The organism is Devosia sp. (assembly GCF_028290625.1).
In the GTDB taxonomy this organism is placed as follows: Bacteria; Pseudomonadota; Alphaproteobacteria; order Rhizobiales; family Devosiaceae; genus Devosia.
Genome location: NZ_JAQGJM010000005.1, coordinates 1 through 47148 on the forward strand (window position 1 = coordinate 1; position 47148 = coordinate 47148).

The following is a 47148-nucleotide window of genomic DNA, read 5'->3' on the forward strand; positions in this document are numbered from 1 at the left end:
GGGATCAGGCCGAACTTCAGCATGTCCTCGGGCTCGACTTCGCGCAGCAACTCGCCGGTGCCGCGTTCGTCCGGACCCTTGGGGTTCGAACCGAAGCCGATGGAAGAGCCCTGGGTGCGCTGGGCGATGATCTTGTCCAGGCCGGCGAACGCGCCGCCGCAGATGAACAGGATGTTGGTCGTGTCGACCTGCAGGAATTCCTGCTGGGGATGCTTGCGCCCGCCCTGCGGCGGCACGGAGGCGACGGTGCCTTCCATGATCTTGAGCAAAGCCTGCTGCACGCCTTCGCCCGACACGTCGCGGGTGATGGACGGGTTGTCCGACTTGCGGCTGATCTTGTCGACTTCGTCGATATAGACGATGCCGCGCTGCGCCTTTTCCACGTTGTAGTCAGCAGACTGCAACAATTTCAGGATAATGTTCTCGACGTCCTCGCCGACATAGCCGGCTTCGGTCAGCGTCGTGGCATCAGCCATGGTGAAAGGCACGTCGAGGATACGGGCCAGCGTTTGAGCCAGCAGCGTCTTGCCGGAACCGGTTGGGCCGATCAGCAGGATATTGGACTTGGAAAGTTCGATATCCTGGTTCTTGGCCGAATGGTGCAGGCGCTTGTAGTGGTTATGCACGGCCACGGAGAGTACGCGCTTGGCGCGGTACTGGCCGATAACGTAGTCGTCGAGCACCTTGCAGATGTCTGCGGGGGTCGGCACGCCATCGGAGGACTTGACCATGGAGGTCTTGTTCTCTTCGCGGATGATGTCCATGCACAGCTCGACGCATTCATCGCAGATGAACACGGTCGGGCCGGCGATCAGCTTGCGAACCTCATGTTGGGATTTCCCGCAGAACGAGCAATAAAGCGTGTTCTTGGAGGATTCGCCGTTCGTTGTCTCTTTGGACATCCTGTCACTCCCGGGAGGGTTACTCCCAAAATAAGCGTTATCGGATACGGTAACGCTCGAGGCCTAAAGAAAGTCTAAGCCGAACCGACCTTAGCGGTCGATCCGGCTCGGTGCAATTCCGTCAATGTCACAGTTCACGGCGCATATGAAACGCCGTTAACGCGAGCGGATCAAACCGCATCGGGCACTGCGCGCTTGTCGAGCACGGTATCGATGAGGCCAAAGGTCTTGGCTTCCTCGGCCGACAGGAAGCGATCGCGCTCGAGAGCGGTCTCGATTTCCTCGTAGGTGCGTCCGGTGTGCTTCTCGTAAATCTGATTCAGCCGGCGCTTGAGGCCTTCGACTTCCTTGGCGTGGATCATGATGTCCGTCACCTGGCCCTGATAGCCGCCCGAAGGCTGGTGCACCATGACGCGCGAGTTCGGCAGCGAGGTGCGCATGCCGTGCTCGCCGGCAGTCAGCAGGAGCGAACCCATCGAGGCCGCCTGCCCCATCACCATGGTGGCGACGGCCGGGCGGATGAACTGCATGGTGTCGTAAATCGACAGGCCAGCCGTCACCACGCCACCAGGCGAATTGATATAGAGCGCGATTTCCTTCTTCGGATTTTCCGACTCGAGGAACAGCAGCTGGGCCACGATCAGGCTCGCCATGTTGTCTTCGACGACGCCGGTCACGAAAATGATTCGCTCACGCAGCAGGCGCGAATAGATATCGAAGGCGCGTTCGCCACGATTGGATTGCTCGACCACCATGGGAACGAGCGTATTCATGTAAAGATCGATTGGATCTTTCATATCTTGATGCCCCTTTGCTGTGCCGTCTCGAATGAGCCCGGGCCAGCCATCTCAGTTGCACAGGGTCCATACCGGAAACCGGACATCCAATACCCGGGACCATGCCTTGAAAAACGAATCAGCGCGACTGGCCGATCACAGACGATGCCGCATTAACGCGCGGTAAAGGCACAGATAGGCGGCAATGGGGCAAGGTTCAATAGAAGCCTGCACAACCAAGCCGGGCGACTGGCTTAACGGTAAATATCCCGTCGATTTCCGACACCCACGACCAGGACGACGAGCCTGGTATCCTGCAGATCGCAGATAATGCGAAAATCGCCCACCCGGTAACGCCAGAGGTTGCCAAGTTTGGAGCCCTGCAGGGCTTTTCCAAGCTGGCGTGGATCATCGAGGGTGGCGAGACGATCCCTCAGAAAGTTACGAATGCGCACGGCATCTGGTCGATCCAGCTTGCCAAGTTGGCGGGCGGCACGCTCATCAACTTCAATTGTCCAGGCCAAGATCGCGACTTAGTTCGTCAAGCGTCAGGGTCTTGTCGTCTCCCGCGTGGCGCCGCGCCAGCACGTCTTCGGCCAAGTAGAGGTCTTCCAGCTCGTCCAGATGCTCCTCGACGGCTTCGCGTATGTAGAATGTCGCCGTGCGTCCTGTGCGCGCTGCCAGCGCGTTCAGTCGCTCAAAGAGCTCGTCTGGAAGGCGAACAGCGGTCTGCTTTGACATCAGAAACTCCGGCGGTATGCGTGTATACCACACCTCGCTTCAGTCACGCAATGAGAGGCCGGTTGGGGGACACGGCGCGGGCCGCATCCCCGGATACGGGCTAAAGCGCCTTGAACTCGGGTCGCCCCTGCCCGGTTTCGCTGTGGCGATGCTTATCCATGAGCGGGCGGATCTCAAGTCGTCCATAGGCCGCGATCGGGTCGTTTTCCAGTAAGGACAGGACTTCAGCCATGTCCCTGGCTTCAAGCAGCAGGAAGCCTCCGACCACTTCCTTGGTTTCGGCGAATGGCCCGTCGACCGTCGAAAGGGTCACCCGCTGGCGGCGGTCGATGGTCACGCCGGTAGCGGCATCGGCCAGCGGTGAGGCTATCAGCAGGTGTCCGGATGCCCGCAACCGTTGATCGTCTTCGATGGTCGCGTCGTCGAGTTGGGTCTGTTCCTGGGGCGTAATGCCGTCAAAGGCGTCGGGAGCGAAATAGACGAGACAGAGGAACTTCATGTGAGTCTCCTATGGTTCACACGACAGCGACGAGCCGCGCTGCATGGCCTCGACTATTTTTTTCCGTTTTTTCCGCCCTGGCTGCTTAAGCCGCCGAAAAGCTCACCGCCACGCCGCGCTTCTTGAAATAGGACTGCATGAGCTTTCGGCCCTGGCGATTGTTCTGCGCCAGTTTGCCGGGATCGAACACGGCTTCGGCGATACCTTCCCGCGCCAGCGCCGCCTTGAGCGCTACGATGTGCGCATCCAGCTCTTCGTTATTGGCGGCGAGGGATGCGTAGATATTATCGACGGCCGCAGCCAGGGTCAGGTCGCTCATGTCAAACTCCGTGCAGGGGCGTCTATGTTCGCCTGCCGATAGGGCCGCGCGGCCTATCGGTCAATCCCCTACACCGGCGCTTGACGTGGTCAGCGCGCCAGGGTGCCCGCCGGCGGCACGGGCCGGGTCACGCTGGCCGACTGCTGGGAAACGTCGAGTCCACGCTCCTCGGCGAGTTCGCGTTCCGCCTTGCGCCAGAAGTCCTGGCTATGCGTCTTGGGCGATCCTGCTCTTTCCCATAGGGCGTAAGCGCGTTCGCGGATCCTGTCTTCGTGGGTCATTTGCTCCTCCTGGGCAAATCCGTGTTTGCCGGCGATAAACGCTGAATCCGGGGCTCCGGTTGCTGTGCGATAGCAGACCTTGATGTCTGCCTGCTGACAGCCCTTTCATGCCGGGCCTACGCGCGATAGCTTTGACCAAAAGGTCAAACACGAGCCCATGATGCTGGATACGCAATCGCGCCCCTACGCCATCGATACCGCTGCCCGCCGCGCCCATGCCGATCCCCGCGACCCGGCATTCTTCCAGAATCCCTATGCCTTCTATGATGCCTTGCACGCCAGCAATCCGGCCTTCTATTGGGAGCAATACGGCCACTGGTGCTTTGCGGGCTTCAAGGATGTCAGCGCGCTGCTCCGGGACAAGCGTTTCGGCCGGCAAATTCTGCATGTCGCCACCCGCGAGGAGCTCGGCCTGCCCGAGCCCAAGGCGCATACCGCCCATTTCGACCTGACCGAGAAATACTCGCTGCTGACCTTGGAGCCGCCCGCCCATACGCGCCTCCGCACCCTGGTCAACCGCGCCTTCGTGTCGCGGCATGTCGAGCAGTTGCGCCCGCGCATCGTCCGCCTCGCCAATGAAATGATCGATAGCTTCGAAGGTCAGGACAGCGTGGACCTCATCAAATCCTTCGCCGCACCGATTCCCGCCATTGTCATTGCCGAAATGCTGGGCCTGCCCGCGGAGATGGCGCCGCAATTGCTCAATTGGTCCAACCGTATGGTGGCCATGTACATGTTCGGCGTCAGCGAGGAGACCGAGCACGACGCCAACCGCGCGTCCTACGATTTCATGGAATATCTGCGCGGCGTCACCGCCGAACGCCGCAAGGCCCCGCGCGAAGACCTGCTGACCCATATGATCACGGCAGAGCACCAGGGCTCGGTGCTATCGGACGACGAAGTGATGTCCACCGCAATCCTGCTGCTCAATGCCGGCCACGAGGCAACCGTGCACACCACCGGCAATGGGGTCAAATCGATTTTGCAATCCGGTCTCGACCCCGCCAGCCTGTTCGCTAACGAGGAACAGACCGCCGCGACCGTTGAGGAATGCCTGCGCTTCGACGCACCACTGCATATGTTCACGCGCTATGCGCTCAGTGACATCGAGTATGAGGGACTGCAGTTCAAGAAGGGCGATGTCATCGGCCTGATGCTCGGCGCCGCCAATCGCGATCCCTCGCGCTTCGCCAATGCCAACAGCTTCGACCCCTTCCGCACCGATGGCGCCAATGTCAGCTTCGGCGCCGGCATCCACTTCTGCATCGGCGCGCCCCTGGCCCGCATCGAGCTGCAAGTGGCGTTTGGCGAGTTATTCCGCCGCCTGCCCAAACTGCGTCTCGCCGAGGAGCCACGGTACAACAACGTGTACCATTTCCACGGCCTGGAACGGCTGATGGTGAGCTGGTGACTTCTTCACCTCTCCCTTCGGGGGAGAGGTCGACCCTCTTGGGTCGGGTGAGGGGGCCTTTACTGGGTGAGGTGCTTGTGGAAGGCCCCCTCACCCGGCGCTACGCGCCGACCTCTCCCCCCAAGGGAGAGGTGAAGATCGCCCTATAGCTCCGCCAGCACGTCGGGCACCAGGTCCGGCAGGTCCTCGCTGATCATTCCCGGTCCACCGAACTTATTGGCCGCCTCGGCATGTATCCACACCGCCGCGCAGGCCGCTTCCCAGCCGTCCATGCCCTGCGACAATAGCCCCGCCGCCATCCCGGCCAGCACGTCCCCCGAGCCCGCCGTGCCCAGATAGGCCGGTGCATTGCCGTTGATCGCCGCCCGGCCATCGGGCGCGGCGATCACCGTGTCGCTGCCCTTGAGAATGATGATCGCCCCCGAATAGGCCGCCGCGCTACGCGCCTGCTCAAGCTTGCTGCCCGGCACATCGCCGAACAGCCGCTTGAACTCACCCTCATGCGGCGTCAGCACCACCGGCCGGCCCGTGGGCTTGATCGCCACGAACAGGCTTTCGGCGTCGTCCTTGAAGCTGGTTATAGCATCCGCATCAAGCACCGCCGCTGCGTCGGAGGCCAGTACCGCCAGCACATTGCCCCGCGTCTCCTCGCCGATCCCTGCCCCCGGCCCGATCACCACGACCTTGATCCGCTTGTCACCCAGCAGTTCCGCCAGCGCCGCCGTGTCCTCGGCCGGCTTCAACATCACCGCCGTCACATGCGCCGCCTGCACCATCAGGGCATCCCGCTTGCCGGTCAGCGACACCAGTCCGGCGCCGACGCGAAACGCCCCCATGGCCGCCAGCCGGGCCGCACCGGTTTCCAAGGGGCCGCCCGACACGACCACGCAATGGCCCCGATCGAATTTGTTGCCCTGGTTATCGGCGGCCGGAACATGCCACAAGTTTGGTGAATTGCGCCAAGTTGTTGCGCCAATCGGTTCAAGCACTGAATCCGCTATGCCGATGGCTGCCAGCACCATCTCGCCGCAGAGGCCACGCCCAGGCTGCAACAGATGGCCCGGCTTCGGGCGGAAGAATGTCACCGTCGTGTCGGCCTTGATGGCGACGCCGCGCACCGAGCCAGTTGCCCCATCGACCCCGCTCGGCACGTCGATGCTGACCACCGGCTTGCCGCTGGCGTTGATCGCCGCGATCAGCTCGGCCAGTTCGCCATCGATGTCCCGGTCCAGCCCTGCGCCCAGCAGGGCATCGACGACGAGATCGGTGTCCTTGAGATCGGCGGCAGTCGGCCGCTCCGCCCTGCCTGTCCACTGCACCGCCATGGCGGCCGCGTCGCCCTTGAGGGCCTCGCGCTCGCCGAACAGGCGCAGTTGCACCGGCCAGCCCTTGTCCTTGAGCAGGCGGGCCACCACGAACCCGTCGCCGCCATTATTGCCTGCCCCGCACAGTACCAGCACCGAGCGCTGGTAGTAGCGCTCGACAATGGCGTCGGTCACGGCCTTGCCGGCAGCCTCCATCAGCTTGTTCGAGCGGGTGCCGGCCTGGACCGTCAGCCGGTCGGCCTCGGCCATCTGGACCGGCGTCAGCAAAATATCGATGGCAGCGTCGGTCATGGCGGCGAACTCCGGACGTACTCGTCTATTCAAATAAAAAAGCCGCCCATTTCTGGGCGGCTTTCAAAAATCAGTCGGTCAGACGCTTAGTGATGGTGTTCTTCCGGAACGTCATCTTCGTCGGCCTGGATCAGCTTCGCCAGTTCGGCGCGGCTCATCTTCTTGTCGGTCTGCTCGGCCAGCTCTGAGACAAAGTCGACGACCTTGTTCTCGAACACGGGCGCGCGCAGGCCAGCCAGGGCCTGTGGGTTCTTGCGGTAGTAGTCGTAAACCTGCTGTTCCTGGCCCTGGAAGCGGCGCACTTCGGCGATCAGCGCCTGCTGGTGCTCTTCCTCGGTCACGTCAACATTGTTGACGTTGCCGATTTCAGCGACCACCAAGCCCAGGCGCACGCGGCGCTCAGCAATGGTGCGGTACTGTTCGCGAGCGGCTTCCTCAGTGGTGCCTTCGTCCTCGAAGGAGCGGCCATGGGCCTCGACTTCGTGCTTGACGCGGTTCCAGATCTGCTCGAACTCGGCATCGACCAACTGGCCGGGAACGTCGAACTTGTGGCCCTCGTCCAGTGCGTCGAGAATCTGGCGCTTGACGTGCTGGCGGCTCATCGAGGCCAGTGCCTGCTGCATCTGGCCCTTGACGGCTTCGCGCAGCGCCGCGACGTCATCGACGCCCAGCTTCTTGGCGAATTCGTCATTCAGCTCGCCGGCATTGGGGCCGTCGACATGCAGCACGGTGACGTCGAACACGGCCTTCTTGCCGGCCAGTTCTTCGCTCTGGTAGTCCTTGGGGAAGGTCACCTTCACTTCGCGGCTTTCGCCCTTCTTCATGCCAACCAGCTGCTCTTCGAAGCCGGGGATGAATTCGCCCGACCCAACGGTCAGGTGCGCGTGATCTGAGGTGCCGCCATCGAAAGGCTTGCCGTCGACCTTGCCGACGAAGGACAGGCCGAGACGATCGCCGGTTTCGACGACGCCTTCGTCGCCCTTGTCTTCATAGCCGCGGTTCTGCGCGAACACGCGGTTCACTTCGGCGTCGATCTCTTCTTCGGTGACGTCAACCACCGGGCGGGTCAGCTTGACGCCCTTGAGTTCCATCAGCTTGACCGGGGGCAGCACTTCATACTCGACGTCGAATGCCAGGTCGGCCTTGCCGTCCAGCACGTCGTTGATCAAGGCCTGATCGCTCGGCAGGTCGACCTTGGGCTGGGCGGCGGCGCGCTCGGAGCGGCCATCCAGGGTCTCGGAGACAGTCGCGTTGATCGCGTCCTGCATCACTTCGCTCATAGCGGAGCGGCCATAGACCTTCTTGAGGTGCGCGGTCGGCACTTTGCCTGGGCGGAAGCCCTTGATGGACGCCTGGCCCTTGAGCTCGACGAGCTTGGCATCGAGCCGGGTCACCAGATCCTTGGCGGGAATGGTGACGCTCAATTTACGCTTCAGGCCCTCGTTGAGGGTTTCGGTAACCTGCATTCGGTTCAATCCCGTATTGTTCGTGTCCTGAGGCCGGCGGTGTTTTTGGTGCGGGTGAGAGGACTCGAACCTCCACGCCTTGCGGCGCTGGAACCTAAATCCAGTGCGTCTACCAGTTCCGCCACACCCGCAAATGCCCGCTGGCCGGGTTGCGCGTGGGTCTAGCCTAAGTTTATGGGCCAGTCAAAGGCTGCGTTGCTATTTGCCGGGAATAGCGAATGCAGTGGTGATCAGCCCGTCCTCGACCACGAACATGATCGCGGTCTCGATGGGGTCCGGCCCCAGCCCATAGATCAATTCATGGTCGATGACCTTATTGCCATAGGCAATGCGGTTCAGCAGTTCCGCCCGCAGACCCTCGTGGGCGAAGCGCTCCCTGGCGTAAAATGCCGCATAGGCGGCTTTCCCGTCCAGCGTCGTGACCATGTCCGGCAGGCGGATGGCGCGGACCGTGTCAGCGAAACAGGCCATGAAACGCCCAAGATCGCGCGCATTATAGGCAGCGAACTGCTCTTCGACGATTTCCACTGGCGTCATGACGCGTTCTCCTGCTTACGAATTGGGCAAACTGCACAGAATATAATCATCTACGCCGGGTCCAGCTCTTTGCCCCTGATGATCATACCCTGTTAACTCTTTCCAGCCTCAGGGTTTTTTCGCCTATTTCACTGCTGGCACAGCCCGTGCATACGATTGGCGGTAACCGCGTTTACCCGCGAAGTGGAGGCTCAATTGAAAAAAATCGAGGCTATCGTAAAGCCATTCAAGCTCGACGAAGTCAAAGAGGCACTACAGGAAGTGGGTCTTCAGGGCATCACCGTAACCGAGGCCAAGGGCTTTGGTCGTCAAAAGGGCCATACCGAACTCTATCGCGGCGCCGAATATGTGGTGGACTTCCTGCCCAAGGTCAAAGTCGAGGTCGTGTGCCCCGATGATCTGGCGGAAAAAGCCATCGAGGCGATCCGCAATGCAGCGCAAACTGGTCGCATTGGCGACGGCAAGATCTTCGTTTACTCGATCGAACAGGCCATCCGCATTCGTACCGGCGAATTCGGCGACGACGCGCTCTAGGGTCTCCCCCCACCAGCGTCCCGCCGCAACCAACAACAAACATCCGAACCTACAGGGGTAATTCCATGACCACCGCAGCCGAGATCCTCAAGCGCATCAAGGACGAGAACATCCTTTATGTCGATCTGCGCTTCACCGACATGCGCGGCAAGCTTCAGCACGTCACGTTCGACCAGACCATGGTCGACGAAGACCTGTTCGAAGAAGGCACCATGTTCGACGGCTCCTCGATCGCCGGCTGGAAGGCCATCAACGAGTCCGACATGGTGCTGATGCCCGATCCGGATTCAGCCTATATGGACCCCTTCTTCGGCGCCTCGACCCTGGCTATCAATTGCGACATTCTCGAGCCGCTGACCTATCAGCCCTATTCGCGCGATCCGCGCACCACGGCCAAGAAGGCCGAAGCCTACCTCAAGGAATTGGGACTGGGCGACGCCGTCTATTTCGGACCTGAGCCGGAATTTTTCATTTTCGACGACGTCCGTTATTCCAACACCACCTACAAGGTCGGTTTCTCGGTCGACAGTTCGGAACTGCCGATCAACAACGACACCGATTACGAAGCCGGCAATAACGGCCACCATATCGCTCTCAAGAAGGGCTACTTCCCCGTGCCGCCGCTGGACACTGCGCAGGACATGCGCGGCGAAATGCTGGCAGCCATGGGCGCCATGGGCGTGCCGATCGAAAAGCACCACCACGAAGTGGCTTCGGCACAGCACGAACTGGGCATCAAGTACTGCCCGATGATCAAGGCTGCCGACAGCGTGCAGATCTATAAGTACGTGATCCAGCAGGTTGCCAACGCCTATGGCAAGACCGCAACCTTCATGCCCAAGCCCGTCTATGGCGACAACGGTTCGGGCATGCATGTGCACCAGTCGATCTGGAAAGACGGCAAGAACACCTTCGCTGGTGACCAGTATGCCGGCCTCTCGATGGACGCGCTCTACTACATCGGCGGCATCATCAAGCACGCCAAGGCTATCAACGCCTTCACCAACCCGACCACCAACTCCTACAAGCGCCTGGTTCCCGGCTTCGAAGCTCCCGTGCTGCTGGCCTATTCGGCCCGCAACCGTTCAGCTTCCTGCCGTATCCCGTTCGGCCAGTCGCCGAAGGCCAAGCGCGTTGAGGTTCGCTTCCCCGATCCGTTGGCAAACCCCTATCTCGGCTTTGCCGCCATGCTGATGGCTGGCCTCGACGGCATCAAGAACAAGATCCACCCCGGCGATCCGATGGATAAGGATCTCTACGACCTGCCCAAGGAAGAGCTCAAGCAGATCCCGACCGTTTGCGGCTCGCTGCGTGAAGCCCTTGAAAGCCTGGATAAGGACCGCGAGTTCCTGACCGCCGGCGGCGTATTCGAGAACGACCAGATCGACAGCTATATCGAGCTGAAGATGACGGAAGTGATCAAGTTCGAGCACACTCCGCACCCGGTCGAATACGAAATGTACTACTCGGCCTAAGGGTTGATTGGATGAATGAGAAAGGGCCCTTCGGGGCCCTTTTTTGTCTGTCCTGAGCGATCAGGCTGATCGCAATGTCGCCGCAACCACCGGACGAGCTCCTCCCCCCTGACGGGGGAGGATGGGTGGGGGTGTTCGGAGCCACCATGTAGAGATCGGGGCTAAACATCCCCCCACCCTTGATCCCTCCCCGCAAGGGGGAGGGAGACGACTGCTGTATCTTACCCTGCCTCCTGCGCCTCCGCCGGCGGTGCCAGCATGCGGTCGAGGCTTTTCAGTTCATGGATTTCGGTGAACTGCACCGCAAAGCCGACGTCGAGCCGGCGGATCACCCGGCCGATCAGGCTGCCCACCGCCACCGGCGTGCCTCGGCTGGGAAGCACCGAGGCGGATACAGCGACCCCCGATTGGGAAATGTCGATGACAAAGCATGGTACATGGCCGCCGTCCGGCAGCGTGAGCATGGTGTAGGGGGCCTGCGGCTGGATGCGCGGGTATTCCCGCTTGTCGGGCTCCCGGCTGACCGCCTTGCGCTTGCGCCACTTGATCTGCGTGGCAAGCTTGGCGCGCTCGCTATCGCCCAGCAGCAGGTCCATGGCGAAGCCGGTTGGCAATTGCCGCGTGGCCCTTGCCCTCAGAATGCCGAAACCATCGAAATACGCCGCAACCGACTCTCCCGGCTCGGCCCGCACCGGCGCCACCACGACCGCCGATTGCGGGGAGATGGAGCACAGCCGGCAGGCATAGACCTCGACATCGGAGGGATCGCTCGCCTTGCGATCCGACAAAGTATAGCGGCCGGGCACCGCGCCGATAAAACGAACGTCCTGGCGACGGGCCAGTTTGGACATCAGGAACGGCTGATATGCTTCCAAAACACAGGCTCCCCTCGCCAGGCATGGTCGTCATCCAAGCATACGGAGAAATCCTTAATGAGTATTTTCAGGTTTGTTAGGACTGCTATGACGATTTATTACCGGCCTAACTAAAGTAACATTGGATTTTCCATTTTGTACGGAATGTACAAAATAGTTACTCTGACGACTGTCGCTACTTGGCGCCGCGCAGGTCGAGCGACACCTGTACCTCCGAACCGGCCCATTCCCCATTCATGGGCAGTTCAGCGCCGCCATCGCTTTTGCGCGCCAGTACCTCAACTGAATGGTTGCCGCAAATGAACTGGAACGTCATATTCATCGTGGCTTTTATCCTGCTGCTGCTCGTCTACTGGGGCAGCGGGCCGCATTACGGCACCTTCACGTCCGCCCATTTTCGCGCCGGCCGGTTCTAGCTAGCCATTCGCCTCGGCGGCCATCTGCGCAAAGAACGGCTCTGGCGAGTCGATAGGCGTCAGCCGGCGGTTGTCGATCACGAAAAATCGACTCCCCAGCGCCCGCACGAAGCTGCGGTCGTGCGAGACGAGGATACACGTCGCCTCGTGGGCGAGGATTTCCTCCTCCAGCTTCTCCTGCCCGGCGATATCGACATGGTTGGTCGGCTCGTCCAGCAGGTAGAAGTTCGGCTGGCTCAGGCGCAGCGCCAAAAGCCCCAGCCGCGCCCGCTGGCCGAAGGAAAGCTGCGCGATGGGCCGATCCTGCTTTTCCGGCGGAAAGCCCGCCGCGGCCAGGAGGCTGAGGCTGCGCTGGTCGCCCTGATCGAAGCGGTCGGCAATGAACTCGATGGGCGAGCCCTTCACCGGCAATTGCGACATGCCTTGATCGACGTAGCCCGGAACGACCGACGGGCTGATGCGGATGCCCTCCTCCGCCGTGCCCAGCATGGCGCGGTGTATCAAGCCCATGAACTGCGACTTGCCCGTGCCATTGCGCCCCAGGATGACCAGCCGGTCGCCTTGGAAGATGTGCAGCTTGTCGATGCGGAACAGTTTTACCCCGGTCGGCGTGCTCACGTCGCGGTTTTCGATGGCCACCAGCACCCGCGCATGGGTGCCGCTATTGCTCAGCTTGATCTCGCCGGAGCGCTCCTTGTGCAGCGAGAGTGCATTGCTTTCCAGCTTTTCGGCCCGGTCGCGCAATTGCTTGGATTTGACCACGAGGAGGTCGCTGCCCGAATTGATCCCGATATTGGTCAGCTTCGCCGCCTGCTTGCGCAAGCGCCCGACTTCCTTGAAGTCCTTTTCGCGCTTGGCCTCGGCCGCCACGTCGACCTCGTCCAGCGCCAGCCGGGCCTTGCTGTAGGGCAAGGCAAAATAATGCGACTCGCCGGGACGTAGGAACAGCGTCCGATTGGTCGTCGCATCGAGGAATTGCCGGTCATGGCTGGCGATCACCACCGGGATGTTCTTGGCTGCCTGATTGATCCAGTTTTCCAACTGGATCAGTTTGCCGAGGTCGAGATGATTGGTCGGTTCGTCGAGTAGCAGCGCATCGGGCTGCAACACCCAGGTCCGGGCGATCAGCCCGATCCGCTGCCAGCCGCCGCTCAATTCGCGGATCAACCGGTGCCGCATGGCGTCCGGCGTCTCGAACTCATCGAGCACCACATCGACGCGCCAGCTATCGCTGTCCCGGTCCGCCGGCGGCAGCGCCGCGAGGATTGCCTGGTACAGCGTCAACTCGAACGTATCGGCCGGCATGTCCTGTTCGACATAGCCTACCTGCAAGCCCCGCGAGCGCACGATCTCGCCGGAGGTCAATTCGCCCAGCCCAGCCATAGCGCGCAGCAGCGTGGTCTTGCCATTGCCGTTGCCGGCGACGAGGCCAACGCGGTCGCCATCGGCGATGACGATATTCAGGTTGGAAAACAGCGTGTCAGTGGCCACAAGGCCGGCATTGCGAAGGCTGATCGAGCCCATGATCGAAGTCTTTCTGGTGCGGCGCGATCCGTGATCGAGCGCCATGATCCCAAGCGTTGCTTATGCGATGCAACGCCACGACGGGCAAACCAGAAGGATGAGACTACCTATAAGTCCGAACCAGTTCCGGTCAGCCCTGCAGCTTGAGCCACAGGGCGGGAACGGGGCCGTGCTGACGATGCTCGAACGAAACTCTCATGCAGCCCTCCCTCGGCGCTGGTATTGGAACAGGACAATCCATAACCGGCATGGCCAGCAAGATCAACTCAGCAGAAGTAGAAAACCATGGACGCCAACATCACCGCAAACAGGCGATGAAATGACAAATGGGCAAGCCGGTACGCAATACTACTAAATCCGGCTTGCAGCCAATTGTCGGTCCACAATGAGCGTGACGGAGTGGCCTGATACATCAAACTTGCTCCGTCGGGTGCTCGGATACGGCTACTCAAACACAGGCCGTATGCGTTTTTTATAGCGGCACGCACTTAAGAAAGTGCTTTCAAGAAGCAAACGCTTGGTAAAGATCGCGCCCCATCTTGGGACCAATCTGTCTGCAAACTGGATTATTGGGCGCGACGCAAGGCGTCCCGGTCCTCGATGCGGCCAGTGCAATAGTTGAATTTTATCAGATAAACCGTGCCATCCAGCGTGGCGCGCACCTGAATGCGTTTATGGTTGGGCACATTGAGCGAGATATGGCTGTAGCCATACTGGGCGATGGTCTGCCGTATCTGGTTGTCGGTCATACACATTGGCAGCGGCGGATCGAACTCGTCGCCGGGCCGATTATCGAAGCCGGGCCCGAAGCCGAAGCCAGGTGATTGAGCCATTGCCGGCGCCATTGCGCCCAGCCCCAGCAGCGCAGCGATCGCGATTGCGCGCGCCGTGGTATGCAAGTTGTTCGTCATGTCCCTGTCCTCGCGCCGTTACCGGCTCAATTGCGGAAGTTGAATTGCAGGCCAAACCCGCCGCCTTGCACCCGGCGAATACGTTCGAGCCGGTCAACTTCACCACTGCATTTATCAACGCGCATCGAATAGAGCCAGTTGCCGTTCTGTCCAGCCACTTCGACGCGATTGCGCTGCAGTTCGCGCGTGACCTCGACCTGCTCATAGCCATTGGCCTCGATGCTGCGCCGGATTTCTCTATTGGTCAGGCAGCGCTGACTTGGGGCGTTTTGACTGCCGAAGCCGTTGCCGCCGCCCAAGGTCACGGCTCCTCGCCCGCCGGGAATATCCAGGTTGAAGCTGAACACCGGTCCCTGCTGCGCCTGCGCGGGAATTGTCGCCACTGCGCTGCCCCCCAAAGCAAGGGCGACGATCACGGCGCGGATGACGGTCTTGAACTTGGCAGACATCATGGTCATTTCGGCTACTCCTGTGGCCCCGAGCATGCACGATGTGCGCATCAGCCGCCCAAGGTCGCACAAGGCGGTTGAACCACAGCGAAATTATCCGTTCATCCACCGTTCAGGTTGAAGGTGGTGGGCGTGGCGGAAGCGCCGTTCCGCGCGAATATGGTAGAAGACAATCGGGCTGATTCGCCCGCTAGCGTGGATGACCAATGCCGCAAGCCAACGACCTTTTCGATAACTCGGCCGCCACCCCTACCCCCAAGGCCAAGCCCGAAGTGCCGCGCACCGGGCCGACCACGGGCAGCTATTCGGCTGCCGATATCGAAGTCCTCGAAGGCCTTGAGCCCGTTCGGCGCCGCCCCGGCATGTATATCGGCGGCACCGACGTCAACGCGCTGCATCACCTGTTCGCCGAAGTCATCGACAATTCCATGGACGAGGCCATCGCCGGCCATGCCAGCCGCATCGAGGTCCATCTGGGCGAAGACGGCTACATCACCGTAACCGATAACGGTCGCGGCATTCCGGTCGAGAACCACCCAAAATATCCCGGCCGCTCGACCCTTGAAATCGTCCACACCGTGCTCCATGCCGGCGGCAAGTTCGATTCCAAGGCCTATGAGACCTCTGGCGGCCTGCACGGCGTCGGCATTTCGGTCGTCAACGCCCTCTCGGACGACATGGTCGTCGAGGTCGCCCGCGAGCAGCAGCTTTACCGGCTGGCCTTCTCGCGCGGCAAACCGGTCGGCGACATCCAGCCGATGGGCCGGGTGAACAACCGTCGCGGCACCACCACGCGCTTCCATCCCGATCCGCAGATCTTTGGCGATACCGCAAAATTCTCGGCGCTGCGCCTGTTCAGGATGACCCGTGCCAAGGCGTACCTCTTCGGCGGCGTCGAACTGCGCTGGTCCTGCGACGAGGCTCTGGCGACCGACGAGTGCCCTGCCCGCGCCACGTTCCACTATCCCGATGGCCTGCGCGATTTCATGACCGCCCGCATCGAAGGCGAAACCCGCATCGTCGACGACATTTTCTCCGGCCAAACCGGCAAACCCGGCACCCATGGCGCCACCGAATGGGCAATCGCCTGGACGTTGGGCGACGGCGGCGTCTCGTCCTATTGCAACACCGTCCCCACTCCCGATGGCGGCACCCACGAAACGGGCCTGCGTACCGCGATCCTGCGCGGCCTCAAGAATTATGCCGAGCTGACCAAGAACAAGGCCGCGGCGATCCTGACCGCCGAGGACGTGTTCGCGCATTGCAGCGCCATGCTCTCCGTCTTCGTGCGCGAGCCAGAATTCGTTGGCCAGACCAAGGACAAGCTGGCCTCCGGCGAGGCCACCCGCATCGTCGACACCGCTCTGCGCGACGCCTTTGATCATTGGCTCGCCGCCTCGCCCAACCAGGCCGGCAAGCTGATGGATTGGGCCATCGAGCGCGCCGAGGAGCGCCTGCGTCGCAAGAAGGACAAGGAAATCGACCGCGCCAGCGCCACCCGCAAGCTGCGGTTGCCGGGCAAGTTGGCCGATTGCACCCAGGGCGCGGCGCAAGGAGCAGAACTGTTCATCGTCGAGGGCGACTCGGCTGGTGGTAGCGCCAAGCAGGCGCGCAGCCGCGCCAGCCAGGCCGTGCTGCCGCTGCGTGGCAAAATCCTTAACGTCGCCGGTGCCAGCCGCGAGAAGATGGCGGCCAGCCAGCTCATTTCCGATCTGATCCAGGCGCTCGGCTGCGGCACCCGCGACCGCTATCGCGAAGACGATCTGCGCTACGACAAGATTATCATCATGACCGACGCCGACGTCGATGGCGCCCATATTGCGGCGCTGCTGATGACCTTCTTCTTCCAGGAAATGCCCAAGCTGATCGACGGCGGGCACCTGTTCCTGGCGCTGCCGCCGCTCTACCGCATCTCGCAGGGCCCCAAGACACTCTATGCGCGCGACGACGCGCACAAGGACGAGTTGATGGAAACCGAGTTCACCGGCAAGAGCAAGGTCGATATCACACGCTTCAAGGGCTTGGGCGAAATGCCGTTCGCGCATCTGCGCGAAACCACCATGTCGCCCAAGACGCGTACGCTGCTGCAGGTCAAGATCACCAGCGATGCCGAGGGCACCGCCTATAGCGTCGATCGGCTGATGGGCACCAAGCCTGAGGCACGCTTCGACTTCATCCAGGAAAATGCCGCTTTCGTGCACGATCTGGATATTTAACTTTCTCACCTCTCCCTTTGGGGGAGAGGTCGACCCTCTTGGGTCGGGGAAGGGGCCTTCCACAGGCATCTCGCCCAGTAAAGGCCCCCTCACCCGTCGCTGCGCGCCGACCTCTCCCCAGAGGGAGAGGTGAAGGGCGTCTCTCCCTTAACCGCAATTGCCTCAATTGCCTCAACCCCGTTGACAGACAAGGCCTTTGCGCTATGGTCCGCGCCGCTGGAGCATTTTCCGGCTTGACGGCATATCTGTTGTCCAGACCTTCTTGGACAGTGTCCGCCTTGGCTGAAGATGCCTCAGGGCCTTGCCGTCGATTTGCAGGTTCTGCACACCCGTCCGGTTGGCCAAGTTAGAGCGTGGACGCCTCGTGTTTTCATTTCGTCCGCCTTCCTGACGCCGCCACTGCCCCCGCAGTTGCCGTGCGCCTATCTCCCGGCCCCGCTTCGAATGTATCGAAGCGGATCAGGCACCGGGTAACACCATTGAGTGGATCGACTGAATTTGACCGACGATTTTTCCGGACTTGGCCTTTCGAGCAAAGTAATCGAGGCGGTGACTGCCGCCGGATATACCAAGCCGACCGAAATTCAGGCTCAGGCCATCCCGCATGTCCTTGAGAAGAAGGACATTATCGGTATCGCCCAGACCGGCACCGGCAAGACGGCATCGTTCGTTTTGCCTATGCTGACGCTGCTGGAGAACGGCCGCGCCCGCGCCCGCATGCCGCGCACGCTCATTCTGGAGCCGACGCGCGAACTGGCCGCGCAGGTGCATGAGAATTTCGAGAAGTACGGCGTCAATCACCGTCTCTCGGTGGCGCTGATCATCGGTGGTGTCTCGTTCGAGGACCAGAACAAGAAGCTCGATCGCGGCGTCGACGTTTTGATCGCCACCCCCGGCCGCCTGCTCGACCAGTTCGAGCGTGGCCGCATCCTGCTCAACGGCGTTGAAATCCTCGTGATCGACGAGGCCGACCGCATGCTCGACATGGGCTTCGTGCCCGAGATCGAAAAGATCATCGCCAAGCTCCCGCCGCGCCGGCAGACGCTGTTCTTCTCGGCGACCATGCCGCCCGAAATCGAAAAGCTGACCAAGCGCTTCCTGACCGATCCCGTTCGCCTCCAGGTTGCGCGGCAGAATTCGACTGCCGAAACAATCGAACAATGGGCCGTCAAGGTTTCATCCAAGCCTGAAGAGAAGCGCGATTCACTGCGCGCCTTGATCGCCAAGGCTGATGGGCTGACCAACGCCATCATCTTCTGCAATCGCAAGCGCGACGTGGCCACCCTCGCCCGCTCGCTGGAGCGCCACGGCTTTAGTGCTGGCGGCCTGCATGGCGACATGGACCAGAAGAGCCGCACCGAAACGCTCGATGCGTTCAAGAACAACCGTCTGACCCTGCTGGTCGCCAGCGACGTGGCGGCCCGCGGGCTCGATATCCCCGCGGTCAGCCACGTGTTCAACTTCGACGTGCCGGTCCATGCCGAGGATTATGTCCACCGTATCGGCCGCACCGGTCGTGCCGGTCGTTCCGGCGTCGCTTATACGCTGGTTGGCCCGGCCGACGGCAAGCATCTCGATGCTATCGTTAAGCTGATCCAGCGCGACATTGCCTGGCTCGACACCGGTCCTGCCCCCAAGTCATCCGCGCCTGTGGAAGACGGGGCAACCGAGGCCAAGCCGCGTGTCCCGCGCTCCCGCCGTGGCGGTGCCCGCACGCGTCCGGAGGCCGCAACCCCGGCAGTGGAAGCCGAGGCCGTGCCAGCGGCACCGCGCGAGCGGCCCGCTCGTGCGCCAAGGACCCGCCCCGTACAGGAAGCCCCGCGCGATCCGGCACCTGTCGAAGCGCCTACCGTTGCAGCGCCTGCACCGGCGCCACTGACGGCGCGTCAGCTTGCGGGGATCAAACCGCCAGCCCGCCCCTCGCGCACCCGTCCGCCGCAGCAAGCCGCTGGCCAGTCAGACGATTCGGGGATCGATTCGAGTTCGCCTTTCGGCAGCGATGGTCCGGTTCCGGCCTTCCTGCTGCGGCCAACTGGGGTCAAAGCGGATTGAGCTGGTCCTTTTCGGGCTAAGTCAGTTGAAAGCGCGACGAGTACAGTTGTCATCCTGACTTCTGACGCGGTACTTGTCGTGGGATGCTTGCGGCGAAGGCCGTTGCTGTAAGCGCCTGAGGCGCGGGGGTCGCTGTGTCGGAACAGGAATTCAAACGCGCGCTTGGCTATGCCAATTCCGCTTTCGACCTGCTCAAGCGCAGCGGTATTCCGCCCTATCCGCAGTTTTATGAACTGCTTTATACTTACGCGACTGGCGTCAATCCGACGTTGAACGATCGGATCAACTCGATCTTCCGCGCCGGCCAGTCGCCGACGCTCGATCTGGCGGAAACGCTCTACAACGAATTTCTGAAGTCGGACGTCAACGACCGCATTTCCAACGTTTCGGAACGCATGCATGCGCGCATCGAAGCGGTGCATGACGCTATCGATACCGCAATGACCACCGCCAATGCCTATTCGGGCTCGCTGCAGGCCGCCAGCGGCGACCTCGGCCGCGAGATCACCGGTCCGGCCATGAAGACGCTGGCCGACCGGCTGCTCGCCGAAACCCGCCGTATGCAGGACACCAACCGTGCCCTCGAAATGCAGCTCGAAGCGTCGCGCGACGATATCGCTTCGTTGCAGCGCGACCTGGACGATGTGCGCCGCGAGTCGCTGCTCGATCCGCTCACCAAGATCGCCAACCGCAAGAGCTTCGATGAAGGCCTCGCCACCGCGATGGCCGATGCCAGTACCAAGGGCAATCCGCTCTGCCTGCTGCTGCTCGACATCGATTATTTCAAGAATTTCAACGACACCTATGGTCACCAGACCGGCGACCAGGTGCTGCGCCTCGTCGCGATGACGCTCAAGTCCAATATCAAGGGCAAGGATCTGGCGGCGCGCTATGGTGGCGAGGAATTCGTCGCCATCCTGCCATCCACCGATCTCGAAGGCGCGATGATCGTGGCGGAGAATATCCGAAAGGCAATCGCCGCCAAGGAATTGATGAAGCGCTCGACCAACGAAAAGCTGGGCCGTATCACCGCCTCGTTTGGCGTCGCGGTGTTCCATCCGTCGGATACCGCGAATTCACTGATCGAACGCACCGACCGCTGCCTCTACGCCGCCAAACACGCCGGCCGCAACCGCGTCGTCAGCGAGATCGACCTAGCGGCTATTCGGGCGGCTTAGGTGTCTGCGGAAGCAATCCGGTAGCATCCCTGTTTATCCCTCACTGTTCTTCCCTCGGACTTGATCCGAGGGCCTCGGTCAGGATGGCACAAGCGGCCAATGGCCCGCGGATCAAGTCCGCGGGAAGGACGGTGATTGGGATGGATCAAGCATTTCCCGGCGGTTGTCCCGCTCTACTCCCCCGCCACCATACCCACGCCCAAACCCGCCAGCATGTCCCAGTAATCGGGATAGGTCTTACCGACACAGCTTGGGTCCAGAATGGTGATGCCGGCGATCCTGAGCCCCGCCAGCGCGAAGCTCATGGCAATGCGATGATCAGCATAGGTCTCAATCCGCGCCGGCAAGGTCTGCCCCGCCAGGGCCGGATCACTGCTTACCACCAGATCATCCCCCTCCTCACGCGCCAGACCCGCTCGAATCCGGTTGAGTTCGGTCGACAGCGCCGAAATCCGGTCGCACTCCTTGACCCGTAGGTTGGCAATGCCGACGAAGCGCACCGGCGTATTGTTGAATGCCGCTAGCACCGCAATGGTGGGCACCGCATCCTGCATCTGCGAGCCGTCAATCACCGCCGGCAGATTTGGAAACTGCGCGATCACGGCCTGCGCCAACGCGTCCGGCTGGGTGAAGGCATCGGGAGCCACGCCGAGGTCGATATCGCCGCCAGTGAGCGCCGCGGCGCCCCACAGATAGGTCGCGGCCGATGCATCCGGCTCGATGACGAAGTCGGTCGCCGTATATCCGGTCGGCAGCACGCGCCAGGTCCCGGCATCGATCTGCTCGACCTTGGCGCCAAAAGCCCGCATTGCCGCCAGCGTCAGGTCGACATAACCCCGCGCGCCGATATCAGGGCCGGTTAGCGCCACCTCGATCGGCCCCTCGCCCATCGGCGCCGCCATCAGCAATGCCGAGACGTATTGGCTGGACAGCCCCGCATCGATCTCGACGCGCCCCTGCCCGAAACTGCCCTTGCCGTGAATGGTGATCGGCGGACAGCCGGTCTCGCTCGTCGCGTCGATCCCCAGCGAACGCAGCGCCGTCACCAGCGGCGCAATCGGCCTCAGCCGCATATGCGCGTCGCCATCGACGATCACCGTGCCATCAACCGTCGCAACAGCCGCAGTCAGGAAGCGCGTGGCCGTGCCGGCATTGCCGAGGAACAGCGGCCCATCAGGCGCTGTCAGCTTGCCGGTTCCGGTGACCACGAAACTGGTCGCATCCGGTTCCTCAACGCTCACGCCCATCTGGCGCAAGGCTGCGGCCATCAGCACGGTGTCCTTGCTCTTGAGAGCGCCGGTCAGCCGGCTGGTGCCACTGGCCAGCGCCGCCAGCAGCAGCGCGCGATTGGTGATGGATTTGGAGCCGGGAGGCGATACACGCCCCAGCAGGGGATGGCTGGGCGGAATAAGGGTCAGGGCCGCGGGCAATGCGGTCATTGGACTACTCTAAGGCTGGAGCCGAAATTGCCCCTGCCTGTTAGGCCAAATGCATGCCCAACGCAATCAGGCGGTGGCGCGTGCCTCGGCAATGGCCTTGAGATCGGCAGGCTTGAGCGTGACACTCTCGCCGCAGCCGCAGGCGCCGGTCTGGTTGGGGTTCTTGAAGGTGAAGGTCGAGCTCATTTTGGCGACCTCGAAGTCCATCACCGTGCCGAGCAGGTACATGGTGGCCTTGGGGTCGACCCAGACGTCCACGCCCTTGTCGGTCACGTGGTCGTCGCCCTTCACCGGCTCGGCCACGTAGTCCATGGTGTAGGACACGCCCGCGCAACCGGCATTCTTGATGCCGACGCGCAGGCCGATCACCGGCTTCTCAGAATCTTCGATGATCTCGTTGATGCGCTCGGCAGCGGCATCGGTCAGCGACATGATCTTGAAAGCCATCGGGAAACCTCGTCTATCGTCAATTCACGATATATAGCGCGTCGCGGCGAGAATTACCACCAGTTCAGCGCGACCTGGGCTTCCTCGCTCATGCGGCTGGCGTCCCAGGGGGGATCGAACACCATATTGACCGTCACGTCCTGGATGCCTTCGACGGCGCGGGCGGCGTTTTCCACCCAGCCGGGCATTTCGCCGGCCACCGGGCAGCCCGGCGCGGTCAGGGTCATGTCGATGACGAGGTTCCGGTCATCATCCAGGTCAACCTTGTAGATCAGGCCAAGCTCGTAAATATCGACAGGGATTTCAGGGTCATAGACGGTTTTGAGCGCGCCGATGAGGTCGGTGGTGATGCGCTCAACATCGGCCTCAGGCAGCGAGCCGGTGTGATTTGGAACGATGCGCGGCGGCTCCGGGAGTGCCGGTGCAGGGGCGATCTTGGATTCGTCGATCTCGAATTCGTCGGTCATTTTAGTCCTCGCTTACGCGAAAAATTTCTGGGCGCGTTCGATGCCGTCCACCAGCGCGTCGACGTCGTCCTTGCCGTTATATAGGGCGAAGGAGGCGCGGCAGGTAGAGGTGACACCGAAACGTTTGAGCAGCGGCTGGGCGCAGTGCGTTCCCGCCCGCACGGCGATGCCGTAGCGGTCGAGAATGGTGGAGACGTCATGGGCATGGGCGCCCTTAATTTCGAAGGAGAAAATGCCGCCCTTGCCCGGCGCCGTGCCGATCAGGCGCAGCGAATTGATGCGGCGGAGCCGTTCATGGGCATAATCGGCGACCTCGGCCTCGTGGGCAGCAATGGTGTCGCGGCCGAGATTATCCATATAATTCAAGGCCGCGCCCAGCCCGATTGCCTGTACGATCGGTGGTGTGCCCGCCTCGAAGCGGTGCGGCGGCTCGTTGTAGGTGACCTCATCCAGCGTCACCGTATCGATCATTTCGCCGCCGCCCTGATAGGGCTGCATTTCGGCCAGCAGGTCGTATTTGCCGTAGAGCACGCCGATGCCGGTCGGGCCATAAAGCTTGTGGCCGGTCATGACGTAGAAATCGGCGCCAAGGTCCTGCACGTCCACCTTGGTGTGGACAGCGCCCTGGCTGCCATCGATCAGCACCGGAATACCGCGCGCATGAGCGATAGCAATGATGCGCTTAATGGGGTTTACGGTGCCTAAAACGTTGGACATATGCGTCACCGCGACGATCTTCGTGCGGTCGGTCAGGGCCGCCTCGAAGGCGTCCATATCGAGGCTGCCATCGTCGGTCACACCGACCCAGCGGATCACGGCGCCCTTGCGCTCGCGATGGAAGTGCCAGGGCACGATGTTGGAGTGGTGCTCCATGATCGTGGTGACGATCTCGTCGCCCTCGCTGATGCGCGGCCCGGCGAAGGACGACGCGACGAGGTTGATCGCCTCAGTTGCCGAGCGGGTGAAGATGATCTCCTCTGGCCGCGCCGCATTGATGAACTTCTGCACGGCATGGCGGCCGCCCTCATAGGCCTCGGTCGCCCGGTTGGCGAGCGTGTGCAGCCCACGATGCACGTTGGCGTATTCGTGCCGGAAGGCATAATCCATCCGATCCAGCACCTGCACCGGCTTTTGGGCCGATGCGCCGCTATCGAGATAGACCAGCCGATGGCCGTGGATCTGCTCCGACAGGATCGGGAAATCGGCACGGACTTTTTCGAGGTCGAAGGTCATCATGTACTTTCCGGGCGAGCGCCCGCTTACCGCGCCAGCAGCCACCCATCGATCACGCCGTGCAGCGCTTCGGCCAAAGCTTCGTCCGCGATCGGGTCAACCAGTTCTTCGAGGAACCCGCGCACCAGCATGGTTTCGGCTTCGGCTTTCGGAATGCCGCGGCTCATCAGGTAGAACATCGAGTCTTCGTCCAGCTCGCCACAGGTCGAGCCATGACCGCAGACCACGTCGTCGGCGTAGATTTCGAGTTCGGGCTTGGAGAGGATTTCCGCTTCGTCCGACAGCATCAGACCCTGCATCATCATCTTGGCATCGGTCTTCTGCGCGTCGCGAGACACCACGATGCGGCCCTGGAACACTGCCTTGGAGCGGCCGCGCGCGATCTGCTTGTACAGCTCCTGCGAGGTGGTGTTGGGCACGGCATGGTTGATATCGATGGTGATATCGAGGTGCTGGCCGTTATCGACCAGGTTTAGCCCGGTGAAGTCGGCATGGGCGCCCTCCCCGGCAAACCGCGCGAACACCTGCGAGCGGGCGAGCCCGGCTCCGGCGTGAATGGTCAGCGTGCGCAGCTTGGCGCCTTCGGCGAGCGTATACTCGTTGGTGGCGAAATGCGTCGCGGACTTGCTGCTCAGGTCGACGGTGATATGCGTCAGCACGGCGTTCTTGCCGACGGTGACGTAGCTCGCGTGGTTAGCCACATGAGCCGCGTCGGAGCCCGAATAGGTCTCCAGCACGACCGCCGAGGCATTGTCCGCCACGAAAATCCGCGCCGAGCTGGCCGAATGGGCGGCTGCGCCTTCGGTGCGCCGGTCGATCTGCACCACGGGATCGACGGTGCCGTCCAGCGTCAGGGTCAGCGTTTCCTTGGCCAGCGCACCATTGAGGTGCACCAGCACGTCGTCACGCGTCGTCAGCGCCGCGCCGTCGGCCTTGCCGATCATGACGCCGGCGGGGGCCGTGCCGCTCTCCTGCACGCGCCCATTGGCGATCATGATCTGATGGGCGCCGGCAACGCGCAGCGCCGGAGCGCTGGCTTCATTGGCGGCCTGCGCCAGAGGCGGAACCGCCTTCAGAAGCATTTTGAGGTCGGTATAGTGATAGCTCTCGACGCGGCGCGTCGGGAGGCCGGCCATGGTCATGCGCTCGGCTTCCACCGTGGCGCCGAGGCCGGTCAACTGCTCGATCAAGGTGTTTTCTGCCGCGCTCAGGCGGACGGGCATGGTCTGCTTCATGATCAGGCCGCCGCGTCGTCGAATTCGGCATAGCCCTTGGCTTCGAGCTGCAGGGCCAGGTCCTTGTCGCCGCTTTCCACGATCTTGCCGTCCGAGAACACGTGCACCACGTCGGGCACAATGTGGTTCAGCAGGCGCTGATAGTGGGTGATGACCAGCATAGAGCGATTGGCCGCGCGCAGGCCGTTGACGCCCTTGGCGACAACCTGCAGCGCATCGATGTCGAGCCCGCTATCAGTCTCGTCCAGAATGCACATTTTCGGCTGCAGCAGCGCCATCTGCAGCACTTCGGCCCGCTTCTTCTCGCCGCCAGAAAAGCCCACATTGAGCGGACGCTTCAGCATATCGTTGTCGATATTGAGGGCGACACCCGCCTGCTTGACCGCACGCATGAAGTCGGGCGTCAGCATTTCGGGCTCACCGCGCTTTTTGCGCTGCGCGTTCATCGCCGCCTTGAGGAAGGTCATGGTAGCGACGCCGGGGATTTCGATCGGATACTGGAAGGCCAGGAACAGGCCGGCCGCGGCGCGTTCGTCCGGCTCCATGGCCAGCAGGTCCTGCCCGTCGAGCAGCACTTCGCCCTCGGTGATCTCATAGTCTTCCTTGCCTGCCAGCACATAGCTCAGCGTCGACTTGCCCGAGCCGTTGCGGCCCATCACAGCATGCACCTGGCCGGGCGGAATGATCAGGTTCACGCCCTTGAGGATTTCGCGGTCTTCGATGCGCGCATGCAGGTTGCGGATTTCAAGGATTGCGGTGGTCATAGAAAATCTCCAGTGAATGAACGGGGCGTTAGCGCTCTCAAGCGCCCGGCTCGCCGTCCCAGTAATCGAGGTTGTGTTCGCCGGTTCGCACCATGTGGCGGACCTTGCCGGTCTCGTCGCCCGCCGGGCGGCTCGAAACCAGAATCTTGTCGGAGTCCGGATATTCGCAGACCTCGGTCTTGGCCATGGTCGATACGCCGAGATAGCGCAGCGTGACCGTGCCGGTATTGATGATCTGGTGGGCCGTGTCGCGGCCACCGGCCGGCGCGCCCAGCACGTCGCCGCCCTTGACCGCGTAGCTCAGTGCGCCGAAGCGATACGTCGCCTCACCCTCGAGGATGACGAACAGCTCGTCTTCCACGTGGTGACTATGGAACGGGCAGCTCGATTTTCCGGCCGGCACTTCGTTATAGCTGATGCCGAGCCCCTTGAGGCCCAGCAGCTTGCCAAACGAAATATCCGCCGACTTGTAGAGCGTACCGCGCTCCCAGGAATCGAGCGTGAGGTCGCCGAGCGAGATGACTGGTGAGGACGCGTCCGCCATTAGCCGACGCTGCCTTCCAGCGAGATCGAGATCAGCTTCTGGGTTTCGACCATGAATTCCATGGGCAGGTGCTGCAGCACGTCGCGGACGAAGCCGTTGACGATCAGCGCGACGGCTTCCTCATCGCTGAGGCCGCGCTGCTGGCAATAGAACATCTGGTCGTCCGAGATCTTGGACGTGGTCGCCTCGTGCTCAAACACCGCAGTCGCATTGCGGCTCTCGATATAGGGCACGGTATGGGCCCCGCACTTGTCGCCGATCAGCAGCGAGTCACACTGGGTGAAGTTGCGCGCGCCCTTGGCCTTGGCATGAGCCGAGACCTGGCCGCGATAGGTGTTGTCCGAGAAGCCGGCGGCGATGCCCTTGGCGATGATGCGGCTGGACGTGTTCTTGCCCAGGTGGATCATCTTGGTGCCGCTATCGACCTGCTGGTAGCCGTTCGAGATGGCGATCGAGTAGAACTCGCCGCGAGAGTTATCGCCGCGCAGGATGCAGCTTGGGTATTTCCAGGTGATGGCCGAACCGGTCTCGACCTGGGTCCAGGAAATCTTGGAATTATCGCCACGGCAATCGCCGCGCTTGGTGACGAAATTGTAGATGCCGCCCTTGCCGTCCTTGTCGCCCGGATACCAGTTCTGCACCGTCGAGTATTTGATCTCGGCGTTTTCCAGCGCCACCAGTTCCACAACGGCGGCGTGCAACTGGCTCTCGTCCCGCATCGGCGCGGTGCAGCCTTCGAGGTAGCTCACATAGCTGTCGGCTTCGGCGATGATCAGCGTGCGCTCGAACTGGCCGGTCTTCTTCTCGTTGATGCGGAAATAGGTCGACAATTCCATCGGGCACCGCACGCCCTTGGGGATGTAGACGAACGAGCCGTCGGTGAAGACGGCGCTGTTGAGCGTCGCGTAGTAGTTGTCCGAAACCGGCACCACCGACGCCAGGTACTTCTGCACCAGTTCGCCATGCTCGCGGATCGCTTCCGAAATCGAGCAGAAGATGATGCCGACCTTGGCCAGTTCCTCGCGGAACGTGGTCACGACCGAAACCGAATCCATCACCGCGTCGACCGCCACGTTGGGGCGTTCGACACCGGCGAGGATTTCACGCTCCTTAAGCGGAATGCCCAGCTTGTCGTACATGGCCAGCAGCGCCGGATCGACTTCATCCAGGCTCGTTGGGGCCGGCGTCGACTTGGGCGCGGCGTAAAAGTACATGTCCTGGAAATCGAGCTGGGGGTAATGAACCTTGGCCCAGGTCGGCTCTTCCATGGTCAGCCAGCGATTATAGGCTTCCAGCCGCCAGTCGAGCATCCACTGGGGCTCGTTCTTCTTGGCGGAAATGAAGCGGACGATGTCTTCGCTCAGGCCCTTGGGGGCCATGTCGGATTCGATATCGGACGAAAAGCCGTATTTGTACTTGTCGACGTCGAGCGCCAGGACCGAATTGACGGTCTCCCGGTCGATGTTTTCCTTGAGGGTCGGGATGTCGTAGTCAGCCATCTGGCTTCTCCTAATTGCCCCTCGGCGCTTCAAGGGCGCCGCGAGCCGTCAATACTTGGCCCTCAGGCCGCTTTCCCCTGCCGGCCACGCTGCCGGTTGAGGATGGTTTGGTAGCCACGCAGAAACGCGGCAATATCGTCGCGGGTGGAATTCCACCCCAGGCTGATGCGCAGTGCGCATTCGGCCAGTTCGGTCGGCACGCCCATCGCCGCCAGTACATGACTGGCGCCAACCTTGCCCGAGGAGCAGGCCGAGCCCGACGACACCGAAATGCCATCCAGATCGAGGCCCATCATGGCGACGGTGCTCTTGACGCCCGGCACCGCGAAATCGACCACATTGCCGATCCGCTCGACGCCCTCGCCGAAGATCACCGCATCCGGCGCCAGCGCCCGAAGACCGGCTTCGAGTTCGCTGGTCAGCGTGTTCACATTGGCCGAGGCATAGTGCCCGGCAAAATTCTGTGCCGCCGCGCCGAAGGCCGCGATCAGTGCTGCCGCTTCCGTGCCGCCGCGCCGGCCCTGTTCCTGGCCGCCGCCGGGGATCAGTCGAACCGTATCTGCATGCGACTTGACCAGCAGCGCACCGACACCGGCTGGCGCGCCAATCTTGTGGCCGCCTATGGCCATCATATCGGGTGCCGAGGCGGCAAATTCGAGAGGCAGCTTGCCGAAAGCCTGAGCCGCGTCGATGAACAGCGTATGCCGGGTCGGCCCGACCAGTGCATTGATCCGCTCGATGGGCTGAACGACGCCGGTTTCGTTGTTCACCCAATGCAATGCCACCAGGAGCGTCTGGTTCGCGGCCCCGGCATCAGCAAGAAATCCAGCAAGCTGGCTCATATCGATGCGCCCATCGGCCAACAGGCCGACCGTCAGCACCGGCAACCCCGTCGCCTCGGCCGCCTTCAAAACCGCTGTGTGCTCGCCCGCGCTGACGACCACGGCGTCGCTGGCGAAGGTCTTCGCGCCACCGACAATCGCCTGCGTGATCGCCTCGGTCGCCGAGCCGGTGAACACCACCTGCTTGCGCTCAGCCCCTGCCAGCTTGGCCACCTGCCCGCGCGCCGTCTCGATCAGGTTGCGGAGCGCCCGGCCGTGCCCATGCACCGATGCGGGATTGCCCACCATGCCGAGCGCGCCGACCAGCGCGTCGCGCGCCTCCGGCAGCAGCGGGGACGCGGCATTATGATCGAGATAGATCGCCGGTCTGGTCATCATGGGCCCATGGCGCATGCGCGCCGTTCATAGCTTCCATGCCTGGGCTGGGGCGGTGTTGTGCCCTTGAGTCCAAACACTTCTTGAAATTTGACGCCCTCTTTCATTACAAGGGGCGCACTTCCCCGCCAGATGGCGGCCAAAACACGAGTTTCGAATAATTCTAAACTGGTTTTTCGATGCCTGTATTAGGCAGCGAGGCGCGCTTAGTCAAGCCGCAGCGCTCCTCGCAAAGGGTCGGTGAGCCATATCAACAGAGCCGTAATGGCCGGAAAAGTAGACCCATGCCAGAAGTGATTTTCAATGGCCCCGAGGGGCGTCTGGAAGGCCGTTACCAGCCCGGCAAGGAGCCCAATGCTCCGATCGCCATCGTGCTTCATCCCCACCCGCAATTCGGCGGGACGATGAATAACCAGATCGTCTACAACCTGTTCTACATGTTTGCCGAGCGCGGCTTTGCCGTGCTGCGGTTTAATTCGCGCGGCGTTGGCCGGTCTCAGGGCCTGTTCGATCATGGCATCGGTGAGCTGTCTGATGCGGCTTCCGCGCTCGATTGGCTGCAGACCATCAACCGCGAAAGCCGCGGCTGCTGGATCGCCGGCTTTTCGTTCGGCGCCTGGATCGGCATGCAGCTTCTGATGCGCCGGCCGGAAGTCGAGGGCTTCATCTCGGTGGCGCCGCCGGAAAATCTCTATGATTTCTCCTTCCTCGCCCCCTGCCCATCCTCGGGCCTGATCATTCATGGCGACAAGGACCGCGTGGCCCCGCCATCGGCGGTGCAGAAGCTGGTCGACAAGCTCAAGCTGCAAAAGGGCATCAATATCGAGCAGCAGGTCGTCGAAGGGGCCAACCACTTCTTCGAGGGCAAGATCGACGACCTCACCGACCGCTCGGCCGAATATCTCGACCGCCGCCGGGCAGAGATCGCCGCCGGCGGCGGGCGCTAACTAGAGAGCGTATTCACGCGATCGCTTTCACCCCCACAGAGTCATTCCCGCGCAGCGGGAACCTCTGTTTTCTTCAGCGACCATCCGGAACGGAGGTTCCCGCCTACGCGGGAATGACCCGGCGGGTGGTCGGTATCTAGGGATCGCACCCAATGACCAAATACAAATCCGACTTTCTCCGCGTGCTCGACGAGCGCGGCTTCATCCATCAGATTTCCGATCCCGAGGGGCTCGACGCCCTGGCATTGGCCGGGCCGATCACCGGCTATGTCGGCTATGACGCCACGGCGACGTCGATCCATATCGGCAATCTGATCACCGTGACCATGCTCTACTGGTTGCAGGAAACCGGCCACAAGGCGATTAGCCTGATGGGCGGCGGCACCTCGATGGTGGGCGATCCCTCGTTCCGCGACGACCAACGCCAACTGCTGACCGTCGAGAAGATCGCCACCAATATCGACTCTATCCAGCGCGTTTATGCCAACATCCTGAACTATGGCGGCTCCAACCCCGCCATCATGGTCAACAATGCCGATTGGCTGCTCAAGCTCAACTATGTCGAATTCCTGCGCGACGTCGGCCGGCACTTTTCGGTCAACCGCATGCTGGGCTTCGACTCGGTCAAGCTGCGGCTGGACCGCGACCAGTCGCTGAGCTTTCTCGAATTCAACTACATGATCATGCAGGGCTACGACTTCGTCGAGCTCAACCGCCGCTATGGCACGGTGCTGCAGATGGGCGGCTCCGACCAGTGGGGCAATATCATCAACGGCGTCGATCTAAGCCATCGCATGGGCGGGCCGCAGCTCTATGCGCTGACCACGCCGCTGCTGACCAAATCTTCCGGTGAGAAGATGGGCAAGTCGGCGTCCGGCGCCGTCTGGCTCAATGGCGACCTCTTTTCGCCCTATGATTTCTGGCAGTATTTCCGCAATACCGAGGACGCCGATGTGGAACGGTTCCTCAAGGTCTTCACGCGGTTGCCATTATCGGAAATCGCCAGGTTGGCGGCCTTGGGTGGCTCGGAGTTGAACGAGGCCAAGAAGGTGTTGGCGACCGAGGTCACGGCAATCGTGCATGGCCGAGACGCTGCCATTCAGGCTGCATCGACCGCGGCGGCGACGTTCGAGACCGGATCGCTGGACCTGTCGCTGCCAACCGCCACGCTCAGCCATGCGGAACTGTCCAATGGCGTCGGCATCCTCGCGGCCCTGGTGCTGGCGGGTCTGGCCGGATCGAACGGCGAAGCGCGTCGTCACATCCAGTCTGGGGCCGTGCGTGTCAACGACGCCCTGATCGATGACGACAAGCTGAGCCTGGGCGACAATGCGCTGCTGGCGGAAGGGGTGGTCAAGCTCTCCATCGGCAAGAAGCGCCACGCACTGATCAAGCCGGTTTAGTCTTCGAAATCATCGGTCGTCGGGGCTGTCTGCCAGTCCTGGCCGCCGTAAACCACGCGAAGGATAATCACGCTTTCGGCGTTGATTGCGAATGCAATGGTTATGGATTGCATCAGGCCAATTGCTCTAACCCCGGGACCGATCTCGTCGCGGACTGTGCCTCGCTCACCGGCGAACTCGAAGGATCGAATTCGAGCTCGGATACGCTCAACGTAGGCGCTAGCGAATTGACGTGAGACACGAAGGGCAAACCATCGCGCTATTTCCCGGATATCTTCGCGTGCGCGGCGCCGGTAGACGATCCGCCGCCTGCGCATTAAGAGGCTTTGCGCATGGCTTCATCAGCGTCGAGAGTGCGCTCGATATCGTCGAAGACTTCCTCTTCGGTCAACACATCATCGGGGTTGGCAAGCCAAGCGTCGTATTCCGGCGCAACTTCGTTCTTTAGCCATTTCTGCAGTTTGAGCTCGCGCTCCTGTAGTATTCGGATTCCCTCTCGAATGACCTCACTGCCAGACGCATAGCCGCCTGACGCAACCACGGTGTCGATATAGGTCGATTGCTGCTGGGTGAGACTGAATGTGCGCTTGCGCACTTTAGACATAGCGGACCTCCTGAATGCCTGAAGTTTAGCATCAAGTATGCGATCTGCATACCGCCTACTCGGCCCGGGGCTGTTCCTTGGCGCGGAATTCAAACAGTTCCCGGAACGCGCCCGGTACTAGTGCCGACAGCGGGTTGATCTTGAATTCGGGTTTGTCGAGCGGGCCCTTGACCGCGAAGGTCACGCCAAGCAGTCCCTCGCCGTTGCGCCCGCCAAGCAAGGGGCCGAACAGCGGAATTTTCTGGAAGGCGCTGTTGAGGCCGAACAGGGGCACATAGGTGCCGGTCAGGTCGTATTGGCGTTGATCGGTGTAAATGAAGCCGCGCATGGTGCCGCCGACTGTGGCCCCGCTCAGGATGGCGTCGGTGACTTCGACCCGGTCGGAGCGGCGCACGAAGGTGACGACGCCGCCGTCGAAATCCAGCCGGTTCTGCTTGGCGATGATAGCGCGGGAGTCGGCGTGGTTGCCCAGGATTTCGGCGACATTAGCTTCGTCGACGATGGAGAAATTGCGCAACTGGAGCTGGCCGACCTCCGCCTTCTGTTCGGCATTGGTGGTCAGCACCAGGCTGCCATCGCCACCGGCCAGTTGGGAATAGACTCCGAGCAGCCGCAGGATGGTGCCGGCGTCGCTGAAGGCCACGGTGAGCGTCCGCCCGTCCGGAGCCGGATTGGTGGTCACCGACACGGCGTTGTTATCGCCGAATTGCGCGGTCATGTTGGCCCGGCGCATGTCGGTGCCGTGCAGGGTCATGTCCAGCGCCAGGTTGAAGGCTGTGGTGGCGTAATAGCCCAGTGCTCGATCCAGATGGATGTTGAGCGTCAGCGTCTGGGTGAACTGCGTCGCCTGCACGCCGCCTGAGCCCTCCCCGAGGCCGAAGAAGCGCTTGAGCATCGGCTTGAGGTCGAGTTGCGCGCCGGTCAGGTTGAGGGCGTAACCGCCATCGATCGGCGCCAGCTTAAGCTGGGCGCTGTCGCCCTCGCTCAGGCCGAATTGAGTGAATTCGGCCGATTGCAGGCCTTTTTCCGTATCGAATTTCAGACCACCCGCAAGATGCACCGTGCCGAAAGCAAGGTCGATGTCGCTGAGCTCGGTGAGTTTGTCCTTCTGCCGGATCGTCGCCACCAGGCTCCCCGCAACGCCGGCCGCCTTGGTGATGCCGATGTCCTTGATGGTGAGCGCGGCATCCTTGAGGTCGATGGCCATCTGGATCGAGCCGTCCGCCTTGGGTTCGGCGACGAAACGCAATTTTCCGGTCAGGAACTCCGAAGCGTCGAACCCCATCGCCGCCAGGTCCTTGGCTTCAATGGTCGATCCCAGGCGGAATATTGGCGCCGTGGCGGGGGTGCCGGCGATTTCGACATCGGCCGCCATGCCGTCGATATTGGCGGTGCCGGCGACGCGATAGCCGTCTTGCGAGGCGCTGAACGACAGCTGCCCATCGCCGATCTTGCGGTCCTGGATCGGCTGGCTACTGGCGAAATCCTTCACCGCGCCGTTGAGCACATAGTCGAAGCCCAGTTCGCGACCACTCTTGGCATTGGGCAGCTTGATAGTGGCGACCAGCCCGACATTGACCGAGCCGGTGATCGAGGCCAGGTCTATCGGCAATTTCGCATTGGCGACCACGTCCGGTTGCTGGCTCTTGGCCAGCGCCAGCAGCGATGGGATCGATCCGCTGATGTCCCCGGAAATCTCCGCAATACCCTGGGAGGGATCGGAATTGTCCATGATCAGGGCCGGATTGGTGACCGTGATGATGCCGTTGCCGCTATCGACGGCGCCGCCACCGGCCGAAATGGTTAGGTCGCTGTCGCGCACCTGCAGCTTGGTTTCCCCGTCAATGGCAATCGGCGCCATTTCGGCCGTTGGCTTGACCATGACGCCGGTGCCGACCATGTCGATGACCATGGAGTCCTTGGGGATCGGCTTTTCCTCTCCGCCCATCGCCATGGCGCCCACCGGAAATTTGAACCGCAGAGTGGCATTTTCGACCGTGCCATCGGTGACGTTGGCGACGAACCAGTCGCGGCTTTCGCCCCCCATCAGATAGGGCCACAGCCGCTTGAGGTCATCGGCGCTGACGCCCCCGCCGGCAATGGTCATGTCCAGCCCCAAGCCGGCCTGCAACATGTCGATGCGGCCGGTGCTTTCGACGTGGCCCGCCCCCTTGGTGGCCAGCAACCGATCGATGCCGAGAGCGCCATAGAGGGGCGCGGACCAGCCGGAAAATTCCACCGTGTCGAAGGGCTTGGCGGGTGCGGCCATGTCGTTGGGATGGATGAAGACGTCGTGCATGGTCATCGACATGCCGATGGTCGGGCCGAAATTGGGGTCCAGTCCCATGGCAAAAATGCCCGAGATATGGGCCGAACTCTGCCCGATCTGCAGGGCTGCATCCGCCAGCTTGAACTGACCCTCGGCGGGCGACCAGGAGATGTCCATGATCGAGGTGGCGATGGGGAAATAGCTGTCCTGCAGGCGCAGGTCGAGCCCGGTCATGTCCACCTTGAAGGCGCCATCGACCAGCTTTCCGGTATTGGGCGCGAAGCTGACGTCGATGGACAGTGCTCCCGCGCCACGGATGGCGGCCACGCTTTGCGCATCGTCGATAAAGGGCAGGAAGGAGGCAAAATCGATATTGGTGATATCGGCTTCAAGCCGGGCGCCCCCAGCATCGTCCACCGTGCGCGACAGGCTGCCGACCATGGTCTTGCCGCCCAGCGTCGCGGAGAAAGTGCCGCCGGTGCTGCGCCTATCGGCGGATGGCGCGATTTCGAGGTCAATCTTTTCGAAGCGCCGGAACAGGCCATAAACCGCGTCGTTCATGTCGATGGTGCCGTCGCGGATCACCAGCTTGGAGAAGCGGCCCTGCGTCGCCTGGGCGACGATATCAGCGATGCCCTGCTCGCTGGCTTCCAGGTTGTAGATCAGCCAGTCATTGTCCGAGCGCAGCGCCATCGAGGAGGCCTCGCCGCCCTGCTCGCGCAGGTCGATGCCGGTCGAGGAGATGCCAACCGTCGGGAATGCGTCCTGCCCCTCCATCACCCGCACGGTTGGCGGGCCGCCCTTGGGATCGTCGACCATTTCGAAACTGGTGACGCGCGGCCCGAACAGGTCCTGCACGATCTGGATATGCGGCTTGACGATGGTGATGGTGGCGCCGGGCTGGCCGAACAGCGCGCGGACCGGCGAGAACCCGATCTCCAGCGCGGCCATTTCCACCCTGGCGCCGGTCTTGGTATCGGTCAGCACCACGGGCGAGAAATGGATGACCGGCCAGACGCCGCCCTCCAGCGCAAGCGCCATTTCGCCCAGTTGCAGCTTGCTGGTGGGTGGCATTGCCGATTGGGCGACGGCTTGCGCGGCATCGCTGCCGAAGGGTAGCCTTATGGGGGTGAACAGCAGCGTGATGTAAATCAGGATCAGGATGGTGGCCGGAATGCCGAGAGCCCAGACCAGTATTTTGGCGGCATGACGCGCCGGCGGCCGCTTGCGCTGCGCAGAAGGTGGAGTCTGCGCTGCTGCGGGAGTGGTTGACGCGCTCACTTGCTTCCAGATCGGGCGATGGCCGGTATCTCCTGGCAACCCGAGAATCAACCGCACAGCGCGGTCTCTTGCCCAATGATACCGGCTGGAATATGGCACCGACACCCCGATTTCACTCGGGCGCTATTTGTGAGGGGACAATTGCATGAGTATCGCGCTGGAAGGTGACTTCGCTCCCGATTTTAGCCTCCCGTTGGACGATGGGACTAGTTTCACACTGTCAGATCATCGTGGCCATAGACTGGTACTGTATTTCTATCCCGAAGACGATTCTGGCGGTTGCGTGAATGAAAACCAGGAATTCTCCGCGCTCAGCACGGAGTTTGCCCAGCGCGGGGCCACTCTGGTCGGCATTTCGCCCAATGACCTCGAGTCACATCGCAAGTTTCGCGCCAAGTATGGCCTTGTCGTTCCTTTGATTGCGGATACCGATCGGGTGGCCATCGAGGCATTTGGGCTCTGGCAGCTCAAGAAGCTCTACGGACGCGAGTTCATGGGCCTGATCCGGACCTCGTTCATCATCGATACCGATGGCCGCATTGCGCGCACGATCCGAGCCACCCGCATCATCGGCCACGCCCAGAAGATGTTGGAGGCGCTGGATGAGCTCGATGCGCCAAAACCGGCCAAGAAGGGCAAAAAGGGCTAGGCTTGGCGCTTTGTTAACCACACTTGCTCATACTTTGCTGACCATAGTTGTGGTCTCGCGGAGTGTGTTGCGTGCGTCATCAGCCCAGTTTTGCCCGCGGCACCGCCCCCGCCACGCCGCCCAAGTCCCCTGGCATCCGCCCTGCTCTGTTTTACGGCATGTTCGCGGTCCTGCTGACCGGCAACGCGTTGACGGCGACCGCCTTCCTGCTCGCGCCCGATATTTCCCGGCTCTACAATGGCCAGACCGAGCAGGTCGTCGAGGCGTATGAAGATCGCGTCGCGCAGTTGCGGGTCGAGGTGGACCGGCTGCATTCGCGCAGTTTCGCCCAGACCGGCGATATCAATTTGCAATTGCAGGAGCTGTCGCAACAGCAGGAAGTGCTGACCGAGCAGCACCAACTGGTGCAGGTGCTGGTCGACAAGGCCGGCGAGTTGGGGATCGATACCGCTACCCTGCCCGCTGAGAAGCCCAGCGGCGATGCGGCCGATGCCGGCCCGGTGCTGCCGAGCGGTAATCCCGATATCGATGCGACCGCGCAGGCGCTCGACCGGATGATGGGTGAAACCCAGACCGCCATGACGGCCATTGCCGATGCCGCGACCCAGCGGACGCAGGGTATTGTCTCCGAGCTATCGGGCATTGGCATCAACGTTGCCCTGCCTGACGGCGATCTCGACGGCGTGGGCGGCCCCCTGCTGCCGCCCCAGGCCGGCGAGCCCGACTCCCCGATGGTGGAGGATGCCAATGCGGTGATGTCGGCACTGGTGCGCTACAAGGCGGCGCGTGACAGCATCGCCTCGGCGCCAGTGCACATGCCCCTGACCGGCCAGTATCGCCAGAGCTCGGGTTTCGGCAACCGGACCGATCCGTTCAGTGGTGGGCGAGCCTTCCATGCCGGGCTGGATTTTGCGGCCCCGAGTGGCTCGATCGTGTCGGCGGCGGCGGATGGCACGGTGACCTTTGTGGGCACCATGTCGGGCTATGGCAACGCGGTTGAGATCACCCATGCCAATGGGCTGGTGACGCGCTATGGCCACCTCTCGGCATTCCTGTCCGAGGTCGGCCAGGTCGTCCATACCGGCACGCCGATCGCCAAGGTCGGCTCCACGGGCCGCTCGACGGGTCCGCACCTGCATTTCGAAGTGCGCCGCAACAATGCGGCGATCGATCCAGCCAATTTCCTCAAGGCTGGCAAGCGCCTGTCGGCCCTGCTGGGTTAGCAAGGCATCGTTCTTCTCACCTCGCCCCTCCGGGGAGAGGTCGACCCTCTTGGGTCGGGTGAGGGGCCTTTACTGGGTGAGGAGCCCGTGGAAGGCCCCCTCACCCGTCGCTGCGCGCCGACCTCTCCCCGGAGGGGCGAAGTGAGGAAGCGCTACTCGCTGACCACGTCCGTCGCCACGCCGACGCGCTGTGCCAGCGCCGCCTGCATGAACTGATCGACATCGCCATCCAGCACTGCGGCTGGCTGGCTGCTTTCGATGCCGGTGCGCAGGTCCTTGACCATCTGGTAGGGCTGCAGCACGTAGGAGCGGATCTGGTGGCCCCAGCCGATATCGGTCTTGCTGGCAGCCTGGGCGTTTGCCGCCTCTTCGCGCTTCTGCAACTCGGCCTCGTAGAGGCGCGATTTCAGCATGGCCATGGCCGTGGCACGGTTCTTGTGCTGGCTGCGCTCCTGCTGGCACGCCACGATAATGCCGGATGGAACGTGGGTGATGCGGATCGCGGAGTCCGTGGTGTTGACGTGCTGTCCGCCGGCGCCGGAGGCGCGATAGGTGTCGACCTTGAGGTCGGCGTCGCGGATTTCGATGTCGATGGAATCGTCGACCACCGGATAGACCCAGCAGCTGGAAAAGCTGGTGTGACGCCGCGCAGCCGAGTCATAGGGGCTGATGCGGACCAGGCGGTGCACGCCGCTTTCGGTCTTGAGCCAGCCATAGGCATTATGGCCGGAGACTTTGATGGTCGCCGATTTGATGCCGGCTTCTTCGCCGTCATGCATTTCGAGCACTTCCACCTTCATCTTCCGCCGTTCCGCCCAGCGCGTATACATGCGCAGCAGCATATTGGCCCAATCCTGGCTCTCGGTGCCGCCGGCGCCGGAATGGATTTCGACATAGCAGTCGTTGGCGTCGACTTCGCCCGATAGCAGCGTCTCGATCTGGGCTAGGCGGGCCTCGGTGCGCAGGTCGAACAGCGCTTGCTCAGCGTCCTTGATGATGTCGGCGTCGCCATCGGCCTCGCCGAGTTCTATCAGCTCGCTATTATCGGCAATCCCGGCCTCGAACTTGAGCACGTTGTGGACGGCGACCTGCAGCTCGTCGCGCTCGCGCATCTTTTCACGCGCCTTTTCGGCGTCGTTCCAGAAGTCAGGGGATTCGGTTTCGGCGTTCAGTGCGTCGAGGCGAAGCTGGGCAGTATCCCAGTCAAAGATGCCTCCTCAGCAGGGTCAACACCTGCTGGATTTCAGTGACGGTCTTTTCGATTTCCATCCGCATTGTAACAGTCCTTCGTCGTTGTGCCTCATGTAGACGAGGTGCGGGTCCGTATCAACCTTTCGGTTTAGCCGCGGCTATCTTGCCAAAGCGTCGACCGGGGTAGACGCTCCCGTCTCCGCGTTGAGGACGGAGGGAGAGATGTTTCGAACTGTTGTCGTTGCCACTCTTGGGCTAACCGCAAGCTTGGCCTACGCACAAGATGCCGAGATTTCGGTGGCCAATGGCGCACGAATCGCCGTGATCGGCGGCTGTCACGATTGCCACACCGCCAACTACAACGAAATGGAGGGCAAGGTCGATCCGGCGACTGCGCTCAAGGGCAATCCGGTGGGTTTCCAAGGGCCATGGGGAACAACGTACCCGCCTAACCTGCGCATCGTTGCCGCTTCGCACAGTGAAGACGAATTCGTTGAGTACCTGAAGACGTTCAAGGCCCGGCCGCCGATGCCCTGGTACAACGTGCACGCCTTTAGCGAGCCAGAAATGCGCTCATTGCACCAGTATATCGTATCGCTGGGAGAGCCTGGAGATCCGGCGCCAGCTTACGTGCCGCCAGGTGAAAAACCAAAGTCCCCGTTTGCTATCCTTGCACCGCCGAATATGCCCTGACGCCAAGCGGCTCGGCTGCGCCTACTGGGTGCGACCGAGCTTCTGAAATTTGCGGATTGCTGTGTCGCGCTTGAGGCGAGACAGCCGGCTGAGGAAGAAGACCCCGTTCATCTGCTCGATCTCGTGCAGGGCGCAGCGGGCGACAAAGCCTTCGAACCGTGTGGTGATGCGCTCGCCGTCAACCGTGTCATAGGCCACATCCGCCCAGACCGGCCGCTCGATCGGCGCCTCGATGCCTGGCATCGACACCGAGCCCTCCGGACCTGTTTGGGTCGGTGCGGCAGTGCCGATAATTTCCGGGTTGAACAGCGCTCGATAGTCTCGCTGTGCCATGTCCGCAGCCACGCTGATAACCACCAGCGGCTCGATTTCCCCGATATGGGCTGCCGCCAGGCCATAGGCCTGTGCCTCGCTGGCCGCCGTCACCAGGCGTTCGGCAGTGGCGCGCAGTGCAGCGTCTATCGGGCGAGGCACCGCCTTGGCGGTCAGCCGCGGATCGGGATAGCGGACGAATTCGGTCACGCTCTAGTTTCCGCCGCGGCCGTTGACCATGTCGGCCGCGTCCACCGGGCGTCCGCCATCGGCGGGATAGTTGTTGCCGGTCGCATAATTGTCGCCCGCAGGATAGGGACCGGGACTGCCGACCGGATAGGAGCCATCGGGATAAGCGCCTGGCGGAAAACCACCATCGGGGCCCATCGAGGCCACATAGCCGCCGCCATCGACGCCGATCACCGAGGTCGCCAGGTTCGGCCCGGTGCCTGGCTTGAACGCCTCCAGCACAGCATGGTCGCCGTCCACCGCCTGCACGCCCGAGGCGGAATTGATCCAGTCCTCGGTCATGCCGGGGGGCACGTTGAACGGCGTCGCCGGCTGGCCTTTGAGGGCATTGCCCATGAATTCGGTGAAGATCTGTACTGGAAAGGTGCCGCCGGTAATGGAACTGCCCATCGAACGCGGTGTGTCGTAGCCGATATAGACACCAACGGTCAGCTCGGGCGTGAAGCCGACGAACCAGGCATCCTTGTAGTCGTTGGTGGTGCCGGTCTTGCCGGCGACGGGGCGGTTCAGCGACTTGGCGCCGGTGCCGGTGCCGCGTTGCACCACGCCTTCCATCATCGAGGTGATCTGGTAGGCGGTCATCGGGTCGAGAACCTGCTCGCGCGTATCGGTGATGGTGGGCTCGCCCTGCCCTTCCCAACTGGTGGCGGTGCAGCCGGCGCAGACGCGCTGGTCATGCTTGTAAACCGTGACGCCATAGCGATCCTGGATGCGGTCGATCAGCGTCGGCACGATCTTGCGGCCACCATTGGCGATGGTCGAATAAGCGGCCGTCATCCGCATATCGGTGGTTTCGCCGGCACCCAGCGCCATGGCCAGCACCGGCTGCATGGTGTCGTAGACGCCGAACATCTTAGCGTATTTGGCCACCAGCGGCATGCCGATATCCTTGGCCAGCCGCACTGTCATGACGTTGCGGCTCAGCTCGATGCCACGCCTCAAGGTCTGCGGGCCATAGAACTGTTGCGCATAGTTTTCCGGCCGCCAGATGCTACCGTCGCTGTTGCGAATTTCCACCGGCGCATCGAGCACTACCGAGGCCGGCGTATAGCCGTTGTCCAGCGCCGCGGAATAGACGAATGGCTTGAACGACGAACCGGGCTGGCGCAGCGCCTGGGTGGCGCGATTGAATTCGGATTCGGCGAACGAGAAGCCGCCGACCATGGCCAGCACACGCCCGGTTCGCGGGTCCATGGCAACCAGGGCCCCTTCGATTTCGGGCACTTGCTGCAGCGTATAGCTGCCCACTTTGCCATCGATCGGCGAGACGTAGATCACGTCGCCAACCTTGAGGGTTTGCGACAGGGACTTGGAAACCCATTTGACATCCCCGCCGTTCAGCGTGCCAACGGTACGGTCCGGCAGGCTCTTGCCGTCGACGTCGTCGCCGGGGCGCAGGCCGATCTTGGCCTCGTTGCCGTTCATTTCGAGGACAACCGCCAATTGCCATTCCGGCACGTCGCTCAGCGGCTTGATGTTGGCGACATCCAGACCCCAGTCCTCGCCGATTTCGATGCTGGCCACTGGGCTACGGAAACCTTTGGTGTGATCGAACCGGATCAAGCCGTCCTGCAGCGCCTGGCGGGCATATTCCTGCAGCTTGGGCTCGAGCGTGGTGCGCACCGACAGGCCGCCGCCATAGAGCTGGTCCTCGCCATAGAGCTTGGCCAGTTCGCGGCGCACTTCCTCGGTGAAATACTCGGCCGAGTAGTTCTGGCTGCCCGAAGCGCGCGGCACTACGTTGAGCGGCTCGCTCTTGGCTTCCTCGCCCTCCGCGACAGTGGCATAGCCATTTTCGACCATGCGATCGATCACCCAGTTGCGGCGCTCGATGGCGGCCTGCGGGCGGCGGAACGGATGGTAATTGTTTGGACCCTTGGGCAGCGCGGCGATGTAAGCGGCTTCGGCCAGGTCGAGCTGGTACAGCGCCTTGTCAAAGTAGTTCAACGCCGCGGCGGCCACGCCATAGGAGTTCAACCCGAGGAAAATCTCGTTCAGGTAGAGCTCCAGGATCTTGTCCTTGGAGAACGTGGATTCGATGCGCACGGCCAGGATCGCTTCCTGGATCTTGCGGTCCCAAGTCTGTTCGCTCGATAGCAGGAAGTTCTTGGCGACCTGCTGGGTAATGGTCGAGCCACCACCCTGCACGGCGGCGTTGCCGTCGACCCGGGCCATCAGGTTGTCGCGCACGGCCCGCATGATGCCGTCTACCGCGATGCCGCCATGGCTATAAAAGTCCTTGTCCTCCGCCGACAGGAAGGCATGGATCAGCAGCGGCGGCACGGTTTCGATCGGCTGGAACAGCCGGCGCTCGCGGGCATATTCGGCCAGCAGCGTGCCATCGGCGGCGTGAACACGCGTCGTCACCGGCGGCTGGTAATCCTTGAGCACGGTATAGTCGGGCAATTGGGCGGCTACGGTCGCAAGATAAACGCCGCTGACGCACAAGGCGGCCAGGGCCATGAACGTTGCGAAGCCAAACAGCCAGCCGACGATACGAAGCATTAGATAATCTCTCCTGCGCGCCCATACGCGGCTGACGCAGCATCTGAATTCGCCTCGGCAGCGGCCGCAAACGCCCTGTCGAAATCACGGGAATCATAACAGAGCGGGACGCAAAAGTAGATCACAGCGCCGTGGACCAGGTCCCTTGGCGGCGCAAGTGACTTAACTGTCACAGTCCCGGCACGTTGTTAACCAGACGACGCAGGTCACTCCGCCTCCCACAGGGTGGTTTGCTGCGCTACTCTTGCGGCTTGAGGCTGTCGAAGTAGAGCGAAATCCCGCGCGCCACGGCATCGGCGGTGCGATCCTGCCAGCCGGTTTCCAAGAGGTTGGCCATGTCTTCCGCATTGGACAGGAAGCCCAGTTCGATCAGCACTGAGGGCACGTCCGGCGCCTGCAGCACCAGGAAATCGGCCTGCCGCACCGGGAAGCGGCGCAATTCGACGCTGGGCTCCAACTGATGCACGATCGATTGCGCGGCCGTATAGGACTGCACCCGCATTTCGCGGCGCATCAGGTCGACCAGGATATCCACAACCTCAGGCGCGGTTTGCGGCATGGTGTAGCCGGCGACCACATCCGAGCGGTTTTCGCCATCGGCCAGCACCTTATCGAGCACGTCGGTAGCGTTCTCGTCGCGCACATAGACGCTGGCGCCGCGAATTTCGGGCTGCTGGAAGCTGTCGGCGTGGATCGAGACGAACAGGTCCGCCTTGTTGGTCCGCGCCAGCGCCACCCGGTCTTCCAGCTTGAGATAGCTGTCATCTTCGCGGGTCAGCGCCACATCGAACCGGCCCGACGCGACCAGCAGTTGTTGCAACCGCAGGCCAAAGGCCAGCACGATGGCTTTTTCCTTGATGCCGGACGCCGTTTCCGCGCCGCTGTCGATGCCGCCGTGGCCGGGATCGATGACCACTAATGGCTTGGTGGCGATCGGCAGTTCCGAGCCGCCCGCCGGCGTCGGCGTATCGGCAACTTTGGGTGGCACTACGCCGGACGCCGCGGTCAGATCGTTTTTCACATTCAGCGCGAATTGCTCGGGCGTTGCCGGGATGATGTCGACCACCAACCGCGCCGGCTGGTCCTCGAAGGGATCGAGCACATAGGCCTGCTGCACCTGCGAGGGCGAGGACAGCGTCAGTGTGGTGCGCACGCGATCGGCGCCGATCTGCTGCACCGCATAACCCGACACGATGCCGGTGCCCGATGGTACGCCTTCGGGAGCAGCAAGGGTGATCGCCCCTGCCCGCACGTCGATCGCCAGCCGGTCCGGGCCGCTGAGCGATGTCAGCGAAAATTGTGTCTGGGTGCCGAGGTCAATGACCAGCCGGGCCCGTTCGGGCGTCGCGGATACGCGTACGTCCATGACGGTGGGAAGGGTCGTGGGCACGGTGGCGTCCTGGGCCCGGACGGGGCCGGACACGACCAGCGCCACCATCACGGCGAGCGCCATCAATCGAGGAAAGTTGAACACGGGCCGCGCGATCCCTATCTGTAAGACGCGACGCAGTCGCATCGATATTCGGCGAATCTGCGGCGTTGGCGCAGTTACGCGAAGAATTGGTGAGGCCGCAATTCGACGGCAGTAGAAACCGCACAGGATAGTCGATTTTGACTTTCCTGTTGCCAATCTGTTGCAACACCCCTACACGCTAGTGGTTGAGGCGCAAGCTTCTTGCCAAACCAATTTAAGCGGCGAAAGCTGTTTTATCGAGGCAGGAAGTGGGCGGAGGACAGGGTCGAAGAGAAGCCCTCAATCCGGCTCAGAAGCGGCAATCCTGCGTCTCGAACAAGAATTTCGGTTCCGTGTGAACCGGACGGCTGCCACTGCGTGAGAGGCAATGCAGCCCAATAGGAAGAGGTCAGATGGCCCGCAGGCGGACAGAACGCGACGCGATCGAGATTACCGATTGCCGTTTTGCCACGCTGCATTTTTCGGCCTTGACCCCTAATACCGGTGCGCCCACCGTTATGGTTCCGCGCGCCACACCCCTCAAACCATTCGCCTCGCACAGCGCCACTGCGCGGATTCCGGCCTCCCGGAATCCGGCTGTCGGCGCGCGAGCGCGCGGAGCAAATTTCTATGGCTACCAAGAGAATGCTGGTGGATGCCATCCACCCGGAAGAGACTCGGATTGTCGTCACTGCGGGTAACCGGCTCGAAGAATTCGATTTCGAGTCTGCCCAACGCCGCCAGTTGCGCGGCAATATCTACCTTGCCAAGGTCACGCGCGTAGAGCCGTCGCTGCAGGCCGCTTTTGTCGAATATGGCGGCAATCGCCACGGCTTCCTCGCCTTTTCCGAAATCCACCCGGACTATTACCAGATTCCGGTTGCCGACCGCGAAGCCCTGCTGCGCGATGAAGAGGCCGAGGACAATCACGACGAAGACGAGCACATCTCGCTGCCGACCGGCGTCGTCGAGCCCGACGCCGAAACCGATACCCAGGACATGGAAGGCGCCAGCCATATCGAGCAGGCGCCGGCCAATTCCGAGCCTGTCGAATCGATCGGTGGTGCGGACGCGCTTGAGGAAGTTCCCGAGCGTCGTCGCCAGAGCCAGAATCGCCGTCACTACAAGATCCAGGAAGTCATCAAGCGCCGCCAGGTCATGCTGGTGCAGGTCGTCAAGGAAGAACGCGGCAACAAGGGCGCTGCGCTGACGACCTATCTGTCACTGGCCGGCCGTTACGCCGTGCTGATGCCAAACACCGCACGCGGCGGCGGCATCAGCCGCAAGATCACCTCGGCGCAGGACCGTTCGCGCCTCAAGGAAGTGGTGTCGGATCTCGACGTGCCGGAAGGCATGGGGATTATCCTGCGCACCGCAGGCGCTTCCCGCACCAAGCCAGAGATCAAGCGCGATTTCGAATATCTGATCCGCATGTGGGAAACCGTGCGCGACATGACGCTGAAGTCGCAGGCCCCGACCCTCGTCTACGAGGAAGGCTCGCTGATCAAGCGTTCGCTGCGCGACCTCTACAACAAGGAAATCGACGAGATCCAGGTCGCCGGCGAAGCCGGCTACACCGAAGCCCGCGACTTCATGCACATGCTGATGCCGTCGAACGTCCGTGCGGTGAAGCTGTATCGCGACGGCCAGCCGCTGTTCTCGCGGATGGGCGTCGAGAGCCAGCTCGATGCGATGTTCTCGCCCACGGTGCAACTGCGCTCCGGCGGCTACATCGTCATCAACCAGACCGAAGCTTTGGTCTCGATCGACGTCAACTCCGGTCGCTCGACCAAAGAGCACCACATCGAGGACACCGCGCTCAAGACCAATCTTGAGGCGGCGGAAGAAGTCGCACGGCAGCTTCGCCTGCGCGATCTCGCCGGCCTGATCGTCATCGATTTCATCGACATGGACGAGAAGCGCAACAACCGCTCGGTCGAGCGCAAGATGAGCGACTGCCTGCGGCAGGACCGCGCCCGCATCCAGGTCGGCCGGATCTCGCATTTCGGCCTGCTCGAAATGTCGCGCCAGCGCATCCGCGCCAGCGTGCTGGAAAGCTCCACCGAGGTCTGCACCCATTGCGGCGGCAGCGGCCACGTTCGTTCGGTCTCCTCCGTTGCGCTGCAACTGCTGCGCGGCATGGAAGAGATTTTGATGAAGGGCGCCACCCATAACCTGGTCGTGCGCACCCGCACCGACGTCGCGCTCTATGTGCTGAACCACAAGCGCGGCCACCTGCGGGATCTCGAAAGCAGCTTCAAGGTCACTCTCGCGGTCATTGCCGACCCCACCGTCACCGGCCAGCAGTCGTTCGTGATCGACCGCGGCGACCAGGTGCATACGCTGGAGGCCGCCAAGGCCGTGCTGGCCGCCCAGGTCGCGGCGTTCCCGCCGGCGATGGAAGAAGAACCCTTCGAGGATGAAGAGTCCTTCGAGACCGAAGCCGAGATCGAGACCGAAGAAACCGAGGGCCTCACCTCCGATGACGAGCCGTCGGGCGAGAGCGCCGGCAGCGAAACCGATGCGGACGGCCGCAAGCGCAAGCGCCGCCGGCGCCGGCGTGGACGTTCCGGCGAGGCCCGCGAAGGCGGCCCGGCACCCGAGCGTGACGGCAGCGAAGCACCCGCCGCTTTCGTCGGCGAAGGCAACGTCGAGAGCGTCGGTGACGACGCTGACGGCGAGGACGACGAGTCCGAGGATCAGTCCGGCGAGCCCCGTACGGCGGAGCAGACCGCCGATGGCGAACGGCGTCCGCGCCGTCGCGGTCGCCGTGGCGGTCGTCGTCGGCGTGGCGGACCGGAAGACGGTCTGGTCGGCTCGATCTCGGACGAACTCGGTCCTACGCCGGAGTCGGAATCCAGCGAAGCCGTGGCCGATCTCGAAGGCACCTCGCTGCGTCCGCATGATGAGGCGACCACGGAATCCATCACGGCCTATGCCAGGTCGGAGCCCGTTGAAACGCCGCAGAGCCGGCATGACGCCGTGCCGATGTTCGCGCCCGCCGAGCCCGAGCCGGCACCGGTCGCTGCTGCCGTCGCCCCGGCGCCGGTCGCCGCCCCGGAGCCCGCGCCTGTGGATGACGACAAGGCCGCGGCCCGCCGTCGTTCGACGGTGCGCGAGAAGGTCAGCTTCGCCTCGGCCGAACCGCAGCCCGTGGCTGCACCGGTCAGCGTCGCGCCGCAGCCGGCTCCCGAGCCCGCTCCTGCCGTTGCGCCGGCGGCGCCGGAAGCCCCGGCCGACTCCCAGCCCCGCAAGGCCGGCTGGTGGTCACGCGTACTCGGCAACGGCGAGTAAGCTCTTCGCCTGAACACGAAAAAGCCGCCCGGCAAAACCGGGCGGCTTTTTT

General features: G+C 62.4%; 44 protein-coding genes and 1 tRNA gene. 13 read left to right on the forward strand and 32 right to left on the reverse strand.

Annotated elements, in window-relative coordinates:
- The 7 genes from clpX to JWR51_RS01755 all read right to left on the reverse strand — a co-directional run.
- Positions 1–902: ATP-dependent Clp protease ATP-binding subunit ClpX (gene clpX / locus JWR51_RS01725; RefSeq protein ID WP_299742823.1), on the reverse strand; the 902-nt coding region annotated here is incomplete at its 3' end.
- 170 nt (positions 903–1072) lie between these two features.
- Positions 1073–1699, reverse strand: coding sequence for an ATP-dependent Clp protease proteolytic subunit (locus JWR51_RS01730; protein WP_299726400.1), 627 nt, complete (start codon positions 1697–1699; stop codon positions 1073–1075).
- A 233-nt stretch (positions 1700–1932) separates the two neighbouring features.
- Positions 1933–2202, reverse strand: coding sequence for a type II toxin-antitoxin system RelE/ParE family toxin (locus JWR51_RS01735; protein ID WP_299742826.1), 270 nt, complete (start codon positions 2200–2202; stop codon positions 1933–1935).
- On the reverse strand, positions 2186–2419 hold the full coding sequence (locus JWR51_RS01740) for a DUF6290 family protein (protein WP_299742829.1): 234 nt from the start codon (positions 2417–2419) through the stop codon (positions 2186–2188). Before JWR51_RS01740 ends, JWR51_RS01735 begins: the two co-directional genes overlap by 17 nt.
- A 100-nt stretch (positions 2420–2519) precedes the next feature.
- Positions 2520–2918 (reverse strand): YciI family protein, encoded by a 399-nt coding sequence (locus tag JWR51_RS01745; RefSeq protein ID WP_299742831.1) that lies wholly within the window; start codon positions 2916–2918, stop codon positions 2520–2522.
- Positions 2919–3003: 85 nt separating this feature from the next.
- A complete protein-coding gene (locus JWR51_RS01750) occupies positions 3004–3237 on the reverse strand; it encodes a hypothetical protein (protein ID WP_299742833.1) in 234 nt (77 codons plus the stop codon).
- Positions 3238–3326: 89 nt separating this feature from the next.
- Complete coding sequence (locus JWR51_RS01755) at positions 3327–3518, reverse strand: DUF2934 domain-containing protein (RefSeq protein WP_299742835.1); 192 nt, start codon at positions 3516–3518, stop codon at positions 3327–3329.
- A gap of 160 nt (positions 3519–3678) precedes the next feature.
- Here JWR51_RS01755 and JWR51_RS01760 point away from each other — a divergent pair, with 160 nt between their 5' ends.
- Positions 3679–4929, forward strand: a complete 1251-nt coding sequence (locus JWR51_RS01760) for a cytochrome P450 (RefSeq protein WP_299742837.1) — start codon at positions 3679–3681, stop codon at positions 4927–4929.
- A 143-nt stretch (positions 4930–5072) separates the two neighbouring features.
- Here the strand turns inward: JWR51_RS01760 and JWR51_RS01765 are convergent, their stop codons facing one another.
- The 4 genes from JWR51_RS01765 to JWR51_RS01780 all read right to left on the reverse strand — a co-directional run bounded on the left by JWR51_RS01765 (position 5073) and on the right by JWR51_RS01780 (position 8548).
- The gene (locus JWR51_RS01765; RefSeq protein ID WP_299742839.1) at positions 5073–6545 is read right to left on the reverse strand and encodes an NAD(P)H-hydrate dehydratase; all 1473 of its coding nucleotides are present in this window, start codon (positions 6543–6545) and stop codon (positions 5073–5075) included.
- 86 nt (positions 6546–6631) lie between these two features.
- Positions 6632–8011, reverse strand: coding sequence for a trigger factor (gene tig / locus JWR51_RS01770; protein WP_299742841.1), 1380 nt, complete (start codon positions 8009–8011; stop codon positions 6632–6634).
- A 46-nt stretch (positions 8012–8057) separates the two neighbouring features.
- A tRNA-Leu gene (locus JWR51_RS01775) sits at positions 8058–8142 on the reverse strand.
- Positions 8143–8209: 67 nt separating this feature from the next.
- Positions 8210–8548, reverse strand: coding sequence for a nuclear transport factor 2 family protein (locus JWR51_RS01780; RefSeq protein ID WP_299742842.1), 339 nt, complete (start codon positions 8546–8548; stop codon positions 8210–8212).
- Between the two features lie 195 nt (positions 8549–8743).
- On the opposite strand from JWR51_RS01780, the gene JWR51_RS01785 reads away from it, so the two are divergent.
- Together JWR51_RS01785 and glnA are read left to right on the forward strand one after the other, a co-directional pair.
- Positions 8744–9082, forward strand: a complete 339-nt coding sequence (locus tag JWR51_RS01785; protein WP_046136017.1) for a P-II family nitrogen regulator — start codon at positions 8744–8746, stop codon at positions 9080–9082.
- 65 nt (positions 9083–9147) lie between these two features.
- Positions 9148–10557: a type I glutamate--ammonia ligase gene (gene glnA, locus JWR51_RS01790; protein ID WP_299742845.1), complete on the forward strand. Its 1410-nt coding sequence runs from the start codon at positions 9148–9150 to the stop codon at positions 10555–10557.
- A gap of 221 nt (positions 10558–10778) precedes the next feature.
- On the opposite strand, the gene JWR51_RS01795 is transcribed toward glnA, so the two are convergent.
- From JWR51_RS01795 to JWR51_RS01805, 3 genes are all read right to left on the reverse strand, one after another.
- Positions 10779–11432, reverse strand: coding sequence for a PilZ domain-containing protein (locus tag JWR51_RS01795; RefSeq protein WP_299742848.1), 654 nt, complete (start codon positions 11430–11432; stop codon positions 10779–10781).
- 175 nt (positions 11433–11607) lie between these two features.
- On the reverse strand, positions 11608–11754 hold the full coding sequence (locus tag JWR51_RS01800) for a hypothetical protein (protein ID WP_299742851.1): 147 nt from the start codon (positions 11752–11754) through the stop codon (positions 11608–11610).
- 94 nt (positions 11755–11848) lie between these two features.
- Complete coding sequence (locus JWR51_RS01805) at positions 11849–13372, reverse strand: ATP-binding cassette domain-containing protein (RefSeq protein ID WP_299742921.1); 1524 nt, start codon at positions 13370–13372, stop codon at positions 11849–11851.
- 197 nt (positions 13373–13569) lie between these two features.
- Here JWR51_RS01805 and JWR51_RS01810 point away from each other — a divergent pair, with 197 nt between their 5' ends.
- Positions 13570–13695, forward strand: coding sequence for a hypothetical protein (locus tag JWR51_RS01810; RefSeq protein ID WP_299742854.1), 126 nt, complete (start codon positions 13570–13572; stop codon positions 13693–13695).
- A 243-nt stretch (positions 13696–13938) separates the two neighbouring features.
- On the opposite strand, the gene JWR51_RS01815 is transcribed toward JWR51_RS01810, so the two are convergent.
- Both JWR51_RS01815 and JWR51_RS01820 read right to left on the reverse strand, forming a co-directional pair.
- On the reverse strand, positions 13939–14283 hold the full coding sequence (locus JWR51_RS01815) for a hypothetical protein (protein ID WP_299742856.1): 345 nt from the start codon (positions 14281–14283) through the stop codon (positions 13939–13941).
- Positions 14284–14309: 26 nt separating this feature from the next.
- Positions 14310–14735, reverse strand: a complete 426-nt coding sequence (locus JWR51_RS01820) for a hypothetical protein (protein ID WP_299742859.1) — start codon at positions 14733–14735, stop codon at positions 14310–14312.
- A 203-nt stretch (positions 14736–14938) separates the two neighbouring features.
- Here JWR51_RS01820 and parE point away from each other — a divergent pair, with 203 nt between their 5' ends.
- The 3 genes from parE to JWR51_RS01835 all read left to right on the forward strand — a co-directional run bounded on the left by parE (position 14939) and on the right by JWR51_RS01835 (position 20178).
- A complete protein-coding gene (gene parE / locus JWR51_RS01825) occupies positions 14939–16948 on the forward strand; it encodes a DNA topoisomerase IV subunit B (protein ID WP_299742862.1) in 2010 nt (669 codons plus the stop codon).
- Between the two features lie 498 nt (positions 16949–17446).
- A complete protein-coding gene (locus JWR51_RS01830) occupies positions 17447–19000 on the forward strand; it encodes a DEAD/DEAH box helicase (RefSeq protein WP_299742865.1) in 1554 nt (517 codons plus the stop codon).
- Positions 19001–19134: 134 nt separating this feature from the next.
- Entirely contained in the window at positions 19135–20178 is a 1044-nt protein-coding gene (locus JWR51_RS01835) for a GGDEF domain-containing protein (protein WP_299742868.1), read from the forward strand.
- A gap of 173 nt (positions 20179–20351) precedes the next feature.
- Here JWR51_RS01835 and aroA read toward each other — a convergent pair whose 3' ends face one another.
- From aroA to JWR51_RS01880, 9 genes are all read right to left on the reverse strand, one after another.
- Entirely contained in the window at positions 20352–21617 is a 1266-nt protein-coding gene (gene aroA / locus JWR51_RS01840) for a 3-phosphoshikimate 1-carboxyvinyltransferase (RefSeq protein WP_299742871.1), read from the reverse strand.
- 66 nt (positions 21618–21683) lie between these two features.
- Positions 21684–22064, reverse strand: a complete 381-nt coding sequence (locus JWR51_RS01845; protein WP_299742873.1) for an iron-sulfur cluster assembly accessory protein — start codon at positions 22062–22064, stop codon at positions 21684–21686.
- Positions 22065–22117: 53 nt separating this feature from the next.
- Positions 22118–22531 carry an SUF system Fe-S cluster assembly protein gene (locus JWR51_RS01850; protein ID WP_299742876.1) on the reverse strand — a complete coding sequence of 138 codons (414 nt, stop codon included), beginning with the start codon at positions 22529–22531 and terminating at the stop codon, positions 22118–22120.
- 12 nt (positions 22532–22543) lie between these two features.
- A complete protein-coding gene (locus tag JWR51_RS01855) occupies positions 22544–23764 on the reverse strand; it encodes a cysteine desulfurase (protein ID WP_299742924.1) in 1221 nt (406 codons plus the stop codon).
- A gap of 26 nt (positions 23765–23790) precedes the next feature.
- Positions 23791–24999, reverse strand: a complete 1209-nt coding sequence (sufD, locus tag JWR51_RS01860) for a Fe-S cluster assembly protein SufD (RefSeq protein ID WP_299742879.1) — start codon at positions 24997–24999, stop codon at positions 23791–23793.
- A gap of 2 nt (positions 25000–25001) precedes the next feature.
- Positions 25002–25763, reverse strand: a complete 762-nt coding sequence (gene sufC / locus JWR51_RS01865; RefSeq protein WP_299742882.1) for a Fe-S cluster assembly ATPase SufC — start codon at positions 25761–25763, stop codon at positions 25002–25004.
- 37 nt (positions 25764–25800) lie between these two features.
- Positions 25801–26307, reverse strand: coding sequence for a cupin domain-containing protein (locus JWR51_RS01870; RefSeq protein WP_299742885.1), 507 nt, complete (start codon positions 26305–26307; stop codon positions 25801–25803).
- Positions 26307–27791, reverse strand: a complete 1485-nt coding sequence (gene sufB, locus JWR51_RS01875; RefSeq protein WP_299742927.1) for a Fe-S cluster assembly protein SufB — start codon at positions 27789–27791, stop codon at positions 26307–26309. Before sufB ends, JWR51_RS01870 begins: the two co-directional genes overlap by 1 nt.
- Positions 27792–27868: 77 nt before the next feature.
- A complete protein-coding gene (locus JWR51_RS01880; RefSeq protein ID WP_299742888.1) occupies positions 27869–29023 on the reverse strand; it encodes an aminotransferase class V-fold PLP-dependent enzyme in 1155 nt (384 codons plus the stop codon).
- A 284-nt stretch (positions 29024–29307) separates the two neighbouring features.
- Here JWR51_RS01880 and JWR51_RS01885 point away from each other — a divergent pair, with 284 nt between their 5' ends.
- Positions 29308–29970 carry an alpha/beta hydrolase gene (locus tag JWR51_RS01885; protein WP_299726325.1) on the forward strand — a complete coding sequence of 221 codons (663 nt, stop codon included), beginning with the start codon at positions 29308–29310 and terminating at the stop codon, positions 29968–29970.
- 152 nt (positions 29971–30122) lie between these two features.
- Positions 30123–31373 carry a tyrosine--tRNA ligase gene (tyrS, locus tag JWR51_RS01890; protein WP_299742891.1) on the forward strand — a complete coding sequence of 417 codons (1251 nt, stop codon included), beginning with the start codon at positions 30123–30125 and terminating at the stop codon, positions 31371–31373.
- Here the strand turns inward: tyrS and JWR51_RS24015 are convergent.
- From JWR51_RS24015 to JWR51_RS01900, 3 genes are read right to left on the reverse strand one after another with little or no spacing between them, the layout of a single operon-like run.
- Complete coding sequence (locus JWR51_RS24015; protein WP_366525535.1) at positions 31370–31690, reverse strand: type II toxin-antitoxin system RelE/ParE family toxin; 321 nt, start codon at positions 31688–31690, stop codon at positions 31370–31372. The genes tyrS and JWR51_RS24015 overlap by 4 nt on opposite strands.
- Positions 31690–31977, reverse strand: a complete 288-nt coding sequence (locus tag JWR51_RS01895; RefSeq protein ID WP_299742893.1) for a type II toxin-antitoxin system ParD family antitoxin — start codon at positions 31975–31977, stop codon at positions 31690–31692. The genes JWR51_RS24015 and JWR51_RS01895 overlap by 1 nt, the downstream gene beginning before the upstream one ends.
- A gap of 55 nt (positions 31978–32032) precedes the next feature.
- Entirely contained in the window at positions 32033–35527 is a 3495-nt protein-coding gene (locus JWR51_RS01900; RefSeq protein ID WP_299742896.1) for a hypothetical protein, read from the reverse strand.
- Between the two features lie 145 nt (positions 35528–35672).
- On the opposite strand from JWR51_RS01900, the gene JWR51_RS01905 reads away from it, so the two are divergent.
- Both JWR51_RS01905 and JWR51_RS01910 read left to right on the forward strand, forming a co-directional pair.
- Positions 35673–36176, forward strand: coding sequence for a peroxiredoxin (locus tag JWR51_RS01905; protein WP_299742899.1), 504 nt, complete (start codon positions 35673–35675; stop codon positions 36174–36176).
- Between the two features lie 71 nt (positions 36177–36247).
- Complete coding sequence (locus JWR51_RS01910; protein ID WP_299742901.1) at positions 36248–37399, forward strand: M23 family metallopeptidase; 1152 nt, start codon at positions 36248–36250, stop codon at positions 37397–37399.
- A gap of 152 nt (positions 37400–37551) precedes the next feature.
- On the opposite strand, the gene prfB is transcribed toward JWR51_RS01910, so the two are convergent.
- Positions 37552–38674 (reverse strand): peptide chain release factor 2 gene (prfB, locus tag JWR51_RS01915; protein WP_299742904.1). Its coding sequence is split into 2 segments (ribosomal slippage): positions 37552–38604 and positions 38606–38674, totalling 1122 coding nucleotides; the frame shifts between segments, so codons are not numbered across the junction.
- Between the two features lie 138 nt (positions 38675–38812).
- Here prfB and JWR51_RS01920 point away from each other — a divergent pair.
- Positions 38813–39283 (forward strand): hypothetical protein, encoded by a 471-nt coding sequence (locus JWR51_RS01920; protein ID WP_299742907.1) that lies wholly within the window; start codon positions 38813–38815, stop codon positions 39281–39283.
- 21 nt (positions 39284–39304) lie between these two features.
- On the opposite strand, the gene JWR51_RS01925 is transcribed toward JWR51_RS01920, so the two are convergent.
- From JWR51_RS01925 to JWR51_RS01935, 3 genes are all read right to left on the reverse strand, one after another.
- The gene (locus JWR51_RS01925) at positions 39305–39805 is read right to left on the reverse strand and encodes a peptide deformylase (protein WP_299742910.1); all 501 of its coding nucleotides are present in this window, start codon (positions 39803–39805) and stop codon (positions 39305–39307) included.
- Between the two features lie 3 nt (positions 39806–39808).
- Complete coding sequence (locus tag JWR51_RS01930; protein ID WP_299742912.1) at positions 39809–42349, reverse strand: penicillin-binding protein 1A; 2541 nt, start codon at positions 42347–42349, stop codon at positions 39809–39811.
- Between the two features lie 238 nt (positions 42350–42587).
- Entirely contained in the window at positions 42588–43823 is a 1236-nt protein-coding gene (locus JWR51_RS01935; protein WP_299742915.1) for an N-acetylmuramoyl-L-alanine amidase, read from the reverse strand.
- A 609-nt stretch (positions 43824–44432) separates the two neighbouring features.
- Here JWR51_RS01935 and JWR51_RS01940 point away from each other — a divergent pair.
- Positions 44433–47096, forward strand: a complete 2664-nt coding sequence (locus JWR51_RS01940; RefSeq protein ID WP_299742918.1) for a ribonuclease E/G — start codon at positions 44433–44435, stop codon at positions 47094–47096.
- The last annotated feature ends 52 nt before the right edge of the window (positions 47097–47148 follow it).

Excerpts from the sequence above, each read along its gene's own strand:
- JWR51_RS01845 (WP_299742873.1), bottom strand. The coding sequence starts at position 22,064 with ATGGCTTTCAAGATCATGTCGCTGACCGATGCCGCTGCCGAGCGCATC.
- sufD (WP_299742879.1), bottom strand. The coding sequence starts at position 24,999 with ATGAAGCAGACCATGCCCGTCCGCCTGAGCGCGGCAGAAAACACCTTG.
- JWR51_RS01885 (WP_299726325.1), top strand. The coding sequence starts at position 29,308 with ATGCCAGAAGTGATTTTCAATGGCCCCGAGGGGCGTCTGGAAGGCCGT.
- JWR51_RS01820 (WP_299742859.1), bottom strand. The coding sequence starts at position 14,735 with ATGATGTCTGCCAAGTTCAAGACCGTCATCCGCGCCGTGATCGTCGCC.
- parE (WP_299742862.1), top strand. The coding sequence starts at position 14,939 with ATGCCGCAAGCCAACGACCTTTTCGATAACTCGGCCGCCACCCCTACC.
- tig (WP_299742841.1), bottom strand. The coding sequence starts at position 8,011 with ATGCAGGTTACCGAAACCCTCAACGAGGGCCTGAAGCGTAAATTGAGC.
- JWR51_RS01745 (WP_299742831.1), bottom strand. The coding sequence starts at position 2,918 with ATGAAGTTCCTCTGTCTCGTCTATTTCGCTCCCGACGCCTTTGACGGC.
- JWR51_RS01780 (WP_299742842.1), bottom strand. The coding sequence starts at position 8,548 with ATGACGCCAGTGGAAATCGTCGAAGAGCAGTTCGCTGCCTATAATGCG.
- JWR51_RS01920 (WP_299742907.1), top strand. The coding sequence starts at position 38,813 with ATGTTTCGAACTGTTGTCGTTGCCACTCTTGGGCTAACCGCAAGCTTG.
- JWR51_RS01870 (WP_299742885.1), bottom strand. The coding sequence starts at position 26,307 with ATGGCGGACGCGTCCTCACCAGTCATCTCGCTCGGCGACCTCACGCTC.
- tyrS (WP_299742891.1), top strand. The coding sequence starts at position 30,123 with ATGACCAAATACAAATCCGACTTTCTCCGCGTGCTCGACGAGCGCGGC.
- JWR51_RS01855 (WP_299742924.1), bottom strand. The coding sequence starts at position 23,764 with ATGACCTTCGACCTCGAAAAAGTCCGTGCCGATTTCCCGATCCTGTCG.
- JWR51_RS01740 (WP_299742829.1), bottom strand. The coding sequence starts at position 2,419 with ATGTCAAAGCAGACCGCTGTTCGCCTTCCAGACGAGCTCTTTGAGCGA.
- sufC (WP_299742882.1), bottom strand. The coding sequence starts at position 25,763 with ATGACCACCGCAATCCTTGAAATCCGCAACCTGCATGCGCGCATCGAA.
- JWR51_RS01815 (WP_299742856.1), bottom strand. The coding sequence starts at position 14,283 with ATGACGAACAACTTGCATACCACGGCGCGCGCAATCGCGATCGCTGCG.
- JWR51_RS01765 (WP_299742839.1), bottom strand. The coding sequence starts at position 6,545 with ATGACCGACGCTGCCATCGATATTTTGCTGACGCCGGTCCAGATGGCC.
- glnA (WP_299742845.1), top strand. The coding sequence starts at position 9,148 with ATGACCACCGCAGCCGAGATCCTCAAGCGCATCAAGGACGAGAACATC.
- JWR51_RS01755 (WP_299742835.1), bottom strand. The coding sequence starts at position 3,518 with ATGACCCACGAAGACAGGATCCGCGAACGCGCTTACGCCCTATGGGAA.
- aroA (WP_299742871.1), bottom strand. The coding sequence starts at position 21,617 with ATGACCGCATTGCCCGCGGCCCTGACCCTTATTCCGCCCAGCCATCCC.
- JWR51_RS24015 (WP_366525535.1), bottom strand. The coding sequence starts at position 31,690 with ATGCGCAGGCGGCGGATCGTCTACCGGCGCCGCGCACGCGAAGATATC.
- JWR51_RS01805 (WP_299742921.1), bottom strand. The coding sequence starts at position 13,372 with ATGGGCTCGATCAGCCTTCGCAATGCCGGCCTTGTGGCCACTGACACG.
- JWR51_RS01880 (WP_299742888.1), bottom strand. The coding sequence starts at position 29,023 with ATGACCAGACCGGCGATCTATCTCGATCATAATGCCGCGTCCCCGCTG.
- JWR51_RS01905 (WP_299742899.1), top strand. The coding sequence starts at position 35,673 with ATGAGTATCGCGCTGGAAGGTGACTTCGCTCCCGATTTTAGCCTCCCG.
- JWR51_RS01810 (WP_299742854.1), top strand. The coding sequence starts at position 13,570 with ATGCAGCCCTCCCTCGGCGCTGGTATTGGAACAGGACAATCCATAACC.
- JWR51_RS01940 (WP_299742918.1), top strand. The coding sequence starts at position 44,433 with ATGGCTACCAAGAGAATGCTGGTGGATGCCATCCACCCGGAAGAGACT.
- JWR51_RS01730 (WP_299726400.1), bottom strand. The coding sequence starts at position 1,699 with ATGAAAGATCCAATCGATCTTTACATGAATACGCTCGTTCCCATGGTG.
- JWR51_RS01850 (WP_299742876.1), bottom strand. The coding sequence starts at position 22,531 with ATGACCGACGAATTCGAGATCGACGAATCCAAGATCGCCCCTGCACCG.
- JWR51_RS01930 (WP_299742912.1), bottom strand. The coding sequence starts at position 42,349 with ATGCTTCGTATCGTCGGCTGGCTGTTTGGCTTCGCAACGTTCATGGCC.
- JWR51_RS01760 (WP_299742837.1), top strand. The coding sequence starts at position 3,679 with ATGCTGGATACGCAATCGCGCCCCTACGCCATCGATACCGCTGCCCGC.
- JWR51_RS01895 (WP_299742893.1), bottom strand. The coding sequence starts at position 31,977 with ATGTCTAAAGTGCGCAAGCGCACATTCAGTCTCACCCAGCAGCAATCG.
- JWR51_RS01800 (WP_299742851.1), bottom strand. The coding sequence starts at position 11,754 with ATGAATATGACGTTCCAGTTCATTTGCGGCAACCATTCAGTTGAGGTA.
- JWR51_RS01750 (WP_299742833.1), bottom strand. The coding sequence starts at position 3,237 with ATGAGCGACCTGACCCTGGCTGCGGCCGTCGATAATATCTACGCATCC.